This is a genomic window from Kribbella sp. NBC_01505 (assembly GCF_045040285.1).
Taxonomy (GTDB): domain Bacteria; phylum Actinomycetota; class Actinomycetes; order Propionibacteriales; family Kribbellaceae; genus Kribbella.
Genome location: NZ_CP109425.1, coordinates 8,080,654 through 8,138,324, shown reverse-complemented (window position 1 = coordinate 8,138,324; position 57,671 = coordinate 8,080,654). Strand labels below are relative to the sequence as shown.

Here is a 57,671-nt window from a genome sequence, read left to right as displayed (position 1 = left end):
GTACTGCGGACTGCCCACGACAACGGCACCGTGATCGCCGCCTGCAGCGCAGGCGCCGCCGTCCTCGGCGCCGGAATGATCGACGGCAAACAAGTCCTGCACACCTGGAGCTGGCTCACCCGCACTCTCGTGGCCCCGCACTTCGGAGCCTACGACCACACTCCGTGGCTGAACGCGTTCCCTGACCATCACCTACTCGCCATCCCGGACGGCACGATGATCCTCATCGATCCGACTGGTCGGACCACCACCCTTGAGCAGCCATCCGCCTAGCGGCTCTCAGGCCTAGCTGAGGGCTTTGGCTGATTTGGGCCAGTTGGCGTGGAGGCGGTCGAGGTAGGTCTGGGCCAGGGAGCCGGGTTCGGCGCCGCGGGCGAAGGCCCGCATGTTGCCGGCGCCGGCGTTGTAGCCGAGGGCAACTAGTTCGTCGGTGGTGAGCTTTGAGGTGCGTTGGGCGGGGACTCGGTTCGCGAGGTCGTGGAGGTGCCAGGCGGCGGCTTCGATCGCGAGGTCGGGGTGGTCGGGGAGCTCTTCCCACTGGCGTTTGGGGAAGCGGCCGCGCTTGGTCTCGTTGAAGGCCGCGCGGTGCATGTTCGCGATGCCGAAGGACGCGTCCGGCTTGATGCGCTGCCAGGAGCGTTCGAGCTCCGGCGTGTGTGGTTTGTAGTCCTCGTTGTAGAGGATCGCCATCAGCAACTGCGGGTTCACGCCGGCCTTCTTGGCGGACTTCCGGACCTGTACGGCGAAGTGGGCCGGATCGTAGTTGTCGTACCAGTTTCCCGCCGTCGGCTGAACCGGCGCGGTCGGCTTGGTCTCAGGCTTGGCCGTGCGCTCCGGGTTGGGTTTGGGCTTCGCGGACGGTGCGGTCGAGACCGCGGCTTCCGGGACGGCCGGCTTGTCATCGCGCTGAGCGCTCCAGACGCCGACAACGAGGACCCCGGCGACGACCAACCACCAACGCTTACCCACCCGGCAACGGTAGCCGTTCCCGCCACGCCACCCCCTCTAGACATTCGCCATCGGCGATGTAACATCAAAGATGGCACATCCGAATCGAACGGAGACGACCATGACTGCGACGGACTCCGCCGGCATTGACCAACATGGCACCGACCAGCGCGTCACCGCGCAGCTCCTGCGGTCGGCGGACGCCGTCTCGTACGACCCGCTCGTCGAGGTCGACTGGGACACCCCGCTCAACACCGGGCTGCACGGCATGAGCCCGGAGTGGAGCACCCTCTACGGCACGACGTACTGGCACGAGATGGGCGAAGACCGGCAGAGAGCGCTCACCCGGCAGGAGACCGCGTCGGTCGCGAGCACCGGGATCTGGTTCGAGATGATCCTGCAGCAGATGATGCTGCGCGACTTCTACGCGAAGGACCCGACCGATCCCGACTTCCAGTGGGCGCTGACCGAGATCGCCGACGAGTGCCGGCACTCGATCATGTTCGCCCGCGGTGCCGCCAAGCTCGAGGCCCCCGCCTACCGCCCGCGCCGCCACGTGATCGAACTCGGTCGCGCGTTCAAGACCCTCGCCTCGGCCGAGACGGCGTACGCCGCGATCCTGGTGGCCGAAGAGGTCACCGACGTGATGCAGCGCGACTGGATGCGCGACGAGCGGATCGTCCCGTTCGTCCGGACGATCAGCAACATCCACGTGGTCGAGGAATCCCGGCACATGAAGTTCGCCCGCGAAGAAGTACGCGAGCAGCTCGCCCAAGCCGGCCGGGCGCGGCGACTGAAGAGCAGCGTCATCGTCGCGGCCGCTGCCTATTTCATCATCAAGAGCATGGTGAATGCGGACGTGTACGCCGCCGCCGGACTCGACGTAGAGCGCTCTCTCCGCGAGGCCCGGGCCAACGAGCACTACAAGTCCATGCTGCGTTCGAGCTGCGCCGGGCTGATGGAGTTCCTGTCCTCGGTCGGCCTACTCACCCGCCCGGCGGTCGCCATCTACCGTCGCGCGCACCTGATCTGAGGCACCGATGCCCTACGCGATCACGCAGTCGTGCTGCAGCGACGCGAGCTGTGTGTCGGTCTGCCCGGTCAACTGCATCCACCCCACGCCGCAAGAGCGCGCTTTCGGCAGCACCGAGATGCTGTACGTCGACCCGAACACCTGCATCTCCTGCGGTGCTTGCACGGACACCTGCCCAGCAGACGCGATCCACCCGATCGAAACCCTCACCGGCCCGATGCAGCAGTACGCCGCCATCAACGCCGCGTACTTCGACGACATCCCGCCGGTCACCGACGACCCAGCGCCGAACTTCCACCCCTGGGAACAGCCAGAACCGCCACGCCCCGTTCCCTCCACGCGGATGCCGTTGCGAGTGGCAATCGTCGGCACCGGACCAGCCGGCATGTACGCCGCTGAAGACCTCCTCCTGCACACCGACGCCGAGGTCACCCTGATCGACCGCCTCCCCTCCCCCGGCGGCCTCCTCCGGTACGGCGTCGCCCCGGACCATCTGGCCACCCGCAAGGTCGCCGACCGCTTCGCCCGCTTCCACGACCACCCGCGCACCCGAACGGTGGTCGGCGTCGAGGTCGGCCGGGACCTCACTCACGAGGATCTCCTCCGCGAGCACAACGCGGTCATCTACGCCGTCGGCAGCGCGACCGACCGCGCTCTCGGCATCCCCGGCGAGGATCTGCCCGGCAGCATCCCCGCCCGCCGCTTGGTCAACTGGTACAACGGCCACCCCGAGATCTCTGATATCCAGCTACCGACCGGCCGAGTCGTCATCGCGGGTACGGGCAATGTGGCGCTGGATGTCGCACGCATTCTCACTACTGATCCTGCCGCGCTGAGAAACACCGAGATCGCTCCGAGAGCGCTCTCCGCGCTGGAGAATCACGAGAACCGCGAGGTCGTACTGTTTGCGCGCCGCGGTCCGGCCGAGGCGGCGTACAGCCTGTCCGAACTCTTCGAACTGCAGCACCTAGCCGGCGTCGACCTGGTCGTCGACGACCACGACCCCCGCATCCGCGCCGCGGTCACCGACGCCGTCAACGGCCGGTCGGCTCGTACGGCGCTCGGCGCGGCGAAGGCCGCCGCCTTGCGCGACACGGCGTTCGAGGCGATCGATTGGGCCGCCGACCCGAAGCCCGGCCGCCGGATCGTGCTGCGGTTCTACACCTCCGCGGCGGAACTCACCGGCGACGACCGAGTCCGCGCGGTCCGCACCACCAACGGCCTCGAACTCGACACCGAACTCTTCATCCGCTCAGTCGGCTACCGGGGCACGGCCGTCCCGGGCCTTCCGTTCGATGAGGAAGCCGGCGTAATCCCCCACAACGCCGGCCGCGTCCTCGACCGTCCCGGCACCTACGTAGTCGGCTGGATCAAACGCGGCCCCACCGGCGGCATCGGCACGAACCGCACCTGCGCCAAAGAAACCATCAACTCCCTCCTAACCGACGCAGCCACCGGCGCCCTCCCACCCCCGCCGAACTCCTTCCGCCGCCTTCTCCGTCTAACCACCAAACGCCGCCCCTAGCCACAGCGCCCTCCCGGCCGCCCGCCGCCCGCGGGCCCGCTTTGCGGATGATCACTGCCCCTCCCGATCCCGCCACGTCCAGCGGGTCCGCATACCTCGTGGGGGCCGTGAACAAGTCATACCTTGTTCAAGCCCACCAGTTCTTGTTCACGCCCATGGGTTGTGGCGCCTCGCCGGTCGCGGCGCTCGGATTCAGGCGGGTTTGCGGTGGCTGGGCACTTCGGCTGGCCAGGAACCCCTCCTCCCCGAAGGCGCTCGTCCCGCCCCGCCGCTCAGATTCGGCCGGCAGCGTCCAGGGTGGCTGGTCGCCGCTGCGGCCGGTCTTACTGAGACGGGTGGCTGGGGCGGTCTTCGGCTGGCCCGGATGGTTCGCTCGGTGACCGAGGTTCCCGCCGCCTGTGGCTAACGGGCTGTGGTTGCTCCCAACGACCAGGACCCTCTGCAGCTGACCCGTCGCGGTGGTCGCTCCCGACGATCAGCAGGTTTTACTAGCCACCCCGTCGCGGTAGTTGGTGCCGCCAGATCAGCTGGCGGAAGGTGAACGTGAGGCCTGGGTCGCCGAGTGCGAGCCGGTTGAAGGTGATGCTCCCCGCGAGCGAAGCCACCGTGCGAATGTGAGTTCCTGGGCACCGAGTGTGAGGAGCGCGTCGCCGGAAATCGAAATCCAGCAACACGGTTCTTACACTCGAGTGCCGATCACACACTGGCACCGCTCGCCGGGCACTTCTTCCCGAACAGCGACCTGAAGTTACCGACTACCGCCATCCTCGCCAGCCCCAGCCGTAGCCCGGAAGCCCAAGCGACGGACACGCGGTCACCGACCTCGCCATCCCCCTCAGCCAGGCACCTGCTCAGCCACCCGTCTCAGTAAATCCGGCCGCAGCGGCGACCAGCCATCGCCTACACCGCCGGCCGAATCCGAGCGGCCGGACGGGACGAGCACATTCAGGAAGGAGGGGTCACTGGCCAGACGAAGACCCCAACCACCGCACAACACCCACGGCCGCACCCCCACCAGGCCAATCCCGGCTTAGCGGGGAACTACTGCCCCCCCAGCGACAGCAGCTCCCCGCAAACACGCACAAACCCCGCCCAGCCACAGATCCACGGATACCTACTGCCAAATACCGGCAGCAATCATCCGTGAACCCGCGCCGGACGGACCTGGCCACGCTTATCGCGCTTGTTGCGGTCCAGCCGGCCGTGGCGACTCGGGCTACGGCGGAGCGGTATTACGAACAGGCTGGGCCGCATCAGGTGACGAAGGCTGCGGGCGGTCCTGACCACACGCTCTACTACCCGACCGACCTTGCGACGACGAACAGCAAGCATCCGGTCGTGCTCTGGGGGAACGGGACTGGCGCGTCGGTTGATCAGTACGACGTGTTCCTTCGGCACCTCGCCTCGTGGGGGTTCGTGGTGGCTGCGGCGAACACCGGGCAGTTCGGCACCGGGCGGGAGATACTTGCTGGTGGCAAATACTTGATTGCGGAGAACGCGCGTACCGGGAGCGTCTTTCACCAGCGCATCGACGTCCAGAACATCGGCGCGGCCGGTCACTCGCTGGGTGGGGGCGGAACGATCGCGGCGGGGGCCGATCCGATGGTCAAGGTGAGCATGCCGGTCCAGCCGGGGCCGCAGGGTTCGGTTCCTGCTCTGCGTGGTCCGAGTCTGTTCGTCGCCGGTCAGCTCGACTACATCGTCCCCTCGCTGTACGTGCGGGCCCGCTACTCGCACCTGATCGGCGTCGGTCCGGCGTGGTTCCGGTACTGGCTCACCGGCGATCAGCGCGAAGGCGGTCTTCTTCGGACCGCGCGATCAGGCCGAGGTCTTCACCGACGACACCGCCTGGTACGCCGCCGGCCGCAACCAGAAGGCGGATGCTGTTGGATAGAGCCCTGCAGCGATCCGTGAGGGAGTGGTGTGGTGCTGGCGTGGGATGGAACGAGTCCGCAGATACTGGTGTCGCACCTCGGCTACGGCACTGCGGCGAGTAAGGCCGTCGTGGCCGTCGCGCCCTCCGAGGTGCTGTCCGCCACGCTCGTAGGAGGCCCCGGTACGGCGATCGCCCTCGAGCCGGGCGGGATTGAGCGAGTCCCCGGCTGGTCCGGCGGGCCGTATGTGCGCATCCCACTCCCGCTGGACGTTGCCGAGGGCACCTACGTTGTCGAGGCCAGGACAGAGCAAGGCGAGTTCAGCTCGGCCCCGTTCGTGATCGGGCCGCAGCGGGTTCAGCGGCAGACGATGTCCGACGTACTGGCGTATTTCAAAGCGATGCGGTCGAGCGGTGAGATCGACCGCAAGGACCGGGCCGCGAAGTTCTGGGGCGACGAGTCCGGGGCGACGGTCGATGCGCGCGGTGGTTGGCTGGATGCGAGCGGGGACACGAGCAAGTTCCTGTCCCATCTGACGTACACCTCGACGATGAGTCCGCAGCAGATTCCCTTGTGTGCTTGGGCAATGCTCGCCGCCCGCGATGAGATCCACCCGAGCCTGGAAAGAATGTTGAGCGCGCGGCTGCGGGACGAGGCGCTCTGGGGCGCGGACTTCCTGATGCGGTTCCGGTCGCCGGAGGGCTACTTCTACACCGGCATCTTCGATGCGCTGACCAAGAACCTGGAAGAACGCGTGATCACCGCACCGCTCCAGAACAGCGTGCGGACGAGCCGGTACCAGGCGGGCTACCGGCAAGGTGGTGGACTCGCGATCGCCGCGCTGGCCCGAGCGTCGACGGTGGACGCCGACGGCGAGTTCAGCCGAGCGCAGTACTTGGAAGCGGCACAAGCAGGGTTAGAGCACCTCGAGAAGCACAATCTGGAGTATCTGTTCGACGGCACCGAGTCGGTGCTCGACGACTACACCGCTCTCTTGGCCGCTACCGAGCTGGTCATCGCCGGAGTCAACGCAGTGGAGGCCGCGCGCCGCCGGGCGGCCTCGCTCATCGCCCGGTACGTCGTGCCTGACACCGGGCCCGGGTGGTTCCGGGCGGATGAAGCCGGACGGCCCTACTTCCACGCGGCCGAACCAGGTCTACCGATCCTCGCGCTACTGCGCTTCGCCGATGCTCTCCCCGATGCGCCCGAAGCGGAGAGAGCACGAGAGATCGCTCTCCGGGCGATGCTCGACATCGTCCAGCGCACCGACTCGGTGCCGAATCCGTTCGGCTACCCACGCGCGCTCGTCCAGCCGCTCGACGCGGAACCGCGCGAATCCTTCTTCTTCCCGCACGCGAACGAGACAGGCTACTGGTGGCAGGGCGAGAACGCCGCGATCGCATCCCTCTCCACCGCGGCCAGCGCGTGCGCGCGAAGCGCCAAGAACCCGGCCGACCGAGAGAGGCTGACCACCTTCGCCGATGATCAGCTGGCCTGGGTCACCGGGCGGAACCCGTTCGACGTCTGCATGCTGCAAGGACGCGGCCGGAACAACCCCGACTACGCCTCGGACTTCCCGAACTTCCCCGGCGGCATCGTCAACGGCATCACGGCCGGCTGGACCGACGAGCAGGACGTCGCGTTCCTCCCGCCCGATGCACCCGACGGCGACGAGTGGCGCTGGGCCGAGCAGTGGATCCCGCACACCGCCTGGTTCCTGCTCGCGACCGCCTCAGCCCGGTAGACCGGACCGCCACCACTCATCAACTCTGCCAGCGCCCGCCGGCCCACGCTCAGCCGGGGGCTCGGCCGGGCGCAGCGCGCGGGTTGGTGAGTGGGGGCGGTCCGCAGCTCAGTCGACGATCTTGCCCGGGTTCAGGTTGCGGCCCGGGTCGACGACGCTGAAGATACCGCTCACCATCTGTACGCCGGCCTCGGAGATGTCGTCGCCCATCCAGCGCGAGTGCTCCGTGCCGACCGCGTGGTGGTGCGACAGCGTGCCGGCCGAGTCGATGAACGACTGCTGCACGGCCGACTTCACCACGTCGTACTGTGCGATCGGGTCGCCCTCGGCGGCCTTGAACGCGAAGGTGAAGTACAGGCAGGCGCCGCTGTGGTAGGAGTGCGACAGGTGGCACATCACGAAGCCCTTGACCCCGAGCTGCGCGAACGCCTTGTTCACCCGCTCGACCGTCGTGTCGTAGAGCGGCATCAGCTTCGACCACGCGGCCGAGGTCTCGGACACGTCCGCGAGCGCGCCGCGGTCGAGCAGGAAGTCCCGGATGTACGGCGTATCGAACTTCTTCTGGTCGTAGAGCGCTCCCGGGCCCTCTCCGACGCCGATGCCGCCGTGGTCGGAGACGATCTTCTTGACCAGCTTGCGCTGCCGGGCGACGTGCTCCTCGCTGCCTTCGTAGCCGATGAACGACAGGCACATCTGCTCCAGGTCCCAGCCCCGCTTCTTGAGTACGGCGACCAGCGCCGAGCTCATGAGCTTCGAGAAACCCTTGCTGGACTTGCGAGTCGCGAACGAGAACGAGGTCTCGCGTGCGTCCGAGATCCGGGTGATCGACGGTGTCGCGTCACTCGCGGAGATCGCTCGCATCGCGGCCACGCCGCGCTTCCAGTCCGGGAAGAAGTAGCCGATGACGACGCGCTTGACCGGCTTGCGGTGCACCTGCACGGTGGCCTCGGTGATGATGCCGAGGCGGCCTTCGCTGCCCAGGATCATCTCCCGCACGCTCGGACCGGTCGACGTGACCGGGACTGCGCGGGTCGCCAGCGTCCGGCCCGGCTGTACGACGCGCAGCGCCTTGGTGATGTCCGCGATGTCGCCGTACTTGTCGGACTGCATGCCCGACGAGCGGGTCGCGATCCAGCCTCCGAGCGAGCTGTGCGTGAAGCTGTCCGGGAAGTGGCCCATCGTCCAGCCGCGCTCGCCGAGCTGCTTCTCGAGATCGGGACCGAGGGCACCGGCCTGGATCTGCGCCAGCCCCGACTCCTCGTCGATCGAGAGCACCTTGTTCATCCGGCCCATGTCGAGCGAGACCACCTGGCGCGTCTCGTCGGACGGCGCCTCGAGGCTGCCGGCGATGTTGCTACCGCCACCGAACGGGATCAGTACGGCGTCGGCCGCCACGACCGCGTCCAGTACGGCGACGATCTGCTCCTCGTCGGCCGGGTAGACCACGACATCGGGGATCCGGCGCAGATCGCTGGCGCGGATCCGGACCAGGTCGCGCAGGCTCTTACCGAACGCGTGCACCACCCGGTCGAGGTCGGTACGAACAACGTTCTCGGCGCCGAGAACGCCAGAGAGCGCTTTCTCGAGATCTTCCGAAAGCTGCGAAGCCGGAACCTCGAGATCCTCGAAGGCCAGTGGCGCCACGGCCGGCGCGTTCAGGTCGACATCGATGACCTTCTGGACGAACGGCGCGAGTCCCGGCTTGTCGTCGTGCGAGAACGCGACGCCGTCGACGCCCCAGCCCCACCACTTCATGTGCTGCACAGTCATGGTCAAGTCCTCTCAGAACAGTCAGGAGCCGGCGAGTTTGGCGACGACAGGGGCCATCGAGTCCAGCGCGTCCACCGCGATACCGATCGACGAGATGCCGAACAGTTCACGCCGTACCAGCAGGTCTTCGACGATCTCGTCGACCGAGCCGAACAGGGCGTGCGGCGTACCGAGTGCTTGCTCGGGCGTGAGCCCGAAACCGGCGGCGAGGTTGTTCGCCATCTCGGTCCGGTCGGAACCGGGCAGCGCGAGGTGGATCCGGGACTGCAGGATCAGGTCGGGGAAGCGCTCCCCCGCGGCCTCGCGGATCCAGGCGATCTTCTGGTGGGTCGCGTCGATGGTCGCGTTCGGGCCGACCGACGAGTCGATCACGCCCTTCTGCATGTTCATGTTGATCGCGACCACGTCGGCCTCGCGCCCGGCCAGCGAGAGCACCCGCTTGCCCCCGCCGCCGATGACGATCGGCGGGTAGGGCCGCTGCAGCGGCTTCGGCGTCCCCTGGAGACCGCGCACCTGGTAGTGCTTGCCCTCGAAGTGGCACGGCTCGTCCGCGAACAACCCCTTCAGTACGGCGAGCGCCTCCTCGAGCCGGTCGATCCGGACGCCCGGCGGGTCCAGCTGGATCCCGGCCCGCTCGTAGTCGGTGTGCAGCCAGCCCGCACCGAGCCCGAGGTCGAACCGCCCACCGGAGAGCGCGTCCAGCGTGGCCGCCTCCTTGGCGAGCACGACCGGGTGCCGGTAGTCGTTGCAGAACAGCATCGACCCGATCCGCAGCGTGGTGGTCGCGTTCGCGGCGGCCATCAGGGCGGCGATCGGCGCGATCTGCTCGTCCAGGTGGTCGGACACGGTCAGGCTGTAGTAGCCGAGGTCCTCGACCTTGCGGGCCAGCGCGGTCCACGAGGCCGCGGTCACCTCGGACGGCGAGGAACACTGCACCGTGAAACGGAACGGCTTGTCAGCCGGCATCGCGAACTCCTTGATCGTGAAGAGCGGTCACTGCAGCCTGCATCCGGGCGGCGAACGCGGCAACGGACTCCCCTGGCCGGGGAGTCAGCGGGGCGCCGATCGCGAACCGGACCGGGAGCCGTCCTGGACGCGGCCAGTTCCGCCCCCGCGGCATCGCATCGTATGCGCCGGTGATGCCGATCGGGAGACAGGGCACCCCTTTGCTCACGCACAGCGCGGCCGCTCCGGGCTGGAACCCACCCATCAGGCCGTCGCGGGAGCGCGTTCCCTCCGGGAACACGAGCAGGCTGAAACCGTCGTCCAGCAGCCGGCCCGACGTACCGCGCATCGGGCGGTCCTTGCCGCGGTCGATCGGGAAGGCATTGAAGACCAGACCGGTCAGAATCGCCCGCTTCTTGCTGTCGAAGAAGTAGTCGGCAGCTGCGCCGACCGCCAGCCGCCGGGTCAGCGCGAGTGGGAGGAAGGTCACCATCAGCGGGGCGTCGAGGTGACTGGAGTGGTTCGCCACCACGACCATCGGCCCGGCGACCGCCGGACGGCCGACCACCTCGACCCGGATCAAAGAGCGCACCAACGGCTTCAGCACACCGCGCTGGATCACGATCCGCAGCAGACCGCCCAGCCGCGACTCCAGCCAGGCGGGTTGACGCTTCGGGACAGGGGCGGGTTGGGGAGTGACCTCAGCGCTCATCGGCGTCGACCTTACCTGCGACCCGATCGCAGAAGGAAGCATCCTGGTCACATAGTCTGCGGGCATGAGCATCACCCTCGGACTCGAGACGTCCTGCGACGAGACGGGCGTCGGCATCGTGGCCGACGGAGTCCTCCTCGGCCAGGCCCTCGCCTCGAGCATGGACGAACACGTCCGGTACGGCGGCGTCGTACCGGAGGTCGCTGCCCGCGCGCACCTGGAGTCGGTCACCGGCGTCCTGCGCCAGGCCCTCACCGACGCCGACCTGAGCCTCGACCAGATCGACGCGATCGCGGTCACCTCGGGCCCCGGCCTGGCCAGCTCGCTGCACGTCGGCGTCTCCGCCGCCAAGGCCTGGGCGCTGGCGCTCAACAAACCCCTGTACGCCGTCCATCACGTGGCCGGCCATGTCGCCGCGGACACCCTGGAACACGGCCCACTGCCCGAGCGCTCGATCGCGCTGATCGTCTCCGGCGGCCACTCGTCCCTGCTGATGCTCGGCGACCTCGCCACCGATCCGATCGTGCACCTCGGCGACACGCTCGACGACGCGGCCGGTGAGGCGTTCGACAAGGTGGCCAGACTGCTGGGCCTGCCCTACCCGGGCGGCCCCTCGATCCAGCGGGCCGCAGAGTCCGGCGACCCCCGAGCGGTGGACCTGCCGAGGCCGTTGCTGGGCAAGGTGAGCGAGCGCCATCGGTACGCGTTCTCCTTCTCGGGCCTCAAGTCCGCGGTCGCCCGGCACGTCCAGCTCGCGCAGCGCACAGGCGCGCCGGTACGGGCGGAGGACGTTGCGGCGTCGTTCCAGGAGGCGGTGGTCGACGTTCTGGTCACCAAAGCGGTCGCGGCGTGCCGCGACCATGACATCGACACCCTACTGATCGTCGGCGGCGTCGCGGCGAACGCCCGCCTCCGTTCGGTGGCCGAGACCCGCTGCCGAGCGGCCGGTGTCACGCTCCGTGTTCCCGCCCCCAGACTCTGTACCGACAACGGCGCGATGATCGCCGCCATCGGCGACCTGGTCGTGCGCTCCGACGCCAAGCCGTCCGGCCTCGACTTCGGCGCCGACTCCTCCGCTCCCCTCGACCGCAGCCTGCTGGTCTGACCCGAAAGGCCCACACATGACGAATCCCATGGACCTCGAGAACCAGTACGGCGCGCACAACTACCACCCGCTGCCCGTGACGATCGCGACCGCCGAGGGCGTCTGGGTCACCGATACCGAGGGCAACCGCTACCTCGACTGCCTGGCCGGCTACTCGGCCCTGAACTTCGGTCACCGGCACCCGGCCCTGATCGCCGCCGCCACCGAGCAGCTCGGTCGGGTCACGCTCACCTCGCGCGCCTTCCACCACGACCAGCTCGGACCGTTCGTCGCCGAGCTCGCCACACTGGCCGGCAAAGAAGCAGTCCTGCCGATGAATTCCGGCGCCGAAGCCGTGGAGACCGCGCTCAAACTCGCGCGCCGCTGGGGTTACCTGGTCAAGGGTGTGCCGGACGGCGAGGCCACCATCATCGTTGCGGACGGCAACTTCCACGGCCGCACGATCAGCATCATCAGCTTCTCCGGCGACCACGAGGCGCACGACAGCTACGGCCCCTACACCCCCGGCTTCCGCTCCGTCCCGTACGGCGACGCAGCCGCGCTGGAGGCGGCCATCGACGAGACCACGGTCGCCGTACTGATCGAGCCGGTCCAAGGTGAGGCCGGGGTGATCGTCCCGCCCGCGGAGTACCTGCCCGCGGTCCGCGACCTCTGCACGAAGCACAACGTGCTGATGGTTGCCGACGAGATCCAGTCCGGCCTCGGCCGGGCCGGCGCGACCTTCGCGAGCGGCCGCGCGGGCGTCGTACCGGACGTCTACATCCTCGGGAAGGCACTCGGCGGCGGCATCATGCCGCTGTCCGCCGTCGTCACTGACCGTGCAGTGATGGATGTCATCACGCCGGGCACCCACGGCAGCACCTTCGGCGGCAACCCGCTCGCCGCCGCCATCGGCCGGGCCGTCGTGAAGCTCCTCGAGCCCGGCGACCTGCAGGCCCATGCGCTGGCGATGGAACAGGAGCTGCGCGACCGCCTCGAGCCGCTCCGGGCCCACGGTCTGGTCGGCCTCCGTGTCCACGGCCTGTGGGCGGGCCTCGACCTCGACCCGAGCCTCGGCACCGGCCGCGATCTCTGCGAGAAGCTGGCGGCCAACGGCGTACTGGCCAAGGACACCCACGGCTCGACGATCCGCCTCTCGCCGCCGCTGACGATCACCCCGGACGAGCTCGACTGGCTGACCGACCGGCTCACCAGATCGCTCAAATCCATGACGAGCTGAAATCGCCGCGCAGGTTCCCGGGCCGGGTGGGTGACCTGACCGGGTGCCGAGCGTAGTATTCTGGCAACACCGAACATCGGCATCGCCTGTCTGGGCCGATCGTTACCGTCGCCGGCCGGACTGTGGCCGAACCGCACGGTGATCGGCCTGCGTGATGGGCGCAGCGCCGTCAGTTCCGCCGGAATCCACGATCTCGATCGCTGGCCGGAGCGCCGGTTCCGCGCTCCTGGGGGTGGCCCGCACCGGGCCGCTGTGCGACGTGTCGCGCCGGCGTAGTGACGCGCGGTGCCGCGTTCGCCGTGGACAGTGGTCCGTGGCACGACAGAGGAGGACCCTTGGCCCGACGAGGTCAGCGCCAGTCCGGGGCTGCCAGCAGCGGCTCCGGCCGCCGGCAATCCGGCGACACCCGGCGCGACGCCGGCGATACCCGCCGGCAGTCCGGTGACGCCCGGAAGCAAGCTTCCGGCGGCCGAGGTGCCTCGAGCGGAGGGTCCGGTGGCACGGCGGCCAGCCGCAAGCGCCGCCCGGCCAAGGACGCCGAGGGTCTGATCCCGGTCCTGGCGAAGGCCGTCCGTGAGGTCGAGGGTGCCGTCGAGCGGGCCGCGATCAAGCCGTCGACGCGGACCAAGTTCCAGGTCGTCGCCCTGCTCGTCCGCGATGAGCGCGCTCGGGTGAACACCGACGCTTCGGCTACCGACGCGTATCGGGCCGAGCAGCTGCGCCGACTGGACGGGGTGGCCACAATTCTGGCCAAGACCGCCGCCCGAGAGCCCGCGCTGCTCCAGCTGCTGGCCGAGGACACCGTCATTTCCGAGTCCGCCGCCACGCTGCGCCGCGAGATGCTGACCGCGGCCGGGATGGAGGCTCCCGAGGAGCCGCCGGCCCCGGAGCCCGAGACGACGACCGAGCCCGCCGCGCGCCGCGTCGTACCGCAGACCGTCGTCGCCCGGCAGCTGGCCAACCCGTTCCTGGCCCCTGACTTCAGCGCCGCCCCGGTCTCCCGGCCGGTCCGCGCCCGCCGCCTCGCCGGGTGGGAGCTCATCACTCCCCTGCTCCGCTCCTTCGAGTATGCCGCTCCTTCCGCGAGCATGCCGTTGCCCGAGCCCGCCGACCTGCGGATCGCCGCCGGTCAGGAGCTGATGCCGCACCAGGCCCGCCTGATCGCCTCGGCGTCCGCCGGTCACCGCAGCTTCCTGCTGGCCGACGAGCCCGGTCTCGGCAAGACCGCCCAGGCCCTGCTCGCGGCCAAGGCTGCCGACGCCTACCCGCTGCTCGTCGTCGTACCGAACGTCGTCAAGACCAACTGGGCCCGCGAGGCCGAGCTGTGGACGCCGCAGAAGAAGGCGACCGTCATCCACGGTGACGGCGACTCGATCGACGGCTTCGCCGACATCGTCGTGGTCAACTACGAGGTGCTCGACCGGCACGTCGGCTGGCTCGGCGACCTCGGCTTCCGCGGCATGGTCGTCGACGAGGCGCACTTCATCAAGAACAAGAAGTCCCAGCGCTCCCGCAACGTCCTGGAGCTGTCGGAGCGGATCCGCACCCGCAGCACCCGGCCGCTGCTGATGGCCCTGACCGGAACGCCGCTGATCAACTCGATCGAGGACTTCACCGCGATCTGGCAGTTCCTCGGCTGGATCGACGAGAAGGGTCCGCGCGCGGACCTGATGGAGTCGCTCGAGGACACCGAGCTCGTCCCCGCCGACCCCGGCTTCTACGCCGCCGCCCGGTCGGCCGTGATCAACATGGGCATCGTCCGCCGCCGCAAGGTCGACGTCGCCGCCGACATTCCGGCCCGCCGGATCGCCGACCTGCCCGTCGAGCTCGACGGCGCGGTCGGACGTTCCATCCACGCGGCCGAGCGGGAGCTGGCCGAGCGCCTGGTCGCCAGGTACCACACCGCGCTCGAGACCCGGACCTCCGGCGTCACCGTCGAGGGCATCGACCACGAGCTCGTCCGCCGCGTGGCCGGCTGGGAACGCCAGGAGATGGATAACAAGAAGACCGGCGAGAACGTGTTCTCACTGGTTCGCCGGATCGGTCTGGCGAAGGCCGGCCTGGCCGCCGACTACGCCGCACAGCTCGCCCAGAGCGTCGGCAAGGTCGTCTTCTTCGCCCGCCACATCGAGGCCATGGACACCGCCGAAGAGCTGTTCGCCGAACGCGGCATCAAGTTCGCGTCGATCCGCGGTGACCAGACGTCGACCAAGCGCCAGAAGAACATCGACGCGTTCACCAACGACCCGGACGTCTCGATCGCGGTCTGCTCCCTGCTCGCGGCCGGCGTCGGCCTCAACCTGCAGGTCGCGTCCAACGTCGTGCTGGCCGAGCTCTCCTGGACGAACGCCGAGCAGACCCAGGCGATCGACCGAGTGCACCGGATCGGCCAGGAGATGCCGGTCACCGCGTGGCGCATCATCGCCGCGCAGACCATCGACACCCGCATCGCCGACCTGATCGACTCCAAAGCCGGCCTGGCCGCCATCGCCCTCGACGGCTCCGACGAGGAGACCGGCTCCTCCGCCGACGTCCAGCTCGAAGCCCTGGTCTCGCTTCTGACGGACGCCCTGTCGTAGCGCCTGGTCGGCAACCTTCTTCTCAGTCGAAAGTTGCCGACCAAACGCTGTTCCGAACCTCAACAACCGAGCCCCAGTACGCCGACCCGTCCGTCGGCGGCATCGCGATCCACCTCGGCCACCGCGGCGCCCGGCCGTGCCCTCTTTCAGATCGGCCGGTCGCGGCGAGCCAGGCCGGTGGCTGAATTGGATGGCGAGCGCGGACCTGCGCCACTGACCAACTCACTCCAGCAAAGGCTTTCGGGCGGCGGTTGAGCGTGGCGAGGTGGATGCCGCGGAGGTTGGTCAGTGGTGGCGGTCCGCGAGAGAGGCAGACCAGGCCCACGACGCGTCGTCTCGGCTGGCCGCGCCGATGCGGGCGGAGTGGCGACGCGCTATCCGGTGGATTTTGGGGACCCCGTGACTGTTGCGATATCGCGGCAGGTGCGCCGGATGCTCGGTGCGCGCTTGCTGATCGAGCCGCCGTGTCCGGTCGGGTCGCCTACTCGAGCAGCTGGTATCGGTCGCGGTGGCTGAGGACTTCGGCTGGACAGGAACCCCTCCTCCCCGGATGTGCTCGTCCCGTCCGGCCGCTCGGATTCGGCCGGTGGCGTACGCGGTGGCTGGTCGCCGCTGCGGCCGGATTTACTGAAGCAGTGTGGCTGGGGTGGTCTTCGGCTGAGGAGGGTGGTGCGGTCGGTGACCGCGGTTTCGGTTGCTTGTGGTTGGCGGGCTGTGGCTGGGCTGGCGGTGAGGAGGCCGGGTAGGTGATCCGCCGCGGTGGGTTGCTGGTGGGCGGATCGGGTGGGCGGGTTCGTTCGCCGGTACTTTTTCTTATATAGCGACCAAAACTTACCGACTACCGCAACCCTGCCTAGCCCAGCCATAGCCCGGAAGCTCAAGCAACCGCGACCGTGGTCACCGGCCTCGCCATCCCCCTCAGCCCCAGGCGACGCCCGCCTAGCGCTTCAGTAAATCGGCCGCCGCGGCGACCAGCCACCGTCGACGTGCCCGGCCTGTCCGGTGCGGCGCGAATCGGGGGCACACCAACCACGCTTTGCGGGGATCTACTGCCGCTCAGCGGCAGCAGATCCCCGCAAACCCGTGGAAACCCCGACCAGCCACAGGTCCACGGAGACCTGCTGCCAAATACCGGCAGCAATCATCCGTGGACCTCGTCATCCGGGGCCGCTCGTCCAGCTCAACCTTCGCGGCCGGCCGACCAATCGTGGGCACCTCGAATCACTCCGCAACGTCCGAAAGAACCGCGGGCCACGTGTACGGATCATTCGGACGTTAATTGCAAAGGCGATGGCCGAACGCCACCGGTTGTCGAGTTCCGGGCAGTCGTCCGTAGGTGCTGTTCTGTTGAGCGTTGATCGGAACTTTCGGGTCCAGGTGACGAAAAACTGCCGCCTAACGAAAGCCGGCCGGCGCCCTTTCCTAGCCGGCCGACTGCGGCGCAGGGCGAGCAGAGCAGACGGCTGAGGTACTCCGCTATCCGGTGGATTTTGGGGACCCCGTGACGAAAATCGACCGGCTAACGAACGTCGCGAGCGGTACCGCCCGGTGGGACGGCTCAACTACTGACCGGCGCACCGATTGAACCGAAACCAAAGCCCGTCAACGCCAAGTGACGGAAACGCGGTCACCGACCCTCCCTCCCGAACCGCAACCAAAGCCCAGAAGCCCGAAGCCCAGGCAACTGGGAAGTTGGTCACCGGCCTCCCCTTGCCCGACCGCAACCAAAGCCCGTCAGCCGCAAGCAACCGGAACCTCGGTCGCGGCCTCGCCCTCCACCCCAGCCGCCGCGGCGGCCAGCCATGCTGTCTTTCAGATCGGCCGGACGCGGAGAACAACCACAAACCCACGACACCGGCCGAGTCCTTTCGGTCTGCACCCCGCCCGACCACCAAGACCAGCCAATGGAAACGCACAGCGAGCAGAACGGATGGCTGAGCCAGATGGCGAGCCCCGCGACCGCGATCCCCGTTGCCTGGAGCTGACGGCCTGACGGCCTGACGGGCTGTGGCTTGGGCCCGTGAAGTGGCGGCCGGTCGGAAACTCTTCGGCGACAGGTGACGAAAAGGTCCGACCACCACGACCACCGACACCTGACTTAGCTGCGGTTGGGTGTGGGCAAGTTGAGCGGGCAACCAGCCCACACCAAACAGCCCACACTTCCTTTGTATATAAGGGGTTCTAAGCTCGAAAACTGTCGGTGGGCATGTCTATGCTTTGGGGTATGGAGATCTTGGCGATGCCCCCGGTGTACATGCAGAGCGGCGGTGAACTGCTGTCGAACCTGGACACCCTGCACGCCATGAAATCCCTGATCCAGACCCTCGAACTGCAAGTCATGGGCCGCCTCGACGAAATCGGCACCGCCCAAGAACTCGGCGCCCGCGACACCGTCGAACTGATCGCGGAGCGCTACCGGCTCGTCCCTGCTGATGTCCGCAAAGACCTCACCTTCGCCAAGGCCCTGCCCAAGTACTCTGCCGTGTCGGACGCGTTGCCGGATCCTGCCGGTCAGTCGGAGTCGGCGGAGGCCTCTGAGTCGGCGGTCCTGGCGCCGGACCAGGCGAAGGTCATCGTGTCCACGCTGGAGAAGGCACCCTCCACCGTGCCGGTTGAGGTCCTGGACGTCGCCGAACGAGAGATGATCCGGGCTGCCGAGCACACCAACACCCGTGAGCTCACCAAGTTCGGCCGCGACGTCCTCGCCCGCCTCGACACCGACGGCCCCGAACCCGCCGAAGACGAAGCCCACAAGCAACGCTCACTACGGCTACGAGATGTCGAGGGCGGGGTGAAGATCACCGGGTTCCTGCCCGGCGCCATGGGCGAACAAGTCAAGACCCAGATCCACAGCCTTGCCAAACCCCACAAAACGATCGACGGTGAACGTGACCCGCGGACCCTGGAACAGCGCCAAGCTGATGCGTTGATGGGGATCTCGGATGCTGCTGCAGGCAACCCCGACTACCCCGGCGTTCCGCACCTGACTGTCACGATCGACTTCAACGACCTCAAGAACGCCCTCTCCAACATCCCAGACGCCTTCAACAGCAGCGCGGCCGGTGCGAACGGTGGAACCGATGCGAGCGGTGCCACGGGCGGATCGGGCGCCACGGGATCGGGTGGGGTGGGTGAGTTGGTGTTCGGTGGCAACCTGTCCGCCGGCGCCGTCCGGCTGCTGGCCTGTGACGCGGCGATCCTGCCGATCGTGCTCGGTGGGGATTCGCAGCCGCTGGATGTCGGCACCGAGCAACGGTTCGTCAACCGCTACATCCGGCGGGCATTGAACAAACGCGACAAAGGCTGCGTGGTGTGTAAAGCGCCACCGTGGATGTGTCACGCCCACCACGTCATCCACTGGGTCGACGGCGGCCCCACCAGCCTGAACAACCTCGCCCTGGTGTGCTCTGCGCACCACCGCGCGGTACATAAGAACCAATGGACCATCACCATCACCGGCGGTGTCGTCCACGTCACCAGGCCGAGCTGGGCCGATCCGCCACCGCCAGATCCCGCTGCGCTTGCTGCCATGGCCGCGTGGGTCACCCCTGCCCACAACACCGACGCGACCGCTAGTACCAGCGGCCACACCGGTGGGGCCAGCACGCCTACTGCCAGCGCGACCACTACAGGCGGGGCCGGTGCCCGCGTGGACGACGTCAGCAGAGCTCACGCCGACGACGCCGGTACCGGTTCAACCGGTGCCAGCGGTGCCAGCGGTGCCAGCAGGGCTCGTGCCGACGAGGGCAGTGCCAGCACTGCCGCTGCTAACGGGGCTCGTGTCGACGTGGACGAGGTCAGCGGGGCTCGGTTCAGCTGGGGCGATATCGGGAGCAACCCGACATACGAACGGCCGACCCGGCTTCCCGCCGCCAGCACCCAGCCCAACCCCGCACTCATCGCCCGCCGCGAAGCCTTCCGCGAACGGCTTCTCTCGCTGACGCCGGGCTACACCGATCCCTGGGGTACGGACGACACCCCAGCAGCAGGGCCGTAGACCCCGACCGGCTGGTGGTTCGCGGCCCCGACCGCCACAACCCACCTCGAAACGGCAGCCGGCGCTTGTGAATCACCAACCACAGCGCCGGATCAGCCACGCGCGCACACGATCCCGGGCCGGCAAGCCCCGGCCATCGGATTCAGGGCCGCAGCCGCGCTCAGCAACAGCGGACGTCACCGGCCGAGTCGCGCCCTACTGCCACCACGAACTCGACCACGGCGGCCGACTGAGACCTTTGCGCCGCCCAAACCGGTGGCCGGGTTGGTTGCCTGGCGATTCCTGCCCGGCGGCCGGCAGCGGGCCTCGGACCGCGTGGGCAAGGCAGACGATCGGCTCGCAGGTGTGGGTGGGTCGCTCAGGGGGCTGGACGGTAGGTGGGGAGGGCTTGTTTCAGTTCGGTGTAGGACGGGATTGCGTGTGGCTCGAGTAGGTCGGTCAGCCAGGGTTGGCTGCCTGCTACTCGTAGCCAGCCGTCGTGCTCTCGGGCCAGCGCCTCGGCTGCGGCCAGTACGCCGACGCCTGCGGCATCCAGCTCGCGCAACCGCCGGACGTCAACGACGACTGTCGACGCCTTCGTGGTGATCACGCGCCGCAACTCTTCGGCGAACGCGGGTGCTGTCGCGGCGTCGACCGCGCCCGCGACCTTCACCACCACACAGCCACCAACCGCTGACCACGCACAGACAAATGATCCGGTCACTCCGACCGGCTTGTTCACAGTTCGCACAACCTGTGGCTGACTCACTCGCACCACTCCTCACCAAGCGAGCCGCCCCAGCCGGCTCCTGCTTCCGCTGCTTCCGTAGTACCCACTCCCATTCGCCCACCAGTACGGCGTACCGTCGGCGAATGGACTTCGACCGGTACACGGTGACGATGCTGATGCTGCGGCCGGACGCCCCGGTGATGAGCGAGGACGAGGCCGGTGAGCTTCAGGATCGGCATCTTGCCCACGGCGCCGACCTGCAGGAGCAGGGGATCATCCTGGCGCGTGGCCCGTTCATGGATCAAGACGACCCGCAGTACCGCGGCTTCTCGATCTGGTCGGTGGACGCCGGTACGGCGCGGGCGCACGCCGAGCGTGATCCCGCCGTACTGGCCGGCCGGCTGGCGGTGTCGGTGATGACGTGGATGATGCCCGCCGGGAATCTGCAGTTCACGAAGGTCCGGGTGCCGCGTTCTAGAGCTGAGGTGTGAGCTCGCCGACCGGTAGGCCGACGGCGACGGTGTTGGTCTTCGGCGCGAGCGGGCAGGTCCAGCGCGGGCTGTAGGCGCAGGACGGGTTGTAGGCGAAGTTCAGGTCGATGACCAGTCGGCCGGCGCGGAAGTCGCCCCCGAGGTCGGCGCCTTTGACCGTGTCGATCAGGTAGCGGCCGCCGCCGTACGTGCGGGTGCCGGCGAGCGCGTCCTTCACCGGTACGAACAGACCGCCGCCGTACGACTCGAGCCACCACACGTCGAGATCGCCGACCTCCGGCAGGTGCACAACGCCCAGCCGGCTGAACGGGATCACGCCGTCCGTTGCCGAAGGCACCTCCCAGCGCACAGGCTCCACCGAGGTGTCGATGGCGACGTCGAACCGCAGTTCGGGGCGGTAGGCACCGATCTCCGGACCGTCGTACGTCGCGCGCTCCTCAACCGGCGAAGCAGCATGCGTCTTCAGCAGCTCGTCCCGGCCGGTCTGCCAGACCTTGTGCGCCTGTGCCGGATCCTCCTGTGCGCGCACGGTTTCGTACAGCGCGAACACCCGCCGCCGCCAATCGGCTGTCTCCAAAGACATCTCAGACACCCCAGGCCGCAAGCTCGGCCGCCCGCGGCGCCGACTTCACACCGGAGGTCGGATGATCGAAGGTCATCACCGCACGGGTCGAGGCCTCGTACGCCGGCCAGCCCGGGTCGCCGGTCGTGGCGAATGTGACCCAGACCCGGTGCATGTCGTCGGCCAACTCCTGCGGCGCGACGCCGCCGTACAAGGGTGACTTCGCGGTGGCGAGGTTGTCGAACATGAACGCAAGCTCCAACGAGTGACACGCACCGAGCCCTTCGAGCGGCGACTTCCACGCGAACTCATACAGGTACGGCGTTCCGTGCGGGGCCTGCGCCGCTGCGAGCCGCATCGTCGGAACGGTGAAGGTCGAGTCCGTGACGACCGCCGAGAGAATCTCACCAGGCGACTGCGACGAACGCCCAGCCACGTACGCCGCGGTGACCGCCGGCGGAACGCCCATCCCCGCAAGCGCGACCGGCAGCATCTCGGCAGTCACGGCCGCAGCCAACCCCGACGGCACGGTGAAGAAGCTGAACTCGTCGGAGGTGAATCCAGCCAGTACGTCGATCCCCTGCGCGGAACCGGCCGCGATGGCATCGACCGGTACCTCGAAGATCAGTTCGTTGTCGATCACCGGCATCACCGGCATGATCCCGCCGCCGACCGCGATCGTGCTCTCGCCCCAACGCGCCGGATCTGGCTTCGCACGCATCTCCATCGCGACCACCCGTTGCGCAGCCAGCAGCTCCTCGAGACTCACCGACGCGAGACCCGCAGCCGAGTACTCCACGCCGAGCCGACGGGCGATCTCGCGAGCCACCGAGGCGACATCGGCTTCGATCGCGGCCACGCCGGCCGAACCGCTCTGCACGATCGCCCGCCGGAACAGCCCCTTCGCGGCCGGGATCGACATCAGCGTCGCGACACTCATCGCCCCCGCCGATTCACCGGCGATCGTCACCCGTGCAGGGTCGCCACCGAAGGCCGCGATGTTCTCCTGCACCCAGCGCAGCGCCGCCACCTGGTCGAGCAGTCCGCGGTTGCTCGGCGTACCGGGAATCACGCCGAAGCCCTGGATGCCCAGCCGGTAGTTCACGCTGACCAGGATCACGCCGTCGCGCGCGAACGCCGTCCCGTCGTACTCAGGCACGGCGTTGGAACCATTGCGGAACGCGCCACCGTGAATCCAGACCAGCACCGGCAGACCGCTACCGCCGGGCGTCCACACGTTCACGTTGAGCACGTCGGGCCCGGCGATCACCGGGTTCGCCAGCAGGGCGTCGTACGGCGGCTCGTAGCCGGGCTGCGGCACAGTCGCGCCCAGCGTGGTCGCGTCCCGGACGCCTTCCCAGCTGACCGGCTCGGGGGCCTGAAAGGCCTTCTCCCCCACCGGCGCCGCCGCGTACGGAATCCCGAGGAAGGCGGTCACCTCGCCGTCCGTCCGGCCTTTGACCTGTCCGCCCGAAGTCACCACGATCGTGTCCACGCGTCATGCTTACCACGCCGTCACCAACGCTCACGTGTAGCTGTGCGCGGCGTCACCGCTCGCGGGCGAGCAACTCCGCCACCAGGTTCAGCGCCTCGACGACGCGCTCACGGTCGGCACCTAGTCCTTCGAGCAGCTCGACCTCGAGCGCCAGCTGCCGCGGGAACAACCGATCCGTCACGGCCTCCCCTTCCGCGGTGAGCCGGATCAACGCCGCACGCTTGTCGTTCGGACTCGGCTCACGCCGGATGAACCCGCGTGCCTCGAGCCTATTCAAGGTCTTGCTGATCGCCGCCCGCGAATGACGCATCTGGTCGGCCAGCTGACGCGCGATCATCGGGTTGGTGTCGTGCCGGAGCCGGATGCAGATGTCGAGCTCGGCGCTGGTCAGCGGAGCATCCACGTAGAGCGGCTCCATCGCCTCTTCCAGGAGCCGCTGGATGCGCTTCAGCGGGCCGATCACCTCCATCGCCGAGGTGTCCAGATCGGGCCGGGCGTCCGCCCACAATCCCTGCACCACGTCCCGTCCCATCCATCTCCTCAGCAATACTGTTAACCAGTTGACGAAATGTTACCCGAAAGGGCACAGGGGATCCATGACCACCGACCCGATCGACTTCTACGGCCTGGAGTACCTGCTCGACGACGCGGACCGGGCGCTGCTGCACCGGGTCCGGGACTTCGGCGACAAGCAGGTCACCCCGATCATCAACGAGTACTGGAACCGGGCCGAGTTCCCGTTCGAGCTGATTCCGGCGATGCAGGAGCTCGGCGTCGTCGGTACGCCGTACCAGGGGTACAACTGCCCGGGCCGGAGCTTCCTGATGGACGGGCTGATCGCGATGGAGCTCAGTACGGCGGATCCGTCGATCGCCACGTTCTTCGGCGTACACAGTGGGCTGGCGATGGGGTCGATCTACCTGTGCGGGTCCGACGAGCAGAAGGGGCGCTGGCTGCCGGCCATGTCCCGGCTCGAGTTGATCGGCGCGTTCGGGCTGACCGAGCCGGACGTCGGGTCCGGGGCCTCTCGCGGACTGAAGACGACTGCCCGGCGCGACGGGGACGACTGGGTACTGGACGGTTCGAAGAAGTGGATCGGCAACGCGACGTTCGCCGATCTGACCGTGATCTGGGCGCGCGACGTCGAGGACGGGCAGGTGAAGGGCTTCGTGGTCGAGAAGGACACGCCTGGGTTCACCGCCACCAAGATGGAAGACAAGATGGCGCTGCGGGTCGTGCAGAACGCGCAGATCACGCTGGAGGGGGTCCGGGTTCCGGAAGCCAATCGGCTGGCCGGCGCCAACTCGTTCCGGGACACCGCGAAGGTGCTGCTGATGACCCGCGCCGGGGTCGCGTGGATGGCGGTCGGTTGCGCGCGGGGTGCGTATCGGCATGCGCTCGCTTATGCGGGTCAGCGGGAACAGTTCGGGCGGCCGATCGCGTCGTTCCAGCTTGTCCAGGATCTGCTGGTCCGGATGCTCGCCAACACGACCGCGTCGGCAACACTGTGCGCGCGGCTGTCCCAGCTGCAGGACGCAGGTCGTGCGGATGACGAACATGCCTCGCTCGCGAAGGCGTTCTGCACGGTCCGGATGCGCGAGACCGTCGGCTATGCCCGCGAACTCCTTGGCGGCAACGGCATCCTGCTCGAACACAACGTCGCCCGGTACGTCGCCGACGCCGAGGCGATCTACTCGTATGAAGGCACGCGGGAGATGAACACACTGATCGTCGGCAAGTCGATCACCGGGCACTCCGCCTTTGTCTGAAGTCCTTGAGCAGGGCAACATCGCGGGCGTGGGTCGGCGTCTCGACCAGCATCGGGACGCCTGCGAGCGCGGAGCTCGCCAGGAAGGTTTCCAGGGCGGGCAGACCGATCGCGCCATTCCCTAACGACTCGTGCCGGTCGCGGTGTGACCCGACCGCGTCCCGACTGTCGTTGACGTGCACGAGCGCGATCCGGTCCGGGCCCAGGGCTACAGTGACGCGGTCGAGCAGGCGCGGATCGGAGAGGTCCTCGCCGGCGGCGTGCAGGTGACAGGTGTCGAAGCACAGTCCGACTCGCTCGTCCTTCACCGCGAGCATGTACTCGATCGTCGAGTCGATCGTGGCGGCCGCCGCCTGCCCACCGCCTGCCGTCGGCTCGATCAAGAGCTGGACGTCGTCCCGGTCGATGATCGGCGCGACGACGTCATGCAGTCCGGCCAAGACCTCGGTACGACGAGCGCCGTCCACGACTGAACCTGCGTGCAGCACGACCGACCGCGCGCCGATCGCGACCGCGCGGTCCATCGTGGTCTCGAGGCCGGCCACGGAGCGACGCCGTACCTGGTCGGAAGGTGAGCAGAGGTTCATCAGGTGCGGGGCGTGCACGACGACCGGGAGCTTCAGGTCGGCGCAGGCCGCGCGGAAGGCCTCGTCGGCGGCGGGATCGGCCGCTCGGGGCGCCCAGCTGCGCGGGTTGCCGCCGAACAGCTGGATGATCTCGGCGCCGACCTCGATCGCTTCGGCCAGGCCGACCTTCACCAGACCGCCACCGACAGCGACGTGCGTGCCGATCAACAACACTCCACCCTTTCTCGACCTCGGAGTACAGAATAGACATAGACTGGGCGCCATGGGCAGGCCGATGACCTTTGATGCCGACGTGGTGGTCGACCAGGCGGTGGGGATCTTCTGGCGGCAGGGTTTCGCCGCGACGACACCGCAGAACCTGGTCGACGAGCTCGGGATCGGCAAGGGCAGCCTCTACAACACCTTCAAGAGCAAGCACCACCTCTTCACGCTGGCGCTGCGGCACTACAGCCGGCAGCGGATGACCGAGCTGGCCGCGAGCCTCGAAGGGCCTGGACCCCTGAAACCCCGGTTGCGTGATGCGCTCGCCACGCTGGCTGGGGTCGGCGAGCATCAGCTTGGCTGCCTGACGGTGAACGCGGTTGCCGAGGTCGGCATGACGGACGAGGCCGTTGCCGAGATCGCTACCGAGCTCTTCGATCGGATGCAGGAGATCTTCCGTTCCGCGATCGAGCGCGGCCAGGGGACCGGCGAGATCGCCGCCACCCGGACCCCGGCCGCCGCTGCGGGGGCGCTGCTCGCTGCCGCGATCGGGACCGCCGTACTGGCCAAAGCCGGCACTACTCCGGCGCACCTCGGCCACATTCTGGACGCCGCCCTGGATATTTGACCCTCGGGTACACAACTGCCTATGGTGGTCGGGTGAGCAATCCGCGGCTGGCTCGGTTCAGCAACTTCGGCCCCAACTGGTACGCCGTGGTGATGGGGACCGCGATCATCCCGGGAGCCGGGATCGCGCTCCCCCATCAGTTCCCGGGCGCCATTCACGTCTGGCGGGTCGTCGCCGTACTGGCGTTCCTTGAGTTGCTTGCCCTGGTGGTTGCCCGAGGCATCCATTGGTTCGCGCACACCGATCAAGCCCGGGCCGGCCTGCTCGACCCGGCCGTCGCGCCGTTCTACGCCTGCGTCTCGCTGGCGTTCCTCGCGGTCGGCCTGATCTCCTACACGGTCGGCCACACGTTCCTGCCGGATGGACTCGCGATCACGCTGAGCGCGGTCCTGTGGACGATCGGAACCGTCATCGGCATCGTCTGCGCGGTCGGCCTGACCGTGCTGATGATCGTCAAGCACGACCTGAAGATCCTGGCTGCCGGCCCGGCCTGGCTGCTGCCACCGACCGGCACGATGGTCTCGGCCGCCTTCGCCAAACCGCTCCTCGAACACCTGGATCCCGGTCAGGGCAAGGCATTGCTGGTCGTCACCCTGTACGCGATGTTCGGCCTCGACCTGTTGATGACGATCGTGGTTCTACCGCTCGTCCTGCACCGGCTATTCGTGCACGGCCCGCTGCCGGTCCAGGCGACGCCGGCGCTGTTCATGGTGATCGCACCATTCGGCCAGGGGGTCAATGCCCTCGGCAACCTTGGCGATCAGGCCATCCACTCCGGCCTCCCCACGCCATACGCCGAAGGCCTGCAGGCACTGGCCGTCGTCGGCGGCGTACCGCTCATGGGGTTCACGCTGCTCTGGGGTGCGATCTGCTTGGTGCTGCTCGGCTGGGCCTTCAGCCAGGGGCTCAAGTTCTCGATGGCCTGGTGGGGAATCCCCTTCTCGTGGGGCACAATCGTCACCGGCCTGACCAACCTCACCAAGCACACTGAACTGCACGCGCTGTCCTGGTTCACAGTCGCGTGCTACGTCGTACTGGCCGCCTCGTTCCTCTACGGCTGGCCGATCACCGCCTGGCGCCTCATCACCGGCAAACTCCCCGCGCAGGCATAGAACTGCGCCGGCCCCACGTGGGACCGGCGCCGTTCTGTCACGTCAGTGCTTGAAGGCGTCCTTGGCCTTCTCGCCGGCCTGCTTCAGGTCGGCCTTCGTCTGGTCCATCTCGCCCTCGGCCTGCAGGTCACGATCATCGGTCGCGTCCCCGGTCATCTCCTTGACCTTGCCCTTGGCCGCTTCAGCAGCGTTCTTCAGCTTGTCTCCGACGCTCATGATCACTCCTCCGCGTTTCCGCTAGAGCCCTCCGGTGCCCACGCGTCACCCATCCATGCGCGAACCGGATCGAACATCAGGTCGTTACATTCTTGACGTGGTGAATTAACACTCGTACGGTACCGGGGATGCTGTCCCTGTGACGAAAGGCGTCCCGTGTCCCGTTTCCTCCGCCGCGCAGTCGCGCTGGCGACCGCCGTACCGGTCCTGCTCGCCGCGGCGATCACGCCCGCTCAGGCGAAGAGTGACTTCAGCGTCAAGCCGTTCATGGGCTGGAGCAGCTGGAGTGTGCAGTCGTCGAACAACCCCGCCTACGGCACCAAGTGGCTGACCGAGGCGAACGTGAAGTCCGCCGCGGACTCGATGGCGAAGAACCTGCGGTCGTCCGGGTACGTGAACATCAACCTGGACGCCGGCTGGAACGCCAACTGGAACTGGGAGTTCCGCACCGACGCCAACGGCATCCCCGAGGCCGATCCGGAGCGCTTCCCGAACGGGATCGCCAGCCTCGCCCGGTACGTGCACAGCAAGGGCCTGAAGATCGGCCTGTACGGCGGCGCCGGGCTGCAGACGGCGATCTACGACAAGAACGCCCCAATCCTCGGCACGAACTGCACCACGCAGGACATCACCGTCTACCCGCTGGTGAAGACGAACATGTGGGGCGGCGACTGGAAGATCGACTTCACCAAGCCGTGCGCGCAGGCGTACTTCAACTCGATCACGAAGCGGTTCGCCTCCTGGGGCATCGACTTCCTCAAGGTCGACGGCGTGCTGGTGGAGAACATCCCGGACATCAAGGCCTGGTCGAAGGCGATCGACCAGAGCGGCCGCAAGATGTGGCTGACCGCGAGCGCCTGGCCGATCCCGCGCGAAGCCGGTGAAGGTCTGCAGCCGTGGGCGAACAGCGTCCGCGTCAACACCGACGTCGAGTGCTACTGCAACACCGTGTCGACCTGGACCAGCTCCGTCGACAACCGCTGGGAAGACCTGCCGAAGTGGCTGGACGTCGTCCGGCCGAACTACTGGCCGGACCTCGACTCGATGCCGATCAACAACAACTCCGGCGTCGGTATCCAGGACGGCATCAACGAGACCGAACGCCAGTCCGTCATGACGTTCTGGTCGATGGCGTCGTCACCGCTCTACGTGGGTGGCGACTTGCAGAACATCGACAAGTTGGCCGTCGCGATCCTCACCAACCGCGAGGTGATCGCGGTAGACCAGGCCGGCGTCATCCCGACCCGCGTCACCGATGGCACCTTGCAGATCTGGAAGAAGCGCCTGCCCGGCGGCAAGCTGGCGGTCGCCGTCTACAACCTCGGCTCCGAGACCGCCGACATCCGCGTGAGCTGGCAGCAGCTCGGCATCCACGGCAGCAAGCACGTCCGCGATCTCGTTGCCCATGACAACCTTGGCCGCGCGAACAAGTCCTGGACCGCGACCGCCGTACCGGCGCATGGGTCGCGGCTGATCACCCTCTCCTGAAACCTCCCTGCGGCGGGCGAACTGCCCTCGCCCGCCGCAGGGTGACACCTATCCGACACACGACGGTGATTGTGCTCCGGTACGGCGCGGGAGCAAGCTAGGGACCGTTCCGCCCCCGAACGTGTACCGAAGGGGAACCGGCATGAGCACTGCGCACATCGACGTCACCGACCACGAGCACCTGCCGAACGACGGCTGCGAGACGGTCGATCACGAGGACCACGTCGACCACGTCCACGGCGGCGAACGTCACCCCGAGGCGCTGGTCCACGCCGGCCACGCCGACCCCCACAGCGACAGCGACGGCTGCGAGACCGTCCAGCACGGCGACCACCAGGATCACCTCCACGACGGCCACCGCCACTTCCAGCACGGCGACCACGTCCACGAGCACTGACCCTCAGTTGAGTAGGGCGGCGGCCAGTCGGACTGCGTTGTCGCGACCGTAGGGGTCGGCGTCGTGGGCGTTGGCGATGAGGAGTAGGTGGATGGCGCGGTAGAGGCGCAGTCGCTCAGGTTCGTAGCCGAAGCGACTCACGACTGCCGCGTCGAACGCCGCCTCGATCTCGCGGATCTCCGGGGACCAGAGCGCGTACATCGTCCCCGCACTCGCCGCGTCGTACGCCGGATCACCGGCCATCGTCATCAAGCCGAAGTCCAGCACCGCGAGGGGCCGGCAGTCCGCGTCGACCATGATGTTCCCCGCGGTCACGTCCCCATGGACCAGCCCGGTCGTGTTGTCCGGCAACGACCGCACCTCCGCAAGCAACCGCTCGACCTTCCCTTCGAGATCGTCGATCGCTGACCCAAGCTTGCCCCGGAACCGTTCAACCCGCCGCGCGGTCAGCTCCGCCAAGGCCTCCGGCCAACTCTGCCCCGGCGCCCGCATCGGCTCACTCTCATCCAGCACCGCCAACTGCGTCCGCAGCCGGACCGACGCCAACTCCCCCAGCACCTCAAGCACGCATTCCAGCCCCATCCCCAGCTCAGGCTCCAAGGTGTACAACGGTGCTCCCGGCAGCTCAACCTCAACCGTCACCCGGTACGGCGAACCTTCGTGCACCTCGAGGATCTCCGGCGTACGGATCGAGAGCCCCGCCCCCGCCAGTCCCGCGTAGAAGTCCGCCAACCGCCTGAGCTCCGCCGTACCCGCATGGAACCAGACCTTCGCAACCTTCCCTCCGCCCAACCGAAACACAGCCCCCTGCATCCCGAGCGCGATCTGCTCAGCTTCGGGATAGCCCGGCACCTCCAGCTTCACGCGAGACTCCTCGCCAGTAGATCGAGCACGCCGACATACGCCGCCGACTTCGCACCCCGTGGCGCCAACGACCCCTCGACGCGCAGCTCGCTCAGCGAATCCTGCAACGCGGGCAGCAGACCTGGATGCGATCGCACCAGGCCGCCCGCGAACACCACCGTTGCCCCGGCGGGGATCTCCGCCATCCGCACGGCGCGGGCCAGCGACTCGATCACCCGTGCCTGGTCGTCCGTCGGCAGTGGTGTCGGCAGCGCGTGCCCACCAATCGCCGCGTCAAGACACCCGCGCCGGCCACAACCGCCACAGACCGCGTCGCCGAACCCCACCTGATGCCCGAACTCCACCTCGACGAGTTCCCCCGCCGACAGCCGAACCGCACCCACGCCGGTCCCGATCACGACGTACAGCAGCTCCATCGGCGTGCCGTCCCGCAGCAGCCACTCCCCCAGCGCGCCCGCCTCAGCGTCGTTCAGCGACACCTCCGGGCGTCGCGGGAACCCGAGCTCCTCCCACGCCTCGACATCCATCCACCCCAGGTGGTGCGCGCCCCGCACACGACCGTCCACCACCCAGCCGGGCGCTGCCAATCCATACCGGTACGTCGTCTCCGGTTGCACCACCCCGTCTGCGAAGGCGATCGTGCCGTCGATCAACGTCGCCGTCTGCACCGACGAGCCGCCCACCTCAACCGCCACCAACGGCTGCATGCTCATGGCGTCAGGCTAGTTGGGGGCGGCGGGCGGTGCGCGGGAATTAGCGTGGGTTGGCGGACCGCCCCCACTCACCAACCTCCGCGGCGGCGGTACCGCCCCGGTTAGCCGCCCGGCTGGAAGTGCCGTTGGAGGTCGTTGGTGAGTGTTGGCGGTCCGCCTGCCTGAGGTGCCTGCGTTCGACTTCGGTCAGACCGCCCCAGATGCCTGCGTCCTGACCGGATTCAAGCGCCCAGGCCAGGCACTCGGCTCGAACTGGGCACTGGGCGCAGATGCGTTTGGCGGCTTCGGTCTGCAGGAGCGAGGGGCCGGTCGTGCCGATGGGAAAGAACAGCTCGGGGTCCTCGTCCTGGCAGGCGGCGGACAAGATCCATCCGGCCGCCCGTACCCGCATCTCCGTCTCGCTGCTGCCCATCCCGGTCTCCTTCAGGTGCTCCTGAAGGTAAGACCACGCCAACCGCTCAGATGTGACTAACCGTCGTGGCCGGAGTGGTGGCCGGAGACAGGCAACGGTTGCCGGAGACCCCGCACCACAGGTCTCCGGCCCTGAGAACCTGTCTCCGCCGCCAGCCGTCGGGGGCGTCGACACCGCAGGGTGGGCTTGAACAAGTTATGACCTGTCCACCCCCACCAGTTCCTGTTCAAACCCCCGACTGTCGGCTCGGTGATGCGGTGGTTGAGGAGCCGGTGGCGGTGGCCGGAGACAGGTAACGGTGGCCAGGGAACCCGCACCACAGGTCTCCAGCCCCGACTACCTGTCCCGGGCCATCACTGGTGGCCGGAGACAGGAAATGACGGGGAGAGACAGGGACTGGTGGCTGGGGACAGGGAGTGGTGGCTGGAGACCTCGAGCCATGGGTCTCCAGCCCTGCCTGCCTGTCTCCGGCCACAACTAGGGCATGTTGATGACGTGTTGAGCTTCAGAGACACGCTCTAGTTGGCGAGGACGTCGTTGAAGGCTTCGGTTGAGGAGGGGTGGGTGTAGATGGATTCTCGGAGCTCGGTGGCGGTGATGTGGTGGCGCATGGCGAGGGCGACGGTGTTGATGAGTTCTTGCGCGTCGACGCTGAGCAGGGCCGCGCCGAGGATCTCGTCGGTGTCGGCGTCGATGACGAACTTCATCATCCCGCGCGTCTCCTCGACGATGTACGCCCGCGGCATCGCGATGATGTCTGCCACGTTCTGCTTCGCGACCCGGATGCGGCGTCCGTCGGCGCGGGCCGCGGTCTCGGTCAGGCCGATGGTGGCCAGCGGCGGCGACATGAAGAGAGTCTTCGGTACGGCGACCCGGTCGGCGGTCGACCGCTTGCCGGTGCCGAGCAGTTGGTCCAGGACGATCCGGCTGTCGTCCAGCGAGATGTAGGTGAACTGCGGTCCGCCGTTCACGTCGCCGAGCGCGAAGATGTGCGACCGGCTCGTCCGCAGGTGCTCGTCGACCGCGACCGCGCCACGGTCGGTCAACTTCACCCCAGCGCTCTCCAAGCCCAGCTCCGCGACGGCCGGCGCCCGACCGGTCGCCGCGAGGATCGTGTCGACGGTGAGCGTGTGCTCCCGGCCGTTCTTCTCGTACACGACGGTGTCCTCGCCGCGGATCTCCACGATCCGGGCGCCGGTCACGATCTCGACGCCCTCGCCGGTCAGGATGTCCGCCGCGGAGGCCGCGATGTCCTCGTCCTCCTGACCGAGGATGCGCGGCGACGCCTCGAACACGGTCACCTGCGATCCGAACCGGCGGTAGATCGACGCGAACTCGATGCCGAGATACCCACCACCGATCACCGCCAGCCGCCCGGGCAGCTCCTTGCCGTGCACCAGGTCGACGTTCGTCACCGTCCGCGGGCTGTCCCGCAGCCCCGGGATGTCCGGGATCACCGGCTCGGACCCGGTGTTGATCAGGATCGTCTCCGCCACCACCTGAACGTTGCCCACGGCAATCGTGTGCTCGTCGACGAAGGTCGCCGAACCGGTCAGGACGGTGATCGTGTCGGCGTTGTTCAGCGCGTCGTAGTTGCCCGCGCGGAACGTCGAGGTCAGCTGCTGCACTTCGCCGATCGCGTGCTCGAACCACTCCTGCGGCGAGTCGTCCGGCCGGCGCTTGCCCGAGTGGTGGACCAGCATCTTCGTCGGTACGCAGCCGACGTTCGGGCAGGTCCCGCCGTACATGCTGTCCGAGCGTTCGATCAGGATCACCCGGCGGCCGGCCCGCCCCAGCGCCGCCGCGGCGACCTTGCCGCCCTTCCCGAACCCGATCACAGCGACATCTGCCTGCAGCGTGTTGGTCATGCTGCCCAGTCTGATGCGCACAGATGATCCGCAACAGCTTGCTTTGGGTCAGATATATGCTCATACGTATCATGGATCTCACCAGCTACGTGATCGACCTCGCGCGAGCCGCCGGGACGGTCGACAAGCGCTGCCTGTTCGCCCCGGCGACCGAGATGCGGGTCGGCCGGTACGGCGAACGCGAGGCGGCCTTCCACTTCGTTCTCGAGGGCGAGTGCACCGTCGACCTCCCCGGCCGGACGCTCCACCTCGGTCCGGGCGACGCCGTCCTGCTCCCGACCAGTCCCCCACACACCATCCGTACGGCGGGCCCCGCGCCGTACCGGCCGTCGTTCGAGACGCCCGGTTCGACGTTCGACACGGTCCGCAGCCCGTCGGGCGAGGTCGGTACCGACATCTTCTGCGGGCACTTCACGATGGCATCCGGCGCCGGCGACCTGCTGCTCCGTTCGCTGCCCGATCCCCTGGTCGTCTCGTTCGGCGCTGCCAACGAGGCAGTCCGCAGCCTCGCCGCCTTGCTCCGTACCGAGGCTCGTTCCGAGTCCTCCGGCAGCGCCGCGATCCTCAACGCCCTCTGTACGGCGCTCCTCGCGCTGATGCTCCGGCACAGCGGCACACCGGCCCCGTGGACCGCGGTCACCGACGACCGGATCGCTGCCGCGCTGAACGCCGTACTCGATGATCCTGGCGCGCAGTGGACGGTCGACCGGCTGGCGGAGAGCGCATCGATGTCCAGGGCAACGTTCATCCGGCACTTCACCCGGCACACGGCGACGCCGGTGGCGACCTTCATCACGCAGCTGCGGATGATGATCGCCACCGACCTCCTCACCGACCCGAGCCACACCGTGGCTTCGGTCGCGGCCCGGGTCGGCTACCACTCCGAGTCCGCCTTCACCCGGACCTTCCAGGCCGCGACCGGTCAGACGCCGGGTCGCTACCGCCGTACGGCGACCGTCAGCCGAGGCACGCCTTGACCGCGGCCGACAGGCTCGACGCGCGCGGTTCGCCGACCCGGAACGACCAGCGGTTCATCACGTAGCCGAAACCGACCCCGGCATCCGGGTCCGCAAACCCGATCGAACCGCCGGAGCCGGGGTGACCGAAGGCCCGCGGACCGAGCATCGGCTGCGGCGGGCAGGAACGCCAGAATCCCAACGACATGTAGAAGGACCGGTCCGCCGGAAGGTCGAGCCCGGGCGGCAGGCCATTCATCCGGGTCTTGTCGGTCTGCACCTCGATCATCCGGTCGACCGTCGCCGGTTCGAGGAGGCGAATGCCGTCCACATCGCTGACGGTGGCGGCGTACATGCGGGCGATCGAGTGGGCGTCGGCGGTCATGTTCGCGGCCGGTACTTCGGCCGCACGCCACGCCCGCTTGGTGAAGTAGTCCGAGGTCGGGTCGAAGGCACCACCAAGGACACCCGCCTTGGCCTGCACCGATCCCTCACCCCACACCGAGCTCATCCAGGCGTTGACCGTGTCCGCGTCCAGCCCGGTCGTCTCAAGGATGCCCTCGGTCATCTCCTCCAGTGTGAACGGCGCGGCGTACTCGATCGTCGCCACATTCTCTTCCTCCTCCGCAGGCAGTCCGATCCACGCCCGCAGGCCGAGCGGCCGCGCGATCTCTTCGGCGAAGAAGGTGCCGAGCGACTTGCCCGAGATCCGCCGTACGACCTCACCGACCAGGTAGCCGAACGTCATCGCGTGATAGACGTGCTCGGTGCCCGGCTTCCACAGCGGCTTCTGCGCCTCCAGCGCGTGGATGACCGGGTCCCAGGCGTAGGCCTCCTCGAGCGTCAGCGGGCCGTCGATCAGCGGCAGACCGACCTGGTGCGACAAGAGCCAGCGGACCGGGATCTGATCCTTGCCCTCGGCACCGAACTCCGGCCAGTACTTGACCACCGGTGCGTCGAGATCGAGCAGACCGCGCTGCGCGAGCAGATGCGCGCAGATCGCGGTCGCGCCCTTCGTCGTCGAGGCGACCTGCGCGATCGTGTTCTGCTCCCAGGGCCGCTGCGCCTCGGTGTCGGCGAAGCCGCCCCACAAATCCACGACCGGCCGGCCGCCGGCGTACACGGCGCAGGACGCGCCCGACTCTCCGGGATGGCCCTCGAAGTTCGCCCGGAACGCATCCGCGACCTTGCCCCAACCGTCCGCAACGTGACCGTTCACTGTGATGTCCATGCCGAGAACAATTCCGAACCGCGCTGACACGGCCCTGACACCGCTCAGTCACCGCTCAGTCAGTGCAGGGTGTAGCCGCCGTCGATCACGACGACGGACCCGGTCATGAAGCTCGACGCGTCCGAGGCCAGGAACAGCACGGCCGGCGCGATCTCCTCCGGTACGGCGTACCGCTGCATCGGCGCGTCATCGATCCAGCGCGCCTTGAACCGCGGCTCGTCCACCGACGCCATCTCGGTCTTCGTGTAGCCGGGCGCCACCGCGTTCACCCGGATGTTCAACGGCGCCCACTCCGCCGCCAGCGACTTCGTCAGCTGATGCACCGCCGCCTTCGACGCGTTGTACGCCGGCTGCCACTGCGGCCGATTGACGATCTGCGCCGAGATCGAACCCACGTTGACGATCGTCCCGCCGCCGACGGTCTTGAAGTGCGCGGCCGCGGACTGACTCAACTTCCACAACCCACTCACATTGGTCGCGAACACTTCGTCCCACTCGTCATCCGGTACGTCGAGCGCCGGCCGATGGAAGCAAGCACCCGCGTTGTTGACCAGGATGTCGAACCGCCCAGTCGCCTCGAGGGCAGCACCAACCGCAGCCTGGCCCGACTCCCGATCGTTCACATCGAGCTGGACGCCGACCACCGTCCGCCCGGTCGCCTCCGACAGTTCCTCGGCCGCCACCTTCGACGCCGCCTCGTCCCGCGCCCCGATCACCACATCCGCCCCGGCCTCAGCCAGCCCCGTCGCGAAGGCCCTGCCCAGACCGCGGTACCCACCAGTGACCAGCGCCGTCCGCCCAGCCAGCGAGAACTTCTCCAAGATGCTCATCGCACGATTGTCGCGCGAACCGCCGTACTCAAATAGCGTGCCGTTATGGCAACCATCACCGAGACCTTCGCGTACGACGGCGGCCGGGACGTCACGGCGTACATCCCGGACGAGCCACCCCAGGCGATCATCTACGCGGGTGACGGCCAGCTGATCTCCCAGTGGGGTGCGCTCCTGAACGAATCGCCCGACGTACCGCCCACGATGCTGGTGGCCGCGCATCGGCTGGACGACGAGATGGAGCGTCTGCACGAGTACTCGCCGGGCTTCGACGGCGAGCGCTTCGCGGCACACGAGAAGTTCTTCGTCGAGGACATCCGCGCCCACTTCGGCATCACGCTTCCGGCCGACCGCACGGCCATCTACGGCGTCTCGGCCAGCGGCGAGCTCGCGTTGGCACTCGGCCTACGGCACCCCGACATCTACGGCACGATCCTCTGCGCATCGCCCGGTGGCGGCTACCAACCGCCGGGCGACATGCAGCCCACGCTCCCCCGCGCCTACTTCACCGCAGGCACCGAAGAACCCTGGTTCGCCGAAAACGCCGCCCGCTGGGCCACCGCCCTCACCGAAGCCAACGCCGACGTCCGCACCACCCAACGCCCCGGCAACCACGGCGACCCCTTCTGGCGCGAGGAGTTCCCCCTAATGGCAGCCTGGGCCTTCAGCTGACGCAGAGACAGAACGGATGCCCGGCCGGATCCAGGAACACGCGGAACGTCGTACCGGGTTGGTGTTCGGGCTTGGTGGCACCGATCTGGAGGACCTCGGCCTCGGCGGTGTCGAGGTCCTGGACCATGACGTCGAGGTGCATCTGCTGCGGGGCGTCCTGGCCGGGCCAGGCCGGGGCCTTGAAGTCCTGCACGCCTTGGAAGCAGATGCAGCTGCTGCCGTCCTCCGGGCGGATCTCCCCCCACGTGTCGTCCGCCTTGACCGTCCACCCGAGCAGCTCGCCGTAGAACTTCGCGAGCGCGGCCGGGTCCGGGCAATCGATCACAAAACTGGGATACATCGCGATAGTCATATCGGCACGCTACCCACCATTCCGGACATTTTGCGTCCGGTTGCCGGGCTCGAGGGCGGCGTGGAGTACGACGCTTTGTTCGGTGAAGCCGAGTTTCTCGTAGAAGGCGCGCGCAGACCGGTTGGCGGTGTAGGCGGTGACTGCGATGGCGACTGCTGACTGGGTTCGGGCCCAGGTGATGAAGTCACGGACCAGGAGCTGTCCGATGCCGCTGGAGCGAACGGGTTCGTCGACGTACAGGCTTCGGATCTCGGCGGTACGGCGGCCGAATCGGGTCGGCGACGGAGCCCCGACGTACCCGACCAGATGGCCGGCGGCGCTCCCGTCGTACCGGGCAACCAGCACGAGGGCCGCCTCGTTCTTCATCAGGCGGATGAAGTCCGCTCGCGCATGTTGCTCGGGCCAACCGACGTCGACCAGTGCGTCGTGTGCACCGGCGTCCTCGGCGAAAAGGCTCGTCTCGAGCCGCACCAGGTCATCGAGATCGGCGGCGTCAGCAACATCGACGCGAAGGCTGGACATCAAGCCACACTACCGGGCGGTTTGCGACGTAGCTTTCTGCTCGCTCGGCCCCAGACGACGACCAGCCCGACCGGGACGAGCACGATGAAGCCGAAGTCCATCCAGCGCCACCGCGGGGCCTCCGACTGCCGCACCCGGGTCGGCTTGTGCGGATCGACCGCGAGCCGCACGACATCGCCGGTCGCGGGTAGCCGATGCAGGTCCTCCACGATCACGCGCACCCCTTGGTACGGCGCCCGCAGCTCAGCGTTGAACGACTTGCCGCGCTGATCGTAATTGGTGCGGATCACCTGGGCCGGGACGATCTCGGCCCGCTGATTGAGCGCCAGATCGTCGTACGCGAAAGCCATCGAGAGGCCCGACATCCCCAGCATCCACACCAAACTGAACACCGACCACTGCGCCGCCGGCGTCGACATGACCATCCGCTCCAGCCACGGCCCGTCGTCGCCACGAACGTTACGCCGATGCCTGCCGGACTCCGCTGACGAGTTCATGGGCACCTTCCGGGATCGACAAGTCCGTTGCCGACCAGACTTCCCGGCGCACCCTGAAACCCCGCGGGTCTCACCCGTTCTATCTCCCAACCGCCCCCGCGCGTTACACCTGTGTCCCGACGGACCGGACGCTCGTAACCTGGGCGTCGCTTGTGGTCAACGTGGAGGAAACATGTGCTTCTTACCTTGAGAGCCCACGTCGGCCGCGAGGCGGTGAGCTTCATGTACGAGCACGTTGATCCGTTTATCGGGACCGGCGCCACTGACCTGGCCGCTCCTAAGGGGCTGGCCGCGAACTGGTGGTGGCCCAAGCCGCAGGTCGGCAATACCCATCCGGGTGCTCTGCATCCGTTCGGGATGGTGTCGGCTTGCCCGTATTCAGGGGCCTACCCGACCGGGTACGGGCTGTACGACTTCAACACCGAGGGTGTGCCGGCTCAGTTGTACGACCGGCCGGTCGCTTCCGGGTTCACGCACTTCCAGCAGTCCGGCACGGGCGCGATCCGCAAGTACTACAACTACTTCCGAGTCACACCGATGCTCGGTCCGCTCGATGATTTGGGCACCACGTGGGATCTGCTGGACGAGGTGGCCGAGCCCGGGTACTACGCGGCGACGCTGAGCTCCGGCATCCGCTGCGAGGTCACGGTCGGTCCGAAGTCCGCCGTGCACCGATACACCTTCCCCGCGAACGACGCGGCGCGGATCGTGATCGACGCCTCGACCGGTGGCCTCGCCATCCCGCACAGCCAGACCGTGCCGCTCAAAGCGCATCTCGCGATGCTGGAGCCAGGGGTCGCTCAGGGCGAGATCCATGTCGAGGGCGTGCCGCTGGCCGTGCATCTGGAAGTCGACGCGCCAGGGTGGCGGCAGCTGCTCTGGTACGACCGGCGTCTGATGCCCGGCGGCACCCGCCTCGACTTCGACTACATCCGGCCGACCACGCTGCGGCCGTTCGGGCTGATGTTCATGGGCCCCTCCCGCGCTGAGCAGACCGTCGAGGTGCGGCTCGGGTTCTCCTTGCGCGGGTGTGAGGCGGCCCGCGACAACCTGTACACGGACGTCGGCCGGAGCCAGGCAACCTTTGCCGGGCGGCGCGAGGAGACGACACGCAGTTGGCGCGAGCACCTCGGCAAGGTTGACATCAAGGCCGAGTCCGACGACCAGGCAACCATCTTCGGTACGGCGCTCTACCACTCGCTGGTCAAGCCGTGCTTCGCCCCGGACGAGAGTCCGTCGACGACCACCGCAGGCCCGTACGCGTTCGACATCTGCACGATGTGGGACATCTACCGCACTCAGCTCCCGCTGATGACCACGTTGTTCCCGCAGCGTTCGGTCGCGCTGGCGAACTCGCTGCTGTCGATCTGTGAGCAGGAGGGCAACCTCCCGATCGGCTACCGGATGGCCAAGGGCGCCGACCGGTTCTCCCGGCAAGGCAGTGCGCTCGCGCACACTTTCCTCGCCGATCTGTGCCAACTGGATCTGCCCGGTATCGACTGGGACTGGGCCATGGTGCACCTCGAGATGGACCTGCGCCGCACGTACGGCGAGGACTACCTGGTGCACGGCGTCGCGCATCCGATCAGCCACACGCTCGACCTGGCCTACGCCTATCACTGCACCGCGTCGATCGCCCGGAAGCTGCGCGACCGGCCGCTGGCGCAGCAGCTGCGTGACCACGCGCAGGGCTGGCGGGCAGCGTACGACCCAGGTACTGGTCTGCTGCGCGACTCGACCTTCTATGAGGGCGGTCGCTGGAACTACTCGTTCCGCCTGCTGCACGACATGCGCGCTCGGATCGCGCTGGCCGGTGGCGACGACGCGTTCGTGGATCTGCTCGACCGGTTCTTCGGGTACGACGCCGTACCGGTGACTCAACCGGGAGTGGCGCCGAGCGTGGCCGAGATGGACGCCGGGTATGAGCTGTGCCGGTTCGAGGGACTGAACAACGAACCGGACTACGAGGCGCCGTGGTCGTATCACTACGCGGGCCGGCCGGATCGAACCGCAGAGATCGTGCATGCCGCCGTTGCCAACCAGTTCGGCACCGGTCGGGGCGGGTTGCCGGGGAACGACGACTCCGGCGGGCTGTCTGCTTGGTATGTGTGGGCGACGCTCGGGCTGTTCCCGGTGGCTGGGCAGAACCTGTTCCTGGTCAGCGCGCCGGCCGTGGCGGAGTCCACGATCCAGCTGCCGACCGGCGACCTGTCGATCACCACGCGCGGATTCGAGCCCGTCGAGGCCGGCGGACCGGTCTCCTACGTTCAGTCGATCGCGGTGAACGGCAAGACAATCGAGCGCCCTTGGCTGTCCGGCCGGGAGCTGCGGCACATCCGCAACCTGCACATCGAGCTCGGCCCGCGGCCCTCCAGCTGGGGCACGCGAGTCAGGCCACCATCCACATCCGACACCGCTGGAGGTGAGGCATGAAACCCAACCGCCGACTGGTCCTTGTCGTCCGCGCCGACCCGGTGATCTGCGGGCATTCGGGCGAAGCACGGTGCCTCGCCGAGGTGGCGCTCACCCGTGGGTTCGACGACGTACGGATCGTGACTTGGCCGCTCGATGCGCTGGAGGCGGCCGGTCTGCCGATGAAACCGCTCGACGGCGTGCTGCCGTACAGCCCGGGCATCACCGTGGAGCGGCCCGATCCTGTTGGCGACTACCGGGTTCCGGACGGGCGCTACCTCTCCGGGCTGATCGGGCGGCTGGTCGAGCTGTTCAGCGAGGGCGTACCGACGGTCGCGATGTCCCTCTACCTGAGCCCGCACGCGATCGCCGTACAGGAGGCTGTCCAGGTTGCGCGCGCGATTGGGCCTGCGCAGATCATGACAGTGGCTGAGGCGGTGGGCTCCGACATCACCAACGTCGTGCGCGAGTGCGTGAACACGGGACGGTTCGGGGCAGCCGCGCACATCCTGTCCGTCTATCTGGCGGCCGACCACTGCGTGGCCGTGTCGTCGTACACCAAGGATCTGATTGTCGCGTCGGCGGCAACGCTCGATGCCATGCACGGTACGACGTTCGCCCAGCGATGCCGGGAGCGGATCGCGATCTCGTATCCGGCGGTTGACTCCTGGCCGTACCTGTCCCTCACCGACGACAACATCGCCGAAACCCTCACCAGGCGCGGCCTTTCGCGGGACGGCTACGTCCTCTTCCTCTCGCGAATCGCGTCGGCCAAAGGTGTCGACGATCTGATCGACGCGTACGTCGGCTCCCGTTCGGCCTCGCGCGTCCAACTGGTTCTAGCCGGCCGCGGACCGCAGGAAGCCGCAGTGCTGGCCCGCGTCGCCGCATCCGGACTGAGCGACCGCGTGCACGTGTTGACCGACGTCGACGACGCCGAGAAGCCCGCCCTGATGGCCGGCAGCGCGGCCTTCGTCCTGCCGACCCGCGAGCAGCCCGAGTTCGTCGAGACCTTCGGAATCGCCCTGGTCGAGAAGGCCCTCGCCGGCGGCGGCCCCATCATCACCTGCGCCACCGGCGGCGTCCCTGAAGCAGTCGGCGACACCGCCCAACTAGTCCCACCCCGAGACCCAGACACCCTCCGCACCACCCTCGACGAGGTCGTCTGCGACTGGACCCCCGACCAACGAACAGCCGCCGCCGAGCGAGCCCGCGCCCACGCCCTACAGTTCGACCGAGCCCAAGTCTTCGACCGCCTTTTCACCCACGCCCAACCCCCCGCCGTACCGGTCGCTTAAGGCCGGTGCCTTCGCGGGATTTTGATGGCTGTGACGCTGAGCGATCCAACAGGTGAGCAACTGGGCCGTGGTTGCTTGGCGATCCACGAGCGCCTACTGCCGTTTCGAGCCCCGGTCGAGGCGACCTGTGCCGCGAGCCAGCGGCACAGCTAGTCGGGGTTATGGTCCGACTGCTGGGGTGTCGTCGGTGGCCCAGGGGTCGGTGAAGCCGGGCGCGAGCGACCTGAGTCGTTCGCGGAAGGCTTCGCGGGCTGCGACGAGTGCGGGGTTGGGCTGGGTGCTGGCTGTGGGGAGCCTGGTGGGCTGTTGGTATGTCGGGCCGCTCTCGGCGTCGCCCCAGGAGAACCGGGCCCCGCTGACCTGGCCCGCGCTTGCATTGGCTCGGTCGTCCCTGCTCGTGCTGGCACTAGGCGTGCTGGACTCGCGGACGCTGGCACGAGCGCCGCTGGCGCTGGCGCTGGTCGCGGTCGTCGCGGTCGTCGCGGTCGTCGCGGTGGTGGTGTTGTGGGCAGGGGTGACCCACGCGGCCATGGCTGCAAGCGCGACAGGGTCGGGTGGTGGTGGATCTGCCCAGGACGGGCGGGTGACTTTCACGACGCCGCGGGTGATGGTGATGGTCCATTGGTTCTTGTGGACTGCGCGGTGGTGGGCAGCGCACACCAGGGCAAGGTTGCGCAGCCTGGTCGGTCCTCCGTCGGCCCAGTGGATCACGTGATGGGCGTGACACATCCACGGCGGTGCCTTACACACCACACAGCCCTTGTCTCGCTTGTTCAGCGCCCGCCGGATATACCGGTTCACGAACCGCTGTTCAGTGCCGACATCCAGCGGCTGCGAATCCCCACCGAGCACAATCGGCAAAATCGCGGCATCACAGGCCAGCAGCCGGACCGCACCGGCGGACAGGTTCCCACCGAACACCAACTCACCCATCCCACCCGTGGCACCGCTCGCACCGGTTCCACCGTTCGCGCCGGCCGCGCTGTTGAAGGCGTCTGGGATGTTCGCGAGAGAGTTCTTGAGGTCGTTGAAGTCGATGGTGACGGTCAGATGCGGAACGCCGGGGTAGTCGGGGTTGCCTGCCGCAGCATCCGAGATCCCGATCAGTGCGTCGGCTTGGCGCTGTTCCAGGGTGCGCGGGTCACGTTCACCGTCGATCGTTTTGTGGGGTTTGGCGAGGGTGTGGATCTGGGTCTTGACTTGTTCGCCCATGGCGGCGGGCAGGAACCCGGTGATCTTCACCCCGCCGTCGACGTCGCGTAGCCGTAGTGAGCGCTGCTTGTGGGCTTGGTCTTCGGCGGGTTCTGGGCCGTCGGTGTCGAGGCGGGCGAGGACGTCGCGGCCGAATTTGGTGAGTTCGCGGGTGTTGGTGTGCTCGGCAGCCCGGATCATCTCCCGTTCGGCGACGTCCAGGACTTCGACCGGGACCGTCGAGGGTGCTTTCTCCAGTGTCGACACGATGACCTTCGCCTGGTCGGGTGCCAGGACCGCCGACTCCGCCGGCTCAGAGGGGTCTGACGGGTCCACGAGAGCCGGCAACGCTTCCCCCACCGCTGAATACTTGGGCAGGTTACCGGCGAAGGCGAGGTCTTTGCGGACATCGGCGGGGACGAGCCGGTAGCGCTGCGATACCAGTTCGGTGGTGTCGCGGGCGCCGAGGTCTTGGGCGGTGCCCATTTCGTCGAGGCGGCCCATGACTTGCAGTTTCAGGGTTTCGACCAGGGCGCCGGTAGCCATCAGGGTGTCGAGAGTCGACAGCAGTTCGCTGCCGCTCTGCGTGTACACCGGTGGCATCGCCATGATCTCCATACCCATCAGCATAGCCATGGCCACCGACAGTTTTCGAGGCCAGAACCCCTTATATACAAAGAAAGTGTGGGCTGTTTGGTGTGGGCTGATGTCCACAAAACAGCCCACACCTGATCTCAGCCAAATTCAGGCGGCGGTGGTCGTGTTGATCGGAACCTTTCGTCATATGGCGCCGAAGAGTTTCCGACCAACCGACCACATCACGTACCTAAGCCGTAGCCCGTCAGCTCCAGGCAACGGGATCGCGGTCGCTGGGCTGGCCATCCGGCTCAGCCATGCGCTCTACTCGCTGTGCGTTTCAGTTGGCTGGCCTTGGCGGCCGGGCGGGGTGCAGACCGAAATGGTCTCGGCCGGGGGCGTGGGTTGGTGGTTGCTCGCCGCGTCCGGCCGATCTGAAAGACAGCATGGCGGGCCGCCGCGGTGGCTGAGGTGGATGGCGAGGCCGGCGGCCAGAGGTTCCCCGCTGCTTGGGGCTGACGGGCTTGGGTTGCGGTCCGGCAAGGCGGGCCGGTGACCAACTTCCCGTCGCCTGGGCTTCCGGGCTTCCGGGTGCGGTTCGGGAGGGATGGCCGGTGACCGCGTTTCCGTGGCTTGGGACTGACGGGCTCTGGGTGCTGTTCGGGAAGAGGCGATCGGCAGCTGGACTCACGTTCACCCGCGAGGCATGGGCCGGTGTGGTGCGTTGGTCGGTGATTTTTTCTTATATAGCGACCAAAACTTACCGACTACTGCACATCACACACCTCAGCCGTAGCCCATCAGCCCCAGGCAACGGGATCGCGGTCACCGGGCTCGCCATCCCCCTCAGCCATCTACTGGGCACGCCGTGTGGCATCAGTCGACCGCCCCCGGCGGTCGAGGTGGGCTTGTGGTCGATCGCCACATTCGGGCGAGCTGAAAGACAGTACGGCTGGGCCGCGGTGGCTGGGGGTGGCGGGCAGACGGCTTGAGTAATACGCATTAGCGTCTTGACTCGGCATGGCCGACCCGGTCACAGTCGAGGCGCCAACTCTGACCGCCCCCGGTTTTGGAGCTCAACATGCGTGTACGAACACTGCACTGCGCCCTGGCGGCCCTCCTGTCCCTTTCCGCACTCATCCCCGCTTCGACTGCCACGGCCAACGCGCCCGCCGGTACGGCGACTCGGTATGAGGCGGAGTCTGCGGCGTACTCGAGCGGTAGCGCGGTGGAGAGCAACCACACCGGGTTCTCTGGTACGGGGTTCGTTAACACGGGGAATGCTGTTGGTAGCTATGTGCAGTGGACGGTTGGCCGGGCGCAGGCTGGAGCTGCCGCGCTCAGCTTCGGGCATGCCAACGGGGGCAGCGCGATCCGCGCTGTGGACGTTACGGTCAACGGGACTGTGGTTGCCAAGGGCGTTCCATATGCGTCCACGGGCGGCTGGTCGGTGTGGAAGACGCGCGTCACGACTGCGAATCTCAACGCGGGTGCGAATACCATCCGCGTCACGGCAACTACTGCTGAGGGCACCGCGAATCTGGACTACCTCGACGTCACACCGGCTCCGACGGACTGGTCGACAGCGATGGTTGACTCGACCATGGCGCGCTACACGCCAGCTACAGTTGGCGGTTGGTCATATCCGGTCGGGCTCTACCTTTACGGGCAGTACCTGGTTTATCAGCGGACGCATGACGCCAAGAACCTGACTTACATCAAGTCCTGGGTGGACAGGTTCGTGGACTCGTCGGGGAACATCAACAACAGCTTCAATGACCTCGACAGCATGCTGTCCGGCCGGCTGCTGGTTCTGCTTCATCACGAGACCGGCGACAACCGCTATAAGGTTGCCGCTGGCAAGATCCGCACCAGGCTGAACACGTACCCGCGCACGGCCGACGGCGGCTTCTGGCATGCCGCTACCTACCGCCAGCACCAGTTGTGGGGTGACGGGGTGTTCATGGTCGACCCCTTCCTCGCCGAGTATGGGCGCGAGTTCGGCGACTCGACGTACACGGGTAGAGAGACCGTCGATCAGCTACTGACCTACGCCAAGCACTTGCAGTTGCCCAACGGTCTCCTGCGGCATGCGTACGACGAGGCTCGTGCGCAGAGCTGGGCCGATCCGAACACTGGGCTCGCGCCCGAGGTCTGGTGCCGGGCCGAGGGCTGGTACGGCATGGCGGTCATCGACGTGCTCGAAGCAGTACCGGCCAACCAGCCCCGGCGGGCCGAGCTGATCGCCGTACTGCGCAAGCTCGTGGCCGGCTACGCGCAGCACCAGGATCCGAAGACCGGCCGCTGGTTCCAGGTCGTTGACAAAGGCAACCGCACCGACAACTGGACCGAGACGTCCTGCTCGTCGATGTACACCTTCACGATCGACCGGGCTGTCCAGCGCGGGTACGTCGACGCGTCGTACCAGGCAACTGCCGACCGCGGCTACCGGGGAGTCCTGGCCACGATCTCCCTCGGCAACGACGGACGCACGAACCTCAACGACATCAGCGTCGGGACCAACGTCGGCAACTACCAGTACTACGTCGACCGGGCCCGCGCCACGAACGACTTCCACGGGCTGGGCGCATTCCTCATCATGAACGAACAACTCCGCAACTGACCCCACCCCAAGATCGCGCGCCACCGGGCCGTCCTTGATGGGTGATGTACCGACGGACGGGTAGTGGTCAGCCGGCGAGCTGACTCGCCCGCCCGACCGAGCCCGGTCCCTTGACCTTCCGCGCTTCGGCTGCGGTACAGAAACGAGGGGATCTCCCCGCAGATTGCCAGCGAAATACCGCAGGCTGGCAGGCTGGTGAGCGGGCTCTGGTGGGTCAGGCGCAGTGGGTGGGGTGGCAGGGTTCGCCGGCTTCGGAGAGGAGGCGTTGGGGGCCGGGGCCTTGGGTGGCGAGGGTGTCGTAGGGGTTGGCCAGGGCGCAGCGGTCCAGGGAGAGGCAGCCGCAGCCTACGCAGTCCTTGAAGTCGTCACGGAGTTGTTCGAGGTGCAGGATCCGGCGGTCGAGCTCGGCCTGCCAGCATTCGGAGATGCGTTCCCAGTCCTGGCGGTTGGGAGTGCGGTTCTCGGGGAGGAGGGCGAGGATCGCAGCCACCTCGGACAGCGGGATGCCGACACGCTGGGCGATCCTGATCATCGCGACCCGGCGAAGGGTGTCGCGCTTGTAGCGGCGCTGGTTGCCCGCGGTCCGGCGGCTGATGATCAGACTCTGGCGTTCGTAGAAGTGCAGCGCCGAGATCGCCACGCCGCTGCGTTGTGCCAGTTGTCCGACCGTCAGCTCTCCTGGCTGAACGTCGACTACTCCACCCATTGCTCTGCCCTCCAACCTCAACCTAGATCGAGGCTAGCTGACGATGGCGCGAGCGATCGGCCAGGCTCCCGGTGAGGTGTTCGACAGCACAGTGCAGGTGCGGCCGGTGTGGGGGTCGTGGGTGGACTTGAACGACTCCCCCGCGTCGTACCCGACCAGAGGCACGGTGTCGGTCGTTCCGCCGCCCTCGCGCCGACCGATTATTGGTCAAGCGATCGCGGCATCAGAGGCCACCAACTTCCGGCCGATGCCGGCCGACATCAACGCCGCGGCCGCACACAATCCACCGGCCAGGTACCAGGCCAGGTTGTAGCTGCCTTGCGCGTCCCGGATGGCCCCGGCACCGAACGCGGCGAGGGCCGCGCCGATCTGGTGGGAGGCGAAAACCCAGCCGAACACGATCGGTCCGTCGACACCGAACCATTCGCGGCACAGCGCCACGGTCGGCGGCACGGTCGCGACCCAGTCCAGGCCGTAGAAGATGATGAACACCCAGACACTCGGCTGAGCCGTCGGCCCGAGCAGCGACGGCAGGACCAGCAGGGACAGGCCGCGCAGCGAGTAGTAGGCGATCAGCAGGTAGCGCGGGTCCCAGCGGTCGGTGAGCCAGCCGGACAGGATGGTGCCGCCGACGTCGAAGACCCCGACCAGCGCGAGCAGCGAGGCCGCGGTGGTGATCGGCATCCCGTGGTCGTGGGCGGCGGTGACGAAGTGGGTACCGATCAGCCCGTTCGTCGAGGCGCCGCAGATCGCGAACCCGCCCGCCAGCATCCAGAACGCCGGTCGCCGTGCGGCCGTCCGCAGCGCGGTCAGGGCTCGCAGCGCGCTGCTGCCGGTTGTCGCCACCCGCTGCCCAGCCAGGCTGCCCTCGGGAGCGCCGTACGCGCGCAGACCGACATCGCTCGGGTAGTCACGCAGGAAGATCAGCACCAGCGGTACGACGGCCAACGCCGTACCGGCGGCGACCAGGGCGGGCGTCCGCCAGCCGTAAGCGGCGGCAAGGTGGGCGATCAGCGGCAGAAAGACCAGCTGACCGGTCGCGCCGGCCGCAGTGAGCAGGCCGGTGACCAGACCACGGCGCTCGACGAACCAGCGGCCGGTGATCGTCGCTACGAAGGTCATCGACATCGCGCCGGTGCCGACCCCGACCAGCAGACCCCAGCAGAGCAGCAGCTGCCAGGACGAGTTCATGAAGATCGTCAGACCGCTGCCCAGCGCGATCAGCACCAGCGCGCCGCTGACCACGCGGCGCAGGCCGAGCCGGTCCATCAGCGCGGCCGCGAACGGCGAGATCAGGCCGTACAGCATCAGGTTGATCGAGACCGCCGACGAGATCGTCGCGTGCGACCAACCGAACTCCTCGTGCAGCGGATCCAGCAGCACACTCGGCACGGACCGGAACCCGGCCGCACCGATCAACGTCACGAACCCCACCGCAGCGACTGCCCAGGCCAGGTGCACCCGGGCAGGCTTCTTCGTCTCCACAGTCTGCGTCACGCGACAACCTTGCCGTCCCGGCGGTCGCCGTACCAGTGGCCGGAACGCCAGCATGTGTCAAGATATGGCCATGCCCCGTCACCTAGCTGCTGTCAGACCGCACAAGGTCGCTGTCCTCGCGCTCGAGCCGGTGGTCGGGTTCGACATGACGATCCCGTCGACGGTCCTCGGCGCGGCCACTCGGGCCGACGGCACCGAGCTGTACGACGTTCGCGTCTGCGGACTGGATCGCGAACCGATCCGGGTCAGCGCCGGCTTCCAGATGATCCCCGACCACGGTCCCGAGGCGCTGGCCGACGCGGACACGGTGATCATCCCCGGCACCTACATCCCGCAGCCGCGGCACGAAGGCACGCTGCCGAAGGCGCTGGCCGAAGCCTTGGCGACGATCCGGCCAGGCACGCGGATCGCCTCGATCTGTACGGGCGCCTTCGTGCTGGCCGCGGCCGGCTATCTGGACGGGCGGCCGGCGACGACGCATTGGAAGCGCGTCGACCTGTTCCGCGAGCTCTACCCGCAGGTCGATCTGCGGGAGGAGCAACTGTTCATCGATGACGGCGACATCGTCACCTCGGCCGGTCTCGCAGCCGGCGTGGACATGTGCCTGCATCTGATCCGCCGTGATTTCGGCAGCGATATCGCCAACCGGGCCGCACGTAGCTGCGTGGTCCCGCCTTGGCGAGACGGTGGGCAATCGCAGTACATCGAGCACGTCGTACCGGATGAAGGCTCCGACGGTACGGCGCCGACGCGGGCCTGGGCGCTGCAGCACCTCGACCAGGAGCTGAGCCTGCAGACCCTGGCCGACCATGCGCGGATGAGTGTGCGCACGTTCAGCCGTCGATTCAAGGCCGAGGCCGGCCAGTCGCCGGGCACCTGGTTGCTGCAGCAGCGCGTACGGCACGCCTGCCATCTGTTGGAGACCACCGACTTGTCCGTGGATCGAGTCGCCGAGGCCGCTGGTCTCGGGACGGCGGCCTCGATGCGGCATCATCTACGCTCAGAGCTCGGCGTCTCGCCGCTCGCCTACCGCAAAACGTTCCGGGCCGGCTAGAGCACGACCAGCTCGTGGGGGCGGCGGTTCATCGGCTCGACGCCGTCTGCGGTGACTATGACGATGTCCTCGATCCGGGCGCCCCAGCGACCGGGCTGGTAGATACCCGGCTCGATACTGAAGGCCATCCCCGGCTCGAGCGTCAGCTTGTTACCGGCAACGATGTAGGGCTCCTCGTGGACGTCGAGGCCGATCCCATGGCCCGTGCGGTGGATGAAGAACTCGCCAAACCCAGCCGCCGCGATCACCTCGCGAGCCGCGGCGTCGATCGACTCAGCGGTCACCCCGGGTCGCACGGCATCAACGGCGGCTTGCTGTGCGTCCTGCAGTACGGCGTAAGTCGCGGCAACGTCGGCATCGCGGGGAGTCCCGACGGCGTAAGTCCGGGTCGAGTCGGAGAAGTACCCCTCCGCGATCGGGCCACCGATGTCCACCACCACGACGTCACCGGACTCGATCACCCGGTCGGAGACGTCGTGGTGCGGGCTCGCGCCGTTCGGGCCGCTGCCGACGATGACGAAGTCGGCCGCCGTATGGCCCTCCTCGACGATCGCGGCCGCGATATCCGCACCGACCTCCGCCTCGGTCCGCCCCGGACGCAGCCACTCGCCGACTCGGGCATGCACTCGATCGATCGCAGCACCGGCCTTGCGCAGTGCGTCCAGCTCAGCCGCATCTTTGCGCATCCGGAGCTCGCGGATGATGGGCCCGGCGAGCACCTGGTCGGCCTTCGGCAGCGCCGCGCGCAGAGCGAGCACGTGCAGGGCCGGTGTGAAGTCGCTGACCGCGACCCGCTCGGCGCTCGACAGTCGTGCGGCGGCCAGCGCATACGGGTCGTCGCCGTCCACCCACGTGATGACCTCGATACCCAGCTCATCCAGCGGCACGCCGGCATACCCGGGCGCCTCGAGCTTCGGCACGACCAACGCCGGTACGCCGTCGGCCGGGATCACGAGAGTGGTCAGCCGCTCGAGCGACCCGCCACCCTGACCAATCAGGTACCGCAGGTCGGAGCCTGGGGCAATCAACAGTCCGGTGCCGGCGGCCGCCGTACGGGCTCGCTCGAGGCGGGAACGCAACACAACAGCATCGGAAGCAGGCGCGTGACTCGACATGAGGCGACTATAGGCATGGACCTCCGACAGAAGGTGAACCCTCCATGACGCTGCACTACGTCACGCACGGCCAAGGCACCCCGGTGCTCGCGCTGCACGGCTGGACTCCCGACCACCGGTTGATGACCGGCTGCCTGGAGCCGTTGTTCGCCGACCTGCCCGGCTACCGCCGGCTCTACCCGGACCTGCCCGGGATGGGACAGAGCCCGGCCGTCGGCATCAACAGCTCCGACGGGATCCTCGCCGCGGTTCAGACCTTCATCGACGATCAACTCGGCGACCAGCCGTTCCTGCTGATCGGTGAGTCGTACGGCGGCTACCTCGCCCGCGCGATCGCCCGCGCCCGGCCCCAGCAGGTGACCGGTCTGGCAATGATCTGCCCGATCGGGACGATCGTCGACAACGCGGATCGTCATGTCCCGGAACACGTCGTGCTGCGTTCCGAACCCGGTGTGCGCGAGTCGCTCGGCCCGGACGAGGACTTCACCGAGCTCGCCGTGGTGGAGACCGCGTCCGTACTGGAGGCCTACCGCCGGGACGTCGCGCCTGGGCTGATGCTCGCCGACATCACGGCGCTCGAGCGGATCCTGAAGAAGCGCGAGCTGTCCGTCGACCCCGAGGCCGGACCGCCGTACGAACGTCCGACGTTGCTGATTTGTGGACGGCAGGACGCGGTGGTCGGGTTCGAGGATCAGTACGCGCTGCTCCCCCACTACCCGCGGGCGACGTTCGCCGTACTGGATGTGGCCGGGCACAACCTGCAGATCGAGCAGCCCGAGCTGTTCGGCGGGCTCGTTCGTGAGTGGCTGCGCCGGGTCGCCGAGGAGTCCTGACCGCTACCAGGACCCGCCGCCGCCACCCCCACCGCCACCACCCGACGAACTGCTGCTGGAGAAGCCCGAGGACGATCCGCCCCCGTCGCCGCTGCTCGTCGACGGGCTCGGCGGATCGCTGAACGTGCTGGTCACGGTGTTGGTGACCAGGTTCGCCGACCAGCCCGAGTCGTAGTACGCCGGGCCGACGTACCAGACCGGGTCCGGGATGAGGCGGCCGGCGTCGACGAGCTGCTTGCAGACCTGCTGCCAGCGGTCGGCAAGGCCGAAGATGATGGCCCAGGGCAAGTACTTGCTGAAGATGTCCTCGCCCTCCTCGAACCGCAGCTGGTCCGCCTCGGCGGTCGCCAGGTACTTCCGGAAGCCGATCACCTGATCGGTGACCGCGCGGCCGGCGGCAGAACGTTGGCCTCTGCGGCGTTTGCGGATCAGCGTGATGCCGAGGCTGAGGAGCGCGATCGCCGGTACGCCGACGGCCAGAACCGGACCGGTCCACGACGGCAGCCCGTGCTTCACCAGCGCGATGATCAGGATGACCAAGCCGATGATCGCGCAGAAGGCCGTGACCAGCCAGGCGCCGACTGCAGGTCCGCCCAGCTTCGAAGGGGCCGGCATCCGCGTGTACCAGCCGCGCTCGGTGACCTGCGTGCGGATGAGGTCGACGGTCCCGTTCGCGGCGTACGCGAGCGAACTGTCACCGGCATCGCGCCGCTCCAGGCGACTCTCCTTGCCCGGCTTCAGCGACGGGAACAACCCCTTCAGCAGACGCTGTTCGTGCGGGGTGGTGGCGATGCCGGGATCGACCAGGACGGCTTTGCGCTTCTTGCCGCTGTTGTCGATCCGCAGCGCGCCACGCACGGCCAGGTCGATCAGAGTCGCGGCGATCTCGGTCGAGTCGGACTTCGCGTCGAGCAGCAGGCCGCCTTCGGCGACCGGGATCCGCGGTGGCGAGAACGCGACCGGGATCTGGTCTTCGGTCAGCGTGTCTTTCACCTGCTGGCCGGTCTCGCCTGAGGGTGGCAGCGTGCCTGGCGGCAGCCCGGCGTACCGGAGATCGCGACCGCCACGCAAGAGATAGAGCTTGCGAGTGACGAAGGCCGCGATCGTGATGAGCGCGGCCACGATGACCGCCGGCACGCTGAGGCCGTTGCGGTCCAGGAAGCCCGGTGCGTCGACCACGATCGGACTGTCGTTCGTGACTGCGCCCGCGCGAATACCGGCCACGACCGTCACCTGGTCACCGCGTCCGATGCCGGTCTCGGCGTACACGGCCTTGCCTGCGGTGATCCGCGCGGTCTCACACGGCTGCGTCGATCCGGTGGGCCCAGTGAGGCACCGCACCTGCTGCACACCTTGCGGGACCGTCGCGGTGATGGCGACCTGATTCAGTACGGCGTCCCAGCGGGATCCGGTCGCGTCCCAGTACAGCTCGCTGTGGTCGGCGAAGTGCCGCAGCGCGCCGCGGACCTCATAGCTGATCCGGTACGTCGCGTCCTGCGTGGTGAGCGTCTTCCCGGACGAGCCGATCTTGATCCGCAGCACCTCGTCGCGCTCACCGTTCGACGTCGTCGTCGAGGTGGTGAACTTCTCCGACACCTGAATGTTCGAGACGTCGTACCGCTGGTCCTTGTCCGGGCCAAAGGGCTCGCGGATCACCAGGTCGCGGTAGATCCCGTGCCGGCCGGTGTCGGCGAAGTGGTAGGCGATCGTCTCCTGCACCTGCAGGACGCCGTCGGGCCGGACCGTGTAGTCGATCGCGAACCGCGTGACCCAGTCACCGGGTACGGCCGCGGCGGGTGCCGCGAAGCCGACCACGGACAGGAGTGTGCAGGCGAGAATCCCGAGTGCTCGACGCATGGTCGCCTACCAGGAACCGCCGCCGCCACCACCGCCACCACCACCTGACGAACCACCGCTGAACCCGGACGAGCTACCGCCGCCACCACCGCTGCTGGAGGGCGTGGGCGGCGGCTGGAACGTCTGCGCGACGGTCGAGCTCACCGCACCGGCCGTCCAACCCGAGCTGTAGTACGACGGACCGACGTACCAGTAGGGATCCGGCGTCAGGCGGCCGGCGTCGACGAGCTTCTGGCACACCTTCTGCCACCGGTCGGCCAGGTCGAAGGCGATCGCCCAGGGCAGGTACTTGCTGAAGATGTCCTCGCCCTCCTCGAAGCGGAGCTGGTCCGCCTCGGCGGTCGCGAGGTACTTGCGGAAGCCGATCACCTGGTCGGTGACAGCGCGCCCGGCCGGCGTGCGCTGGCCGCGGCCGCGGATCCGTGCCCAGGTGGCGACCGCGATGATCACGGCCACAACCGGTACGGCGATCACCACCGCGCGACCGAATCCACCGGTCGATGCGGCGGTCGCCGTACCGATGATGCCGCCGCCGACGATCCAGATCGCGATCATCGCCATACAGGCGCAGCCGGTGCCCGACTTGAAGACCGAGCCGCCGCGGGTGCCGATCTTGGACGGCAGCCGGGTGTACCACTCGCGTGCGGCGACCTGATCGCGCAGCGCGTTCAGCATCGCCACGGCCGTCGTCGCCATCGAGTTGTCGCCGACCGGACGCCGTTCGAGCGTGACCGAAGCACCAGGCACCAGGCCGGGGAACATGCCCTGCAGCAGCGCCTGCTCGTGCGGTGCGGTCGCCACGCTCGGGTCGAGGAGGACGGCGTGGCGTTCTTCGCCGCCGTTCTCGATCCGGACGCCGCCGCGAACAGCCATGTCGATGAGCGTCGCGGCGACCTCGGTGGTGTTCGCCTTGGCGTCGATCAGCAGACCGGCCTCGGCGACCGGGATCCGCGGCGGCGCGAAGGCGACCGGGATCTGGTCGTCGTCCAGGTCGTTCTTCTCCGGTACGGCGGCGATGCCGTCCGGCGGGAAGGTCCCCGGCGGCATCCCGGCGAACCGCTGGTCCTTGTTGCCGGTGGCCGCGTAGATCCCGGCGACGATCAGCGCTAACAGACTCACCAGGCCGGAGCCGATCAGAGCCGGGATGTTCACGCCGTTGCGCTGCAGCCAGTTCGGCGGGTCGACCACGATCGGGGCGTCGTTCTGCACGACTCCGGCCTTGATCCCGGCCACGATGGTCAGTTGCTGGCCTTGTGCGAGGTCGGCGGCCGTGAAGACGCCCTTCCCGGCGACGACCGACTTGCCCGCGCAGTTGTTCGTGGATCCCTGCCGGCCGGTGAAGCACTCCACCTGCTGCACGCCTTGCGGGACCGTGACGTTGGCGGTGACCTGCTTGATCGGCGCTTCCCAGGCCGAGCCGGTTGCGTCCCAGTACAGCTCGCTGTGGTCGGCGAAGTGCCGGAGCGCACCGCGCACGTCGTACGTGATCACGTACGTCGCCTCGACGCCGGGCACAGTCTCGTCCTCGTCGCCGATCTTGATCCGGAGGATCTGATCGCGGTCGCCGTGCAGCTTCTCGGTCTCGGTGTCGAACGTGGCCGGGGCGTTCGTCGGGCTACTGACCTTGATGTTCGAGACGTCGTACTTCTGGTCCTTCGACCGATCGGTGACGTAGGGCTCGCGGACGATCAGATCGCGGTAGATCCCGTGCCGGCCGGTGCTGCCGAAGTGGTAGGCGATCGTCTCCTGCACCTGCAGCACGCCGTCGGGCCGGACCGTGTGGTTGATGGTGAAGGCCCGCACCTGATCCCCGGACGCCGCCGACGCGGGCAGCGCGAAGCCGGCCATCGCGAGCGTGGTGACCAGCAGACTGATGACGACCCCGAGTGCCCTACGCATGCCCGCGACACTATCGACCACCGGGGTCCGCGCGTGGGAGGCCGCCCGATGGGCTTGTGCAAAGGAGCCTGAAGGGGAATTGTGGATGACCCCAGGAGGTCGTCATGGCAGACAAGACGCATCCTAATAAATCCAATACCGCTCCGGGTGCCGGAGCCGCGCCCTCTGTGGACAGCCCGGCCGCCCTTCGCAACGTGGTGCTCGTCGGACCGTCAGGGTCCGGCAAGACCACGCTCGTCGAGGCCTTGCTGGTGGCCTCCGGTGTCCTGACCAGACCCGGCACCGTCCTGGACGGAACGACGGTCTGCGACTTCGACGACGCCGAGGCCCGCCAGCAGCGGTCGGTCGGGCTCGCGCTGGCCTCGCTGCCGTACAACGGCGTCAAGGTGAACCTCATCGACACCCCCGGGTACGCCGATTTCGTCGGCGAACTGCGGGCCGGGCTCCGCGCGGCCGACTGCGCACTGTTCGTGATCGCGGCCAACGAAGGCGTCGACGAGCCGACCCGGACGGTCTGGCAGGAGTGCGCCCAGGTCGGGATGCCGCGGGCCGTGGTGATCACCAAACTCGACCACGCCCGGGCGAACTTCGCCAACGCGCTGGCCGCGGCCCAGGAGGCGTTCGGCGACAAGGTGCTGCCGCTCTACCTGCCGACCGACGACGGCCTGGTCGGATTGCTGTCGACCCCGGACCCGTCGTACGAGGAAGTGCGTGCCACGCTGATCGAGGGGATCATCGAGGAGTCCGAGGACGAGTCGCTGATGGAGCGGTATCTCGAGGGCGAGGAGATCGATCAGAAGGTGCTGATCGACGATCTCGAACGTGCGGTCGCCCGCGGGTCGTTCTTCCCGGTCCTGCCGGTCTGCAGTGGTTCCGGGGTCGGCACGCACGAGTTGCTCGAGGTCGCGACCAGCGGATTCCCGTCGCCGCCCGAGCACCGGCTGCCCGAGGTGTTCACGCCGCACGGCGTCCCGCGCAAGGGCCTGGCCTGCGATCCGAGCGGTCCGCTGCTCGCCGAGGTGGTGAAGACGACCTCGGACCCGTACGTCGGCAGGGTCAGCCTGGTGCGGGTGTTCTCCGGCACCATCAGGCCCGACACGACGGTTCACGTGTCGGGCCATTTCACGTCCTTCTTCGGGGACGGCAGCTCGCATCAGGACCACGACGAGGACGAGCGGATCGGCACGCTGTCGTTCCCGCAGGGCAAACAGCAGCGCCCGGCAGGGACGGTGATCGCAGGCGACCTGTGTGCGATCGGGCGGCTGACGCGGGCCGAGACCGGTGACACGCTGTCCGACAAGGCCGACCCGCTGCTGCTGAAGCCGTGGACGATGCCAGAGCCGTTGCTGCCGATCGCGATCCAGGCGCACGCGAAGACCGACGAGGACAAGCTGGGTGCCGGTCTGCAGCGGCTGGCCGCCGAGGATCCGACCCTGCGGATCGAGCAGAACCCCGAGACGCATCAGATCGTGCTGTGGTGCATGGGCGAGGCGCACTCGGACGTCGTACTGGATGCCCTCTCCAACCGGTACGGCGTGACTGTGAACACCGTGGAGTTGCGGGTACCGCTGCGCGAGACGTTCGGCGGCAAGGCCAAGGGGCACGGGCGGCATGTGAAGCAGTCGGGCGGCCATGGCCAGTACGCCGTGTGTCACATCGAGGTGGAACCACTGCCGGGCGGGTCCGAGTTCGAGTTCGTGGACAAGGTCGTGGGCGGCGCCGTACCGCGGCAGTTCATCCCAAGCGTCGAGAAGGGCGTGCGCGCGCAGATGGAGAAGGGCTGCGCGGCCGGGTTCCCGATGGTCAACATCCGGGTCACGCTGCTGGACGGGAAGGCGCACAGCGTCGACTCGTCGGACATGGCGTTCCAGATGGCCGGCGGGCTCGCGTTGCGGGAGGCCGCGGCGGCCACGAAGGTCGACCTGCTAGAGCCGGTCGACCTGGTGTCGGTGCTGGTGCCGGACGAGCTGGTCGGCTCGGTGATGAGCGACCTGTCCGGGCGGCGCGGGCGACTGCTCGGGACCGACAAGGTCGGCGACGACCGGACGCTGGTGAAGGCCGAGGTGCCGCAGGTGGAGATCACCCGCTACACCATCGACCTCCGCTCCCTGTCCCACGGCGCGGCCAGCTTCAGCCGCCAGTTCGCCCGCTACGAACCCATGCCCGACTCCGCCGCCTCCAAGGTGCTGCGTCTGAATTGAGGGGCCTAGCTTTTGGTGTCGCGGTTGAGGCGGCGGCGGACGTCGCGGGACTTCAGGTACGCCGCGACGTCGTCGTACCGCTCGCTCTGGTTCGCGAACTCGATGTAGGAACGGACTCGGTGCAGCCAGTCCAGCGTGGACGGCTTCACCGCGTTGAGTACGTCGGTGAGGTGGTGCATGGCCAGTGGCGGTTCGCCGCCGTTCGCCAGGGCCTCGTCGATGACACGGTCCACGCCGCGCTCGATCAGCGCGCGCAGGTCGGCACCGCTGAACATCGGCGTCTGACCGGCGATCGCCTTCAGGTCGAGTCCGTTGGCCGGCACGTCCTTGACCAGCACGGACAGGATGTCGGCGCGGGCGGGCTCGTCCGGCGGCGGGACGAAGATC

49 protein-coding genes and 1 pseudogene (2 of these 50 only partly in view) are annotated in these 57,671 nt (G+C 68.0%); 23 read left to right on the top strand and 27 right to left on the bottom strand.

Annotation, left to right across the window (positions count from 1 at the left end; genetic code table 11):
- Window positions 1-273 carry the final stretch of a Type 1 glutamine amidotransferase-like domain-containing protein gene (locus tag OG474_RS38240; RefSeq protein WP_405058528.1) on the top strand. 327 nt of this gene lie to the left of the window's left edge, so only the last 273 of its 600 coding nucleotides appear in the window; the start codon falls outside the window, past its left edge; the stop codon is at window positions 271-273.
- A 12-nt stretch (window positions 274-285) separates the two neighbouring features.
- Here OG474_RS38240 and OG474_RS38235 read toward each other — a convergent pair whose 3' ends face one another.
- On the bottom strand, window positions 286-969 hold the full coding sequence (locus OG474_RS38235) for a transglycosylase SLT domain-containing protein (protein ID WP_405058527.1): 684 nt from the start codon (window positions 967-969) through the stop codon (window positions 286-288).
- Window positions 970-1,069: 100 nt separating this feature from the next.
- Between OG474_RS38235 and OG474_RS38230 the strand changes: the two genes are divergently transcribed.
- From OG474_RS38230 to OG474_RS38215, 4 genes are all read left to right on the top strand, one after another.
- Entirely contained in the window at window positions 1,070-1,981 is a 912-nt protein-coding gene (locus OG474_RS38230; RefSeq protein WP_405058526.1) for a diiron oxygenase, read from the top strand.
- A 7-nt stretch (window positions 1,982-1,988) separates the two neighbouring features.
- A complete protein-coding gene (locus OG474_RS38225; RefSeq protein WP_405058525.1) occupies window positions 1,989-3,506 on the top strand; it encodes an FAD-dependent oxidoreductase in 1,518 nt (505 codons plus the stop codon).
- 1,143 nt (window positions 3,507-4,649) lie between these two features.
- Window positions 4,650-5,420 carry a hypothetical protein gene (locus tag OG474_RS38220; RefSeq protein ID WP_405058524.1) on the top strand — a complete coding sequence of 257 codons (771 nt, stop codon included), beginning with the start codon at window positions 4,650-4,652 and terminating at the stop codon, window positions 5,418-5,420.
- 12 nt (window positions 5,421-5,432) lie between these two features.
- Window positions 5,433-7,124 (top strand): glycoside hydrolase family 9 protein, encoded by a 1,692-nt coding sequence (locus OG474_RS38215; RefSeq protein ID WP_405058523.1) that lies wholly within the window; start codon window positions 5,433-5,435, stop codon window positions 7,122-7,124.
- Window positions 7,125-7,232: 108 nt separating this feature from the next.
- Here the strand turns inward: OG474_RS38215 and OG474_RS38210 are convergent, their stop codons facing one another.
- Genes OG474_RS38210 through OG474_RS38200 form a run of 3 tightly spaced genes read right to left on the bottom strand, consistent with a single transcriptional unit; the run spans window position 7,233 to window position 10,551 of the window.
- A complete protein-coding gene (locus OG474_RS38210) occupies window positions 7,233-8,894 on the bottom strand; it encodes an FAD-binding oxidoreductase (RefSeq protein ID WP_405058522.1) in 1,662 nt (553 codons plus the stop codon).
- Between the two features lie 21 nt (window positions 8,895-8,915).
- Entirely contained in the window at window positions 8,916-9,860 is a 945-nt protein-coding gene (locus OG474_RS38205; protein WP_405058521.1) for a TIGR03621 family F420-dependent LLM class oxidoreductase, read from the bottom strand.
- Complete coding sequence (locus OG474_RS38200) at window positions 9,850-10,551, bottom strand: lysophospholipid acyltransferase family protein (protein WP_405058520.1); 702 nt, start codon at window positions 10,549-10,551, stop codon at window positions 9,850-9,852. The genes OG474_RS38205 and OG474_RS38200 overlap by 11 nt, the downstream gene beginning before the upstream one ends.
- A gap of 64 nt (window positions 10,552-10,615) precedes the next feature.
- Between OG474_RS38200 and tsaD the strand changes: the two genes are divergently transcribed.
- The 4 genes from tsaD (at window position 10,616) to OG474_RS38180 (ending at window position 19,451) form a co-directional block, all read left to right on the top strand.
- Window positions 10,616-11,656, top strand: coding sequence for a tRNA (adenosine(37)-N6)-threonylcarbamoyltransferase complex transferase subunit TsaD (gene tsaD, locus OG474_RS38195; protein ID WP_405058519.1), 1,041 nt, complete (start codon window positions 10,616-10,618; stop codon window positions 11,654-11,656).
- A gap of 16 nt (window positions 11,657-11,672) precedes the next feature.
- Complete coding sequence (gene rocD / locus OG474_RS38190; RefSeq protein ID WP_405058518.1) at window positions 11,673-12,875, top strand: ornithine--oxo-acid transaminase; 1,203 nt, start codon at window positions 11,673-11,675, stop codon at window positions 12,873-12,875.
- 335 nt (window positions 12,876-13,210) lie between these two features.
- On the top strand, window positions 13,211-15,454 hold the full coding sequence (locus OG474_RS38185) for a DEAD/DEAH box helicase (RefSeq protein WP_405058517.1): 2,244 nt from the start codon (window positions 13,211-13,213) through the stop codon (window positions 15,452-15,454).
- A gap of 2,224 nt (window positions 15,455-17,678) precedes the next feature.
- The gene (locus OG474_RS38180; RefSeq protein ID WP_405058516.1) at window positions 17,679-19,451 is read left to right on the top strand and encodes a DUF222 domain-containing protein; all 1,773 of its coding nucleotides are present in this window, start codon (window positions 17,679-17,681) and stop codon (window positions 19,449-19,451) included.
- Window positions 19,452-19,809: 358 nt separating this feature from the next.
- On the opposite strand, the gene OG474_RS38175 is transcribed toward OG474_RS38180, so the two are convergent.
- Window positions 19,810-20,199, bottom strand: a complete 390-nt coding sequence (locus OG474_RS38175; protein WP_405058515.1) for an STAS domain-containing protein — start codon at window positions 20,197-20,199, stop codon at window positions 19,810-19,812.
- A 104-nt stretch (window positions 20,200-20,303) separates the two neighbouring features.
- Between OG474_RS38175 and OG474_RS38170 the strand changes: the two genes are divergently transcribed.
- On the top strand, window positions 20,304-20,651 hold the full coding sequence (locus OG474_RS38170) for a YciI family protein (RefSeq protein ID WP_405058514.1): 348 nt from the start codon (window positions 20,304-20,306) through the stop codon (window positions 20,649-20,651).
- On the opposite strand, the gene OG474_RS38165 is transcribed toward OG474_RS38170, so the two are convergent.
- The 3 genes from OG474_RS38165 to OG474_RS38155 are packed head-to-tail and all read right to left on the bottom strand — an operon-like array spanning window position 20,635 to window position 23,240.
- Window positions 20,635-21,234 (bottom strand): DUF1684 domain-containing protein, encoded by a 600-nt coding sequence (locus tag OG474_RS38165; protein WP_405058513.1) that lies wholly within the window; start codon window positions 21,232-21,234, stop codon window positions 20,635-20,637. The genes OG474_RS38170 and OG474_RS38165 overlap by 17 nt on opposite strands.
- Window position 21,235: 1 nt before the next feature.
- Window positions 21,236-22,708, bottom strand: a complete 1,473-nt coding sequence (locus OG474_RS38160) for a carboxylesterase/lipase family protein (RefSeq protein ID WP_405058512.1) — start codon at window positions 22,706-22,708, stop codon at window positions 21,236-21,238.
- 52 nt (window positions 22,709-22,760) lie between these two features.
- On the bottom strand, window positions 22,761-23,240 hold the full coding sequence (locus OG474_RS38155) for a MarR family winged helix-turn-helix transcriptional regulator (RefSeq protein ID WP_405058511.1): 480 nt from the start codon (window positions 23,238-23,240) through the stop codon (window positions 22,761-22,763).
- A gap of 64 nt (window positions 23,241-23,304) precedes the next feature.
- Here OG474_RS38155 and OG474_RS38150 point away from each other — a divergent pair, with 64 nt between their 5' ends.
- Entirely contained in the window at window positions 23,305-24,477 is a 1,173-nt protein-coding gene (locus OG474_RS38150) for an acyl-CoA dehydrogenase family protein (RefSeq protein ID WP_405058510.1), read from the top strand.
- Here the strand turns inward: OG474_RS38150 and OG474_RS38145 are convergent.
- A complete protein-coding gene (locus tag OG474_RS38145; RefSeq protein WP_405058509.1) occupies window positions 24,452-25,273 on the bottom strand; it encodes a deoxyribonuclease IV in 822 nt (273 codons plus the stop codon). The two genes, OG474_RS38150 and OG474_RS38145, sit on opposite strands and share 26 nt — an antisense overlap.
- Window positions 25,274-25,325: 52 nt before the next feature.
- On the opposite strand from OG474_RS38145, the gene OG474_RS38140 reads away from it, so the two are divergent.
- The gene (locus tag OG474_RS38140) at window positions 25,326-25,892 is read left to right on the top strand and encodes a TetR/AcrR family transcriptional regulator (protein WP_405058508.1); all 567 of its coding nucleotides are present in this window, start codon (window positions 25,326-25,328) and stop codon (window positions 25,890-25,892) included.
- A gap of 32 nt (window positions 25,893-25,924) precedes the next feature.
- Entirely contained in the window at window positions 25,925-27,004 is a 1,080-nt protein-coding gene (locus tag OG474_RS38135) for a hypothetical protein (protein WP_405058507.1), read from the top strand.
- Window positions 27,005-27,046: 42 nt separating this feature from the next.
- Here the strand turns inward: OG474_RS38135 and OG474_RS38130 are convergent, their stop codons facing one another.
- Entirely contained in the window at window positions 27,047-27,220 is a 174-nt protein-coding gene (locus OG474_RS38130) for a CsbD family protein (protein WP_405058506.1), read from the bottom strand.
- A gap of 156 nt (window positions 27,221-27,376) precedes the next feature.
- On the opposite strand from OG474_RS38130, the gene OG474_RS38125 reads away from it, so the two are divergent.
- Both OG474_RS38125 and OG474_RS38120 read left to right on the top strand, forming a co-directional pair.
- Complete coding sequence (locus tag OG474_RS38125) at window positions 27,377-28,708, top strand: glycoside hydrolase family 27 protein (protein ID WP_405058505.1); 1,332 nt, start codon at window positions 27,377-27,379, stop codon at window positions 28,706-28,708.
- Between the two features lie 142 nt (window positions 28,709-28,850).
- Window positions 28,851-29,105, top strand: coding sequence for a hypothetical protein (locus tag OG474_RS38120; protein ID WP_405058504.1), 255 nt, complete (start codon window positions 28,851-28,853; stop codon window positions 29,103-29,105).
- 3 nt (window positions 29,106-29,108) lie between these two features.
- Here OG474_RS38120 and OG474_RS38115 read toward each other — a convergent pair whose 3' ends face one another.
- The 4 genes and pseudogenes from OG474_RS38115 to OG474_RS38100 form a co-directional block, all read right to left on the bottom strand.
- Window positions 29,109-29,969, bottom strand: a complete 861-nt coding sequence (locus OG474_RS38115) for a phosphotransferase family protein (RefSeq protein WP_405058503.1) — start codon at window positions 29,967-29,969, stop codon at window positions 29,109-29,111.
- Window positions 29,966-30,682 (bottom strand): ROK family protein, encoded by a 717-nt coding sequence (locus tag OG474_RS38110; protein WP_405058502.1) that lies wholly within the window; start codon window positions 30,680-30,682, stop codon window positions 29,966-29,968. Before OG474_RS38110 ends, OG474_RS38115 begins: the two co-directional genes overlap by 4 nt.
- 157 nt (window positions 30,683-30,839) lie before the next feature.
- A pseudogene (locus OG474_RS38105) lies at window positions 30,840-31,073 on the bottom strand (WhiB family transcriptional regulator); the annotation flags it as partial.
- Window positions 31,074-31,612: 539 nt separating this feature from the next.
- On the bottom strand, window positions 31,613-32,962 hold the full coding sequence (locus OG474_RS38100; protein WP_405058501.1) for an FAD-dependent oxidoreductase: 1,350 nt from the start codon (window positions 32,960-32,962) through the stop codon (window positions 31,613-31,615).
- A 71-nt stretch (window positions 32,963-33,033) separates the two neighbouring features.
- On the opposite strand from OG474_RS38100, the gene OG474_RS38095 reads away from it, so the two are divergent.
- On the top strand, window positions 33,034-33,939 hold the full coding sequence (locus OG474_RS38095; RefSeq protein ID WP_405058500.1) for a cupin domain-containing protein: 906 nt from the start codon (window positions 33,034-33,036) through the stop codon (window positions 33,937-33,939).
- Here the strand turns inward: OG474_RS38095 and OG474_RS38090 are convergent.
- On the bottom strand, window positions 33,920-35,149 hold the full coding sequence (locus tag OG474_RS38090; RefSeq protein WP_405058499.1) for a serine hydrolase domain-containing protein: 1,230 nt from the start codon (window positions 35,147-35,149) through the stop codon (window positions 33,920-33,922). The two genes, OG474_RS38095 and OG474_RS38090, sit on opposite strands and share 20 nt — an antisense overlap.
- 59 nt (window positions 35,150-35,208) lie before the next feature.
- Window positions 35,209-35,979: an SDR family NAD(P)-dependent oxidoreductase gene (locus OG474_RS38085; protein WP_405058498.1), complete on the bottom strand. Its 771-nt coding sequence runs from the start codon at window positions 35,977-35,979 to the stop codon at window positions 35,209-35,211.
- Window positions 35,980-36,024: 45 nt separating this feature from the next.
- Between OG474_RS38085 and OG474_RS38080 the strand changes: the two genes are divergently transcribed.
- Window positions 36,025-36,651, top strand: coding sequence for an alpha/beta hydrolase (locus tag OG474_RS38080; protein ID WP_405058497.1), 627 nt, complete (start codon window positions 36,025-36,027; stop codon window positions 36,649-36,651).
- Here OG474_RS38080 and OG474_RS38075 read toward each other — a convergent pair.
- The 3 genes from OG474_RS38075 to OG474_RS38065 are packed head-to-tail and all read right to left on the bottom strand — an operon-like array spanning window position 36,644 to window position 38,022.
- Window positions 36,644-37,003 (bottom strand): VOC family protein, encoded by a 360-nt coding sequence (locus OG474_RS38075; RefSeq protein WP_405058496.1) that lies wholly within the window; start codon window positions 37,001-37,003, stop codon window positions 36,644-36,646. The genes OG474_RS38080 and OG474_RS38075 overlap by 8 nt on opposite strands.
- Before the next feature lie 9 nt (window positions 37,004-37,012).
- Window positions 37,013-37,525 (bottom strand): GNAT family N-acetyltransferase, encoded by a 513-nt coding sequence (locus OG474_RS38070; protein ID WP_405058495.1) that lies wholly within the window; start codon window positions 37,523-37,525, stop codon window positions 37,013-37,015.
- Window positions 37,525-38,022 carry a hypothetical protein gene (locus tag OG474_RS38065; RefSeq protein WP_405058494.1) on the bottom strand — a complete coding sequence of 166 codons (498 nt, stop codon included), beginning with the start codon at window positions 38,020-38,022 and terminating at the stop codon, window positions 37,525-37,527. The genes OG474_RS38070 and OG474_RS38065 overlap by 1 nt, the downstream gene beginning before the upstream one ends.
- A 222-nt stretch (window positions 38,023-38,244) precedes the next feature.
- Here OG474_RS38065 and OG474_RS38060 point away from each other — a divergent pair, with 222 nt between their 5' ends.
- Both OG474_RS38060 and OG474_RS38055 read left to right on the top strand, forming a co-directional pair.
- Window positions 38,245-40,455 carry a glycoside hydrolase domain-containing protein gene (locus OG474_RS38060; RefSeq protein ID WP_405058493.1) on the top strand — a complete coding sequence of 737 codons (2,211 nt, stop codon included), beginning with the start codon at window positions 38,245-38,247 and terminating at the stop codon, window positions 40,453-40,455.
- Window positions 40,452-41,732, top strand: a complete 1,281-nt coding sequence (locus OG474_RS38055) for a glycosyltransferase (RefSeq protein ID WP_405058492.1) — start codon at window positions 40,452-40,454, stop codon at window positions 41,730-41,732. Before OG474_RS38060 ends, OG474_RS38055 begins: the two co-directional genes overlap by 4 nt.
- Window positions 41,733-41,891: 159 nt before the next feature.
- Here OG474_RS38055 and OG474_RS38050 read toward each other — a convergent pair whose 3' ends face one another.
- Window positions 41,892-43,541, bottom strand: a complete 1,650-nt coding sequence (locus OG474_RS38050; RefSeq protein ID WP_405058491.1) for a DUF222 domain-containing protein — start codon at window positions 43,539-43,541, stop codon at window positions 41,892-41,894.
- Between the two features lie 1,039 nt (window positions 43,542-44,580).
- Here OG474_RS38050 and OG474_RS38045 point away from each other — a divergent pair.
- The gene (locus tag OG474_RS38045) at window positions 44,581-46,122 is read left to right on the top strand and encodes a glycoside hydrolase family 88 protein (protein WP_405058490.1); all 1,542 of its coding nucleotides are present in this window, start codon (window positions 44,581-44,583) and stop codon (window positions 46,120-46,122) included.
- Between the two features lie 214 nt (window positions 46,123-46,336).
- Here OG474_RS38045 and soxR read toward each other — a convergent pair whose 3' ends face one another.
- From soxR to OG474_RS38030, 3 genes are read right to left on the bottom strand one after another with little or no spacing between them, the layout of a single operon-like run.
- Window positions 46,337-46,828 (bottom strand): redox-sensitive transcriptional activator SoxR, encoded by a 492-nt coding sequence (gene soxR / locus OG474_RS38040; protein ID WP_405058489.1) that lies wholly within the window; start codon window positions 46,826-46,828, stop codon window positions 46,337-46,339.
- A 33-nt stretch (window positions 46,829-46,861) separates the two neighbouring features.
- Entirely contained in the window at window positions 46,862-46,993 is a 132-nt protein-coding gene (locus tag OG474_RS38035; protein ID WP_405058488.1) for a hypothetical protein, read from the bottom strand.
- A 42-nt stretch (window positions 46,994-47,035) separates the two neighbouring features.
- The gene (locus tag OG474_RS38030; protein WP_405058487.1) at window positions 47,036-48,325 is read right to left on the bottom strand and encodes an MFS transporter; all 1,290 of its coding nucleotides are present in this window, start codon (window positions 48,323-48,325) and stop codon (window positions 47,036-47,038) included.
- Between the two features lie 70 nt (window positions 48,326-48,395).
- Between OG474_RS38030 and OG474_RS38025 the strand changes: the two genes are divergently transcribed.
- Window positions 48,396-49,379 (top strand): GlxA family transcriptional regulator, encoded by a 984-nt coding sequence (locus OG474_RS38025; RefSeq protein ID WP_405058486.1) that lies wholly within the window; start codon window positions 48,396-48,398, stop codon window positions 49,377-49,379.
- Here OG474_RS38025 and OG474_RS38020 read toward each other — a convergent pair.
- Window positions 49,376-50,494 carry a M24 family metallopeptidase gene (locus OG474_RS38020; RefSeq protein WP_405058485.1) on the bottom strand — a complete coding sequence of 373 codons (1,119 nt, stop codon included), beginning with the start codon at window positions 50,492-50,494 and terminating at the stop codon, window positions 49,376-49,378. The two genes, OG474_RS38025 and OG474_RS38020, sit on opposite strands and share 4 nt — an antisense overlap.
- Window positions 50,495-50,538: 44 nt before the next feature.
- Between OG474_RS38020 and OG474_RS38015 the strand changes: the two genes are divergently transcribed.
- The gene (locus tag OG474_RS38015) at window positions 50,539-51,327 is read left to right on the top strand and encodes an alpha/beta fold hydrolase (RefSeq protein ID WP_405058484.1); all 789 of its coding nucleotides are present in this window, start codon (window positions 50,539-50,541) and stop codon (window positions 51,325-51,327) included.
- Window positions 51,328-51,330: 3 nt separating this feature from the next.
- Here the strand turns inward: OG474_RS38015 and OG474_RS38010 are convergent, their stop codons facing one another.
- Entirely contained in the window at window positions 51,331-53,184 is a 1,854-nt protein-coding gene (locus OG474_RS38010; protein ID WP_405058483.1) for a DUF2207 domain-containing protein, read from the bottom strand.
- Window positions 53,185-53,190: 6 nt separating this feature from the next.
- Window positions 53,191-55,083, bottom strand: coding sequence for a DUF2207 domain-containing protein (locus tag OG474_RS38005; RefSeq protein WP_405058482.1), 1,893 nt, complete (start codon window positions 55,081-55,083; stop codon window positions 53,191-53,193).
- 104 nt (window positions 55,084-55,187) lie between these two features.
- Here OG474_RS38005 and OG474_RS38000 point away from each other — a divergent pair, with 104 nt between their 5' ends.
- On the top strand, window positions 55,188-57,284 hold the full coding sequence (locus OG474_RS38000; RefSeq protein WP_405058481.1) for an elongation factor G-like protein EF-G2: 2,097 nt from the start codon (window positions 55,188-55,190) through the stop codon (window positions 57,282-57,284).
- 5 nt (window positions 57,285-57,289) lie between these two features.
- On the opposite strand, the gene OG474_RS37995 is transcribed toward OG474_RS38000, so the two are convergent.
- Window positions 57,290-57,671: the end of a tetratricopeptide repeat protein gene (locus OG474_RS37995; RefSeq protein ID WP_405058480.1), read on the bottom strand. The gene runs 878 nt beyond the window's last position; 382 of the gene's 1,260 nt are visible here — the last part of the coding sequence; its start codon lies off the right edge, out of view; it ends in the stop codon at window positions 57,290-57,292.

Bases quoted from the DNA above. Each gene is read 5' to 3' on its own strand.
- OG474_RS38090 (WP_405058499.1), bottom strand. From the start codon at position 35,149: ATGGACATCACAGTGAACGGTCACGTTGCGGACGGTTGGGGCAAGGTC.
- OG474_RS38095 (WP_405058500.1), top strand. From the start codon at position 33,034: ATGGATCTCACCAGCTACGTGATCGACCTCGCGCGAGCCGCCGGGACG.
- OG474_RS38075 (WP_405058496.1), bottom strand. From the start codon at position 37,003: ATGACTATCGCGATGTATCCCAGTTTTGTGATCGATTGCCCGGACCCG.
- OG474_RS38085 (WP_405058498.1), bottom strand. From the start codon at position 35,979: ATGAGCATCTTGGAGAAGTTCTCGCTGGCTGGGCGGACGGCGCTGGTC.
- OG474_RS38110 (WP_405058502.1), bottom strand. From the start codon at position 30,682: ATGAGCATGCAGCCGTTGGTGGCGGTTGAGGTGGGCGGCTCGTCGGTG.
- OG474_RS38005 (WP_405058482.1), bottom strand. From the start codon at position 55,083: ATGCGTAGGGCACTCGGGGTCGTCATCAGTCTGCTGGTCACCACGCTC.
- OG474_RS38170 (WP_405058514.1), top strand. From the start codon at position 20,304: ATGGACTTCGACCGGTACACGGTGACGATGCTGATGCTGCGGCCGGAC.
- OG474_RS38130 (WP_405058506.1), bottom strand. From the start codon at position 27,220: ATGAGCGTCGGAGACAAGCTGAAGAACGCTGCTGAAGCGGCCAAGGGC.
- OG474_RS38070 (WP_405058495.1), bottom strand. From the start codon at position 37,525: ATGTCCAGCCTTCGCGTCGATGTTGCTGACGCCGCCGATCTCGATGAC.
- OG474_RS38230 (WP_405058526.1), top strand. From the start codon at position 1,070: ATGACTGCGACGGACTCCGCCGGCATTGACCAACATGGCACCGACCAG.
- OG474_RS38165 (WP_405058513.1), bottom strand. From the start codon at position 21,234: ATGTCTTTGGAGACAGCCGATTGGCGGCGGCGGGTGTTCGCGCTGTAC.
- OG474_RS38120 (WP_405058504.1), top strand. From the start codon at position 28,851: ATGAGCACTGCGCACATCGACGTCACCGACCACGAGCACCTGCCGAAC.
- OG474_RS38140 (WP_405058508.1), top strand. From the start codon at position 25,326: ATGGGCAGGCCGATGACCTTTGATGCCGACGTGGTGGTCGACCAGGCG.
- OG474_RS38050 (WP_405058491.1), bottom strand. From the start codon at position 43,541: ATGGAGATCATGGCGATGCCACCGGTGTACACGCAGAGCGGCAGCGAA.
- OG474_RS38015 (WP_405058484.1), top strand. From the start codon at position 50,539: ATGACGCTGCACTACGTCACGCACGGCCAAGGCACCCCGGTGCTCGCG.
- OG474_RS38020 (WP_405058485.1), bottom strand. From the start codon at position 50,494: ATGTCGAGTCACGCGCCTGCTTCCGATGCTGTTGTGTTGCGTTCCCGC.
- soxR (WP_405058489.1), bottom strand. From the start codon at position 46,828: ATGGGTGGAGTAGTCGACGTTCAGCCAGGAGAGCTGACGGTCGGACAA.
- OG474_RS38200 (WP_405058520.1), bottom strand. From the start codon at position 10,551: ATGAGCGCTGAGGTCACTCCCCAACCCGCCCCTGTCCCGAAGCGTCAA.
- OG474_RS38060 (WP_405058493.1), top strand. From the start codon at position 38,245: ATGTACGAGCACGTTGATCCGTTTATCGGGACCGGCGCCACTGACCTG.
- OG474_RS38025 (WP_405058486.1), top strand. From the start codon at position 48,396: ATGCCCCGTCACCTAGCTGCTGTCAGACCGCACAAGGTCGCTGTCCTC.
- OG474_RS38205 (WP_405058521.1), bottom strand. From the start codon at position 9,860: ATGCCGGCTGACAAGCCGTTCCGTTTCACGGTGCAGTGTTCCTCGCCG.
- OG474_RS38045 (WP_405058490.1), top strand. From the start codon at position 44,581: ATGCGTGTACGAACACTGCACTGCGCCCTGGCGGCCCTCCTGTCCCTT.
- OG474_RS38000 (WP_405058481.1), top strand. From the start codon at position 55,188: ATGGCAGACAAGACGCATCCTAATAAATCCAATACCGCTCCGGGTGCC.
- OG474_RS38010 (WP_405058483.1), bottom strand. From the start codon at position 53,184: ATGCGTCGAGCACTCGGGATTCTCGCCTGCACACTCCTGTCCGTGGTC.
- rocD (WP_405058518.1), top strand. From the start codon at position 11,673: ATGACGAATCCCATGGACCTCGAGAACCAGTACGGCGCGCACAACTAC.
- OG474_RS38225 (WP_405058525.1), top strand. From the start codon at position 1,989: ATGCCCTACGCGATCACGCAGTCGTGCTGCAGCGACGCGAGCTGTGTG.
- OG474_RS38180 (WP_405058516.1), top strand. From the start codon at position 17,679: ATGGAGATCTTGGCGATGCCCCCGGTGTACATGCAGAGCGGCGGTGAA.
- tsaD (WP_405058519.1), top strand. From the start codon at position 10,616: ATGAGCATCACCCTCGGACTCGAGACGTCCTGCGACGAGACGGGCGTC.
- OG474_RS38210 (WP_405058522.1), bottom strand. From the start codon at position 8,894: ATGACTGTGCAGCACATGAAGTGGTGGGGCTGGGGCGTCGACGGCGTC.
- OG474_RS38055 (WP_405058492.1), top strand. From the start codon at position 40,452: ATGAAACCCAACCGCCGACTGGTCCTTGTCGTCCGCGCCGACCCGGTG.
- OG474_RS38080 (WP_405058497.1), top strand. From the start codon at position 36,025: ATGGCAACCATCACCGAGACCTTCGCGTACGACGGCGGCCGGGACGTC.
- OG474_RS38150 (WP_405058510.1), top strand. From the start codon at position 23,305: ATGACCACCGACCCGATCGACTTCTACGGCCTGGAGTACCTGCTCGAC.
- OG474_RS38065 (WP_405058494.1), bottom strand. From the start codon at position 38,022: ATGAACTCGTCAGCGGAGTCCGGCAGGCATCGGCGTAACGTTCGTGGC.
- OG474_RS38100 (WP_405058501.1), bottom strand. From the start codon at position 32,962: ATGACCAACACGCTGCAGGCAGATGTCGCTGTGATCGGGTTCGGGAAG.
- OG474_RS38155 (WP_405058511.1), bottom strand. From the start codon at position 23,240: ATGGGACGGGACGTGGTGCAGGGATTGTGGGCGGACGCCCGGCCCGAT.